This is a genomic window from Pontibaca salina, from assembly GCF_016307205.1.
Classification (GTDB): domain Bacteria; phylum Pseudomonadota; class Alphaproteobacteria; order Rhodobacterales; family Rhodobacteraceae; genus Pontibaca; species Pontibaca salina.
This window is the reverse complement of sequence record NZ_JAEIJD010000004.1, coordinates 168,359-221,932: the sequence shown is the minus strand read 5'-3', so window position 1 is coordinate 221,932 and position 53,574 is coordinate 168,359. Positions and strand designations below refer to the sequence as shown.

The 53,574-nt window shown below is 59.7% G+C and carries 38 protein-coding genes and 2 pseudogenes (1 of these 40 running past the window's edge); 22 read left to right on the top strand and 18 right to left on the bottom strand.

Annotation, left to right across the window (positions count from 1 at the left end):
* Positions 1–434: 434 nt before the first annotated feature.
* Entirely contained in the window at positions 435–5,579 is a 5,145-nt protein-coding gene (locus tag JAO82_RS07495; RefSeq protein ID WP_198685748.1) for a RecQ family ATP-dependent DNA helicase, read from the bottom strand.
* 348 nt (positions 5,580–5,927) lie between these two features.
* Positions 5,928–6,131: pseudogene (locus JAO82_RS07490) on the bottom strand (IS3 family transposase); the annotation flags it as partial.
* Between the two features lie 235 nt (positions 6,132–6,366).
* On the opposite strand from JAO82_RS07490, the gene JAO82_RS14425 reads away from it, so the two are divergent.
* The gene (locus JAO82_RS14425) at positions 6,367–6,804 is read left to right on the top strand and encodes an ISAs1 family transposase (protein WP_332872503.1); all 438 of its coding nucleotides are present in this window, start codon (positions 6,367–6,369) and stop codon (positions 6,802–6,804) included.
* Positions 6,743–6,898, top strand: a pseudogene (locus tag JAO82_RS14265) (integrase); the annotation flags it as partial. The gene JAO82_RS14425 and the pseudogene JAO82_RS14265, both read left to right, overlap by 62 nt.
* 9 nt (positions 6,899–6,907) lie before the next feature.
* Here JAO82_RS14265 and JAO82_RS07480 read toward each other — a convergent pair.
* On the bottom strand, positions 6,908–8,059 hold the full coding sequence (locus JAO82_RS07480) for an MFS transporter (protein ID WP_332872502.1): 1,152 nt from the start codon (positions 8,057–8,059) through the stop codon (positions 6,908–6,910).
* A 425-nt stretch (positions 8,060–8,484) separates the two neighbouring features.
* Here JAO82_RS07480 and JAO82_RS07475 point away from each other — a divergent pair, with 425 nt between their 5' ends.
* The gene (locus tag JAO82_RS07475) at positions 8,485–8,946 is read left to right on the top strand and encodes a hypothetical protein (RefSeq protein ID WP_198685747.1); all 462 of its coding nucleotides are present in this window, start codon (positions 8,485–8,487) and stop codon (positions 8,944–8,946) included.
* 267 nt (positions 8,947–9,213) lie between these two features.
* On the opposite strand, the gene JAO82_RS07470 is transcribed toward JAO82_RS07475, so the two are convergent.
* Entirely contained in the window at positions 9,214–9,987 is a 774-nt protein-coding gene (locus tag JAO82_RS07470) for an abortive infection family protein (protein WP_198685746.1), read from the bottom strand.
* 293 nt (positions 9,988–10,280) lie between these two features.
* Here JAO82_RS07470 and JAO82_RS07465 point away from each other — a divergent pair, with 293 nt between their 5' ends.
* The 3 genes from JAO82_RS07465 (at position 10,281) to JAO82_RS07455 (ending at position 12,951) form a co-directional block, all read left to right on the top strand.
* On the top strand, positions 10,281–10,571 hold the full coding sequence (locus JAO82_RS07465; RefSeq protein WP_198685745.1) for a hypothetical protein: 291 nt from the start codon (positions 10,281–10,283) through the stop codon (positions 10,569–10,571).
* A 412-nt stretch (positions 10,572–10,983) separates the two neighbouring features.
* Positions 10,984–12,069: a ParA family protein gene (locus tag JAO82_RS07460; protein WP_198685744.1), complete on the top strand. Its 1,086-nt coding sequence runs from the start codon at positions 10,984–10,986 to the stop codon at positions 12,067–12,069.
* A 9-nt stretch (positions 12,070–12,078) separates the two neighbouring features.
* Complete coding sequence (locus JAO82_RS07455; RefSeq protein WP_198685743.1) at positions 12,079–12,951, top strand: SIR2 family protein; 873 nt, start codon at positions 12,079–12,081, stop codon at positions 12,949–12,951.
* A 492-nt stretch (positions 12,952–13,443) separates the two neighbouring features.
* Here JAO82_RS07455 and JAO82_RS07450 read toward each other — a convergent pair whose 3' ends face one another.
* Positions 13,444–15,732, bottom strand: a complete 2,289-nt coding sequence (locus tag JAO82_RS07450; RefSeq protein ID WP_198685742.1) for an adenosylcobalamin-dependent ribonucleoside-diphosphate reductase — start codon at positions 15,730–15,732, stop codon at positions 13,444–13,446.
* A 91-nt stretch (positions 15,733–15,823) separates the two neighbouring features.
* Between JAO82_RS07450 and JAO82_RS07445 the strand changes: the two genes are divergently transcribed.
* Positions 15,824–16,255 carry a DUF1489 family protein gene (locus tag JAO82_RS07445; protein ID WP_198685741.1) on the top strand — a complete coding sequence of 144 codons (432 nt, stop codon included), beginning with the start codon at positions 15,824–15,826 and terminating at the stop codon, positions 16,253–16,255.
* Positions 16,256–16,344: 89 nt separating this feature from the next.
* Here JAO82_RS07445 and hisG read toward each other — a convergent pair whose 3' ends face one another.
* Genes hisG through hisS form a run of 3 tightly spaced genes read right to left on the bottom strand, consistent with a single transcriptional unit; the run spans position 16,345 to position 19,627 of the window.
* The gene (gene hisG / locus JAO82_RS07440; RefSeq protein ID WP_198685740.1) at positions 16,345–17,034 is read right to left on the bottom strand and encodes an ATP phosphoribosyltransferase; all 690 of its coding nucleotides are present in this window, start codon (positions 17,032–17,034) and stop codon (positions 16,345–16,347) included.
* Positions 17,031–18,119 (bottom strand): ATP phosphoribosyltransferase regulatory subunit, encoded by a 1,089-nt coding sequence (locus JAO82_RS07435; RefSeq protein WP_198685739.1) that lies wholly within the window; start codon positions 18,117–18,119, stop codon positions 17,031–17,033. The genes hisG and JAO82_RS07435 overlap by 4 nt, the downstream gene beginning before the upstream one ends.
* Positions 18,116–19,627, bottom strand: coding sequence for a histidine--tRNA ligase (gene hisS, locus JAO82_RS07430; RefSeq protein WP_198685738.1), 1,512 nt, complete (start codon positions 19,625–19,627; stop codon positions 18,116–18,118). Before hisS ends, JAO82_RS07435 begins: the two co-directional genes overlap by 4 nt.
* 178 nt (positions 19,628–19,805) lie before the next feature.
* Between hisS and JAO82_RS07425 the strand changes: the two genes are divergently transcribed.
* Positions 19,806–20,000 (top strand): SlyX family protein, encoded by a 195-nt coding sequence (locus tag JAO82_RS07425; protein WP_198685737.1) that lies wholly within the window; start codon positions 19,806–19,808, stop codon positions 19,998–20,000.
* An 8-nt stretch (positions 20,001–20,008) separates the two neighbouring features.
* On the opposite strand, the gene dnaE is transcribed toward JAO82_RS07425, so the two are convergent.
* Positions 20,009–23,509 carry a DNA polymerase III subunit alpha gene (gene dnaE / locus JAO82_RS07420; protein WP_198685736.1) on the bottom strand — a complete coding sequence of 1,167 codons (3,501 nt, stop codon included), beginning with the start codon at positions 23,507–23,509 and terminating at the stop codon, positions 20,009–20,011.
* A gap of 211 nt (positions 23,510–23,720) precedes the next feature.
* Between dnaE and xdhA the strand changes: the two genes are divergently transcribed.
* The 8 genes from xdhA to JAO82_RS07380 all read left to right on the top strand — a co-directional run bounded on the left by xdhA (position 23,721) and on the right by JAO82_RS07380 (position 33,990).
* Positions 23,721–25,124, top strand: a complete 1,404-nt coding sequence (gene xdhA / locus JAO82_RS07415) for a xanthine dehydrogenase small subunit (protein WP_198685735.1) — start codon at positions 23,721–23,723, stop codon at positions 25,122–25,124.
* Positions 25,121–27,535, top strand: coding sequence for a xanthine dehydrogenase molybdopterin binding subunit (gene xdhB, locus JAO82_RS07410; protein ID WP_198685734.1), 2,415 nt, complete (start codon positions 25,121–25,123; stop codon positions 27,533–27,535). The genes xdhA and xdhB overlap by 4 nt, the downstream gene beginning before the upstream one ends.
* Positions 27,525–28,463, top strand: a complete 939-nt coding sequence (xdhC, locus tag JAO82_RS07405) for a xanthine dehydrogenase accessory protein XdhC (protein ID WP_198685733.1) — start codon at positions 27,525–27,527, stop codon at positions 28,461–28,463. Before xdhB ends, xdhC begins: the two co-directional genes overlap by 11 nt.
* The gene (locus JAO82_RS07400; RefSeq protein ID WP_198685732.1) at positions 28,460–29,977 is read left to right on the top strand and encodes an ABC transporter ATP-binding protein; all 1,518 of its coding nucleotides are present in this window, start codon (positions 28,460–28,462) and stop codon (positions 29,975–29,977) included. The genes xdhC and JAO82_RS07400 overlap by 4 nt, the downstream gene beginning before the upstream one ends.
* A 75-nt stretch (positions 29,978–30,052) precedes the next feature.
* Positions 30,053–31,135, top strand: coding sequence for an ABC transporter permease (locus JAO82_RS07395; protein WP_198685731.1), 1,083 nt, complete (start codon positions 30,053–30,055; stop codon positions 31,133–31,135).
* A 1-nt stretch (position 31,136) separates the two neighbouring features.
* Entirely contained in the window at positions 31,137–32,057 is a 921-nt protein-coding gene (locus JAO82_RS07390; RefSeq protein WP_198685730.1) for an ABC transporter permease, read from the top strand.
* Between the two features lie 23 nt (positions 32,058–32,080).
* On the top strand, positions 32,081–33,157 hold the full coding sequence (locus JAO82_RS07385; protein WP_198685729.1) for a BMP family ABC transporter substrate-binding protein: 1,077 nt from the start codon (positions 32,081–32,083) through the stop codon (positions 33,155–33,157).
* A gap of 173 nt (positions 33,158–33,330) precedes the next feature.
* Positions 33,331–33,990 carry a DUF938 domain-containing protein gene (locus JAO82_RS07380; RefSeq protein ID WP_198685760.1) on the top strand — a complete coding sequence of 220 codons (660 nt, stop codon included), beginning with the start codon at positions 33,331–33,333 and terminating at the stop codon, positions 33,988–33,990.
* Positions 33,991–34,121: 131 nt separating this feature from the next.
* Here JAO82_RS07380 and JAO82_RS07375 read toward each other — a convergent pair whose 3' ends face one another.
* The 5 genes from JAO82_RS07375 to JAO82_RS07355 form a co-directional block, all read right to left on the bottom strand.
* Entirely contained in the window at positions 34,122–36,614 is a 2,493-nt protein-coding gene (locus JAO82_RS07375; protein WP_198685728.1) for a GcvT family protein, read from the bottom strand.
* 273 nt (positions 36,615–36,887) lie between these two features.
* Positions 36,888–38,291 (bottom strand): FAD-binding oxidoreductase, encoded by a 1,404-nt coding sequence (locus tag JAO82_RS07370; protein WP_198685727.1) that lies wholly within the window; start codon positions 38,289–38,291, stop codon positions 36,888–36,890.
* A 27-nt stretch (positions 38,292–38,318) separates the two neighbouring features.
* Positions 38,319–40,109: a gamma-glutamyltransferase gene (gene ggt / locus JAO82_RS07365; protein ID WP_198685726.1), complete on the bottom strand. Its 1,791-nt coding sequence runs from the start codon at positions 40,107–40,109 to the stop codon at positions 38,319–38,321.
* Positions 40,110–40,169: 60 nt separating this feature from the next.
* On the bottom strand, positions 40,170–40,730 hold the full coding sequence (gene thpR, locus JAO82_RS07360; RefSeq protein WP_198685725.1) for an RNA 2',3'-cyclic phosphodiesterase: 561 nt from the start codon (positions 40,728–40,730) through the stop codon (positions 40,170–40,172).
* A 9-nt stretch (positions 40,731–40,739) separates the two neighbouring features.
* The gene (locus tag JAO82_RS07355) at positions 40,740–41,726 is read right to left on the bottom strand and encodes a 2-hydroxyacid dehydrogenase (protein WP_198685724.1); all 987 of its coding nucleotides are present in this window, start codon (positions 41,724–41,726) and stop codon (positions 40,740–40,742) included.
* A gap of 128 nt (positions 41,727–41,854) precedes the next feature.
* Between JAO82_RS07355 and JAO82_RS07350 the strand changes: the two genes are divergently transcribed.
* Both JAO82_RS07350 and JAO82_RS07345 read left to right on the top strand, forming a co-directional pair.
* Positions 41,855–42,376 carry an SH3 domain-containing protein gene (locus tag JAO82_RS07350; protein WP_198685723.1) on the top strand — a complete coding sequence of 174 codons (522 nt, stop codon included), beginning with the start codon at positions 41,855–41,857 and terminating at the stop codon, positions 42,374–42,376.
* 74 nt (positions 42,377–42,450) lie between these two features.
* Positions 42,451–43,440: an NADPH:quinone reductase gene (locus tag JAO82_RS07345; protein ID WP_198685722.1), complete on the top strand. Its 990-nt coding sequence runs from the start codon at positions 42,451–42,453 to the stop codon at positions 43,438–43,440.
* 20 nt (positions 43,441–43,460) lie between these two features.
* Here the strand turns inward: JAO82_RS07345 and torT are convergent, their stop codons facing one another.
* The gene (gene torT, locus JAO82_RS07340) at positions 43,461–44,504 is read right to left on the bottom strand and encodes a TMAO reductase system periplasmic protein TorT (protein WP_198685721.1); all 1,044 of its coding nucleotides are present in this window, start codon (positions 44,502–44,504) and stop codon (positions 43,461–43,463) included.
* Positions 44,505–44,578: 74 nt separating this feature from the next.
* Here torT and JAO82_RS07335 point away from each other — a divergent pair, with 74 nt between their 5' ends.
* Positions 44,579–47,521: an ATP-binding protein gene (locus JAO82_RS07335; protein ID WP_198685720.1), complete on the top strand. Its 2,943-nt coding sequence runs from the start codon at positions 44,579–44,581 to the stop codon at positions 47,519–47,521.
* On the opposite strand, the gene JAO82_RS07330 is transcribed toward JAO82_RS07335, so the two are convergent.
* Positions 47,494–48,195: a response regulator gene (locus tag JAO82_RS07330; protein ID WP_198685719.1), complete on the bottom strand. Its 702-nt coding sequence runs from the start codon at positions 48,193–48,195 to the stop codon at positions 47,494–47,496. The two genes, JAO82_RS07335 and JAO82_RS07330, sit on opposite strands and share 28 nt — an antisense overlap.
* A gap of 172 nt (positions 48,196–48,367) precedes the next feature.
* Between JAO82_RS07330 and JAO82_RS07325 the strand changes: the two genes are divergently transcribed.
* The 3 genes from JAO82_RS07325 (at position 48,368) to JAO82_RS07315 (ending at position 52,473) form a co-directional block, all read left to right on the top strand.
* The gene (locus tag JAO82_RS07325) at positions 48,368–49,324 is read left to right on the top strand and encodes an ABC transporter substrate-binding protein (RefSeq protein ID WP_198685718.1); all 957 of its coding nucleotides are present in this window, start codon (positions 48,368–48,370) and stop codon (positions 49,322–49,324) included.
* A 159-nt stretch (positions 49,325–49,483) separates the two neighbouring features.
* Positions 49,484–50,515, top strand: a complete 1,032-nt coding sequence (locus tag JAO82_RS07320) for a quaternary amine ABC transporter ATP-binding protein (RefSeq protein ID WP_198685717.1) — start codon at positions 49,484–49,486, stop codon at positions 50,513–50,515.
* 26 nt (positions 50,516–50,541) lie between these two features.
* Positions 50,542–52,473: an ABC transporter permease gene (locus JAO82_RS07315; protein WP_198685759.1), complete on the top strand. Its 1,932-nt coding sequence runs from the start codon at positions 50,542–50,544 to the stop codon at positions 52,471–52,473.
* A gap of 59 nt (positions 52,474–52,532) precedes the next feature.
* Here the strand turns inward: JAO82_RS07315 and JAO82_RS07310 are convergent, their stop codons facing one another.
* Positions 52,533–53,234 (bottom strand): ABC transporter ATP-binding protein, encoded by a 702-nt coding sequence (locus tag JAO82_RS07310; protein ID WP_198685716.1) that lies wholly within the window; start codon positions 53,232–53,234, stop codon positions 52,533–52,535.
* Positions 53,234–53,574: the 3' portion of an ABC transporter ATP-binding protein gene (locus tag JAO82_RS07305; protein WP_198685715.1), read on the bottom strand. Its footprint extends 412 nt past the window's final position; the window shows 341 of its 753 coding nt (coding positions 413–753); its start codon lies off the right edge, out of view; the stop codon is at positions 53,234–53,236. Before JAO82_RS07305 ends, JAO82_RS07310 begins: the two co-directional genes overlap by 1 nt.

The following is a 53,574-nucleotide window of genomic DNA, read 5'->3' as shown; positions in this document are numbered from 1 at the left end:
ATCTGTTCTTCTGTGTATCTTGATCGCTTCATTGTCCGTCCCTTCGTTGGGCCAGACTCTAATTCCAGATGGAGGAAAAATCCCGTGGCAGGTCATACGGCCCCGCCGACGACAGTGTCATCGCATTCACTCCATTCGGCATCGAAAACCTGCGAGACCTCATCGAAATGGACCGTGAGCACGCGCGTTGAGCTCGCCGTGGCCTACGCCGGATGCTTACGTTTGAGTGAATTGTTCGAAGGTCGCCCGCTGGAACGCAAAGACCGTATCACGCACAATGCTGACATCCGTGCGGCTTGCAGCATCGTTTGATGCGGGCTCTGAGTGGACTTGCGGCGACGCGGTAGGCATCCTGATTTTCCCGACCGTCTGATCGTCGCGACCGGCCCTAAACGGTCCTTTATTGCAAGTGCAGCGGACGACCGCTTAACGTCCTACTTGCCGTTCTGATTTCTTCTAAAAAACCTTTCAGTCCCCTTGACCTCTTCGAAAACCAGTTCAGGCACAACGACTTCCCAATTATCGCGTTTCAGCAAGTGATAAAAACGCTCATCGGCATCCTCTTTGCGCCAATGTATGATGGCCCCGATCTCGCCGGTGACGAATTTCGTGCCTACCGGTGGCGCAAATGCTTTCGACATCCGCCCGAGGGCCCGCCCTCGAACATCCTCGATCTGCCAGCGATCCCCGACACGGGAGAGCCTGACTGGCGAGCCGACCTGTGCTTCGGCGATCGCGTTATGAACAACGTGCCGATCACCTTGGCGTCCTGCAAATGACAGGTCGACCATCTTCATTTCGGGCGATTGAAAGAACCGGCGTCGGCCGGGGACTTTCGCTAAGTCGGGCACCACGTGCCGCGTCACCACTGAAGGCGACCCGGTGGGAAGATATTCGTGATTGTCGTTGCTCATGACGATCAAATTGCGCCGCGCACGTGTCATGGCGACATAGAACAATCGCCTCGGCGCGTCCTGATCTTCGTTTCGCGAGGGCCGTTCCCAGCCGCCATCCAAGATCACGACATCGTCGAATTCGAGACCCTTGGCACGGTGCGCCGTCAACAATTTAAGACCGCGCTGCTCGCCCCATGAATCCTTCGACCATTCGGCGAACCATTCGGTCACGTCAGGGGTCGGGAGCGCTTTGCCGTCAACTTCGCGCGCAAGCTGGCCAAGTCCTTCGCCGATCCGGTCAGTCCAACGGCTTGCGGGTATCGCGTTCAGAGTTTCGGTCAGGTCGTCCAAGCTGACCATAGCCTCAGGCCTGTCGCGCAGACGGCCGATAAACCTCTGCATCTCGCGGGTGCGCCATAAACTTGGCAGGTTCTCGTTCGCCATTTCGACGGGAATTCCGTGCGCCTCGGCGAAGTCGCGCACCGGCAGAAGCTTGCGCCAATCACGAGAAATGATTGCCGCCCCCTTCCAACTCCAATCCGGAATCAGATTTGACAGGCGGATCATCTCGTTGACCGCCGCAAGGGCCTGAACGTCATTCCCAGCCGGGCAACCAAGGATTTGGACCCGCCCCTGTGCAACCGGGTCGAGGCTTTCCATGATACCTCCAGCCGGCTCCTTTTGCCGCGATTGGTCCACGGTAATCCCATGCCCTGTTTTCATACGTTCCCGAGATCCTTCGATAACGGCGTTCGCGGCGCTGATGATGTTCTTCGACGAGCGGTAATTGTCGGTCAAAAAAACCGGCTTGGCTGAATAATCTTGTTCGAATTGCCGAATGTGGCGCACCGATGCGCCGGCAAACGCATAGATATTCTGGTCATCATCGCCGACCGCGAACAGGCTGATCCGTTGATCGGGGTCGTCGATGCTGCGGCCAGCCACCGCAGCGATCAAGGCATATTCCTCGGGGCCCACGTCCTGATATTCATCCACAAGAATCCAGCGGAACCCCTGGATCAGGGTTTCTCGTAAGGCTTCGGCCTCGACCTTGTCCAGCCCGTCGCCGCGCAAAAGACATGCGGCATCGGTCAGAAGCGTGTCAAAATCGGGCTCATCGGTTCCTGCGCGTCCGGCGAAACTCGCGCCAACCAACCGCATGGCCAAGGCATGGATGGTCAAGACCGTCACGAAGCGAGCATCTTTGCCAATCAATAGACGCAAGCGCTCCCGGATCTCGGCGGCCGCGTGACGGTTGTAAGCGAGCACAAGAATACCGTTTGGATCTTCGCGCTTGATCCTGACCAGATAGGCGACACGATGGACCAGAACGCGTGTCTTGCCCGAGCCCGGTCCCGCGAGGACAAGCACATTGGTCTGTTCGCGGTCGTCACGCACGATCTGCTCTTGCGTCGAATTCCCCAGATTGTCGACGATCTCGGCATAGGACTGGGGCGTCGCCTGCCGCCTGAACTCCGACATTCTCCCCGGCATCCAGGCTTTCATGAAGTCGGACTGCTCCATCGCGAAATAGTCATGCGCGAGCCGCTGCGCCTGATCGATATCGTCGATGCCTTTGGTCGCATACGCCGCCATCACGTGGGTCTGGACGGTCTGTTCGCTGTAGTGGTCTTCGAGCGGCGCGAAATGCCGGGTGGTAAAGGCGCCGCTCTTTGGATTGATGTGCAGCGTCATGGCCGAGCGGAACACGGACAATCCCTTGCCCAGGGTCACCACCTGCTGCTCGTGCAGCCACAGAAGCGCCCGGTCCATCAGCTTTGACGGGTCATTGACAGACGCCCGCAACAGCGCGTCACTGCTGATCGCCGCAAGAAGGTCGCCAAGCGTGGTTTCGACGGGAATATCTTTCCCACGCAGGCCCGACTGGACCTTGTCGACCAACTGCGAAACCAACCGCTCTGCCGCCTGTCTGCGAAGCTGAGCGGTCTGTCCGATTACCGCCCATGATCTTTGCATCCGCACCACCAGACTGCCTTTGGACGCCTTGCGCAGGCCGATATTGCCTTTGCCGCCATCCATGTCGCGGCCATCCTGCGCAATCCCACGGAGCAATCCCTCGACGATATCGGGCCGCACCGAGGTGTGTCCCTGCTCGCGCAGGGCCTGCGCGACCGAGGCCAGATGGCAGGGCCAAGCCTCGTCGATATCCGCGTCTGGCGCTTGTTCTCTCAGGATCGCAATCAGGTCGGCTTCTAACCGGGACGCCGCCTCAAACCGTTTCGGCGACGCATTTTCAATACGCACATGGACGAAGATGGTGATGTTTGTATCATCCTTTGCGATCCCCAACGCTTCGAGGTCTGCCAGGGCCTTGCGCACGCCCGACACCGTCAGCCCACTGACCCCGCACAGCTCGTCCGTGGTGATGCCCTCTTCCTGCGGCGCGTTGATGATGTGCTGCACGATAGCGGTCAGATCCTGGCGACGCCGCTCGGTGATATCGGCGGATGCAAGGATTCCGCGGACCTCCTGCATGCTCCTTACGCGGAGCGAGGCGGGAAACACCTGCACCTGGTTTTCTTCGCGGTTCAGAAGATGCGCCTCTTCCAGCCAGGCGACCGCCGTCTTTACCCGGGTATCGTCGGTGTTGCTGTCGCGCTGGAAATCCCGGTCCTTCTCTTCGTGAACAATCTCACCGGGCGTCGCAACGATCTGACCGCCTCTTCCGGTTCGCGTATCAAGACGCCGAAGCGCCTTCAGGATTGCGCCGATTTCGTGCCGCGCGAGTCGCGATCGCGCGCTCAGGCTGAACTGACGATCGACGTCTTCGGTATTGAACAGAAGAACGCAGCTCGCCGGTTCGCGGTCCCGTCCGGCGCGCCCCGCCTCTTGCAAGTAGTTTTCCAGCGACCCCGGCACGTCCCCATGAACCACCAGACGGATGTCCGGCTTGTCGACCCCCATCCCAAAGGCGTTGGTCGCCGCGATCACGCGCAGATTGCCGACGCGGAAGTCCTCCTGGATCTCACGCTTGTCATCGGCGCTCAGGCCCGCATGATACCGTTCAGCGGCGATGCCCTGCTGTTTTAGGAACTCCGCCACGCGCTCGGTGGCGCTTCGGGTCGCACAATAAACGACAGCCCCCGAGACTCCCTCGCGCGGAAGCTGGGCTTCGATCGTGTCGAGGATATCCGTCATCTTGGTTGCCCGCTGCGTTGGCAGCACCTTGAAGCTCAGGTTCGACCGCGATGCGCCACCGTCGATTAACGCCAGTTCGGACCCCAACCGCTCCTTGAAATGACTGCGGATGTCCTGCACCACGTCCGGCTTTGCCGTTGCGGTCAAGCAAAGCACCGGAGCCGGTTCGTCGCCTGAGCTTTCCTTGATAAACCGCGAAACGTAGCGATAGTCGGGTCGGAAATCATGCCCCCATTTGGACACGCAATGCGCCTCGTCCAGCACCCACAGCCCCACCTCGCGCTGAGAGAGAACCGACCGAACTGTTGTGCTGCGCAGTTGTTCGGGCGAAATCAGCAAGATCGCAGCATCCCCAAGCCGCACCTTATCGAGCGCATCTTGGCGCTCGGGCAAAGACAATAGCCCGTTAATCGTAACCGCCGAGGAAATTCCGGCCCGCACCAAGCCCTGAACTTGGTCCGCCATCAGCGCCACAAGCGGCGAAATAACGACAGTCAAGGCCCCGGTCTTGTCAAACCGAGACAGCGCGGGGATCTGATAGCAGATGGATTTGCCGGTGCCCGTCGGCAGGATGCCCAAAAGGTGATCGCCTTCCATGGCCTTGGCCACAATCTTTTCCTGAAGCGGGCGTCCGTCCTCGTCGGCCGGTTCCGGGCGGAAACTTGGAAAGCCAAACCAGCGCTCAAGTGCGCGGGTGGGATCGTTGTGCTCTGCGCAATAGGCACAGTGCGGATCACGACAATTCGTGTCCCTCAGGTCTTTGACAAGCCGTGCTGCGTCACGGAACTGCGCCCGCACCCAGGGCGGCATGACAGAATCGCCACCAGCGACCGAAATCCAGGCAAGGGCATATGCCATTGGCCAGCCCAGCCCAGTGTCCGAGAGCTGCTCGAGCAAAGCGTCCACCTGCGCGCCGCAGGCCGCCTCCTTTAGCATCATCTGAATGGCCCAGTGCGCTTCCGCTTCAGCCGGTATGGACGCCCCGCGCACGTCACTGAACAACCGATCAAACCCGTCGCTACCGGGCCCTCGGCAGCACAGCCAGTGATAGGCTATCATCGTCTCTGGCGACGACGTGTTCAGCGATACGAAGGCGTCGATCTGGTTGCGAAGGACCTCGAGCACAAGTCGCGCGTCGAACTCGGGATCGTTGACGTGACCACTTTGGAGCCGCCCATCGTGGTAGTGTTTCACCAGATGGTGATACGGATTACGCGGAAAAGCCAAGGGGTTAAGCCACAGCGTGTCGATTGGACCGTGGGCGAGCTTTGCAAAGCGCGGAGAAACCGCCATGAGATGCGGCAAGTCGTGACGCAGAATATTGTGCCCAATGACGTGCGCGAAGCCCGCGCAGAACAGGTCGAGTTTTTCAAGCGCGGCCTTTGGGTCACCTTTCCGATGAATAATCCCCTCTCCTTCACCTTCCGGCACGGCGGCAAAGGCAAATATCCGGGCTTCTTTGGGATCGACCTCCAGATCAATCGACAGACAGCGCGACAAGATTTTGGATTGGTCCCGCGGCATTTGGAATACCGATCTTGACCGCGGATCAGCCTTCGATTTTTCAGGCTGCTGTGGCCGGGCACGGGCAAGGGCTTTTGATATGCCTCGGGAAATTATGTTTTTCATACTGGCAGGTTAAAGTTAATTTCCAAGGAACGGGACCATCGGCAGCCATTTGACCAAAGATGTTCTCTCGAAGCCATGCCAGATTTGCCGGGTGCGGCCAGTTTCTCTCATCTTCCGGCATACAGATCTTTCCATCTGGACGCAAAAGCCGGTCGACGACGTCACCCGGCACTTTGCTGCGCGACACGAGGATTGGTCTTGTCACGCTTGCGTTCTGATCTCTTAACTCATTTAGGCAGCCTTTCACTCGAAGGCCAAGGGGCTTTTGCCACCCAGCGATGAATGGCGCTGCCGTGGATTATAGAATCCGTTGATATACTGGAAGACCGCTCGTTCAGCTTTGCGTCGGGTTTCCCAGCGGTTACGCCAAATCAGCTCTGCCTTGAGGGATTTGAAGAGCGTCTCAACCATGAAATTGTCATATCAATTACCTTTGCCGTTCATCGAGTCAGCGGAATCGCTTTTGGACTTGAGGTCGTAAGGTGGCGGGGTTGCATCTGACTTCGTGTTGATTTCTGAGCTGTTTGTTCAGTTCATGGAGCCGTTGCCAACATGCAGATATTCTTGTCCGCTTTCGAAGATGTTCCCGACCCACGTGCGAGTAACGCACGACACGATCTTGGCGAGTTGCTTGTGATCGCCTTCGTGTCAGTGCTGTGCGGTTCGTGTTCTTGCGCGGAAGATGGCTGCATTTGGACGTGCAAAAAAACATCTTTTCAGGGACTTCCTTAAACTGAAGCACGCCATCCCATCGCACGACACGTTCTCCGATGTCTTCCGGATGATCGACCCCAAGGCGCTCGATGCCGCCTTTGGCAGGGTGCTTGCCGACGTTGCCGCGCTGCTGAAGGACGGCGACGTCATCGCGATCGACGGCAAGGCTCTGCGTGGAGCGCGCGACAAAACCGAGAACGCGCGGACGCGGATGATGGTCTCAGCCTATGCGGCGCGGCTCCGCTTTACGCTGGCTACTGTGCCGGCGGATCAGAGGATCGATCATGCAAACACCAAACTCACCTGCCATTCGCGCACTCCGCCCTGCTTGAAACAAGCGGCGCATCGTCGGGCAGAAGCGATCGCTGAAACCCAAACACGTCTGGGCGATCAGGGTTCGGCTTGAGCTGGCCGAAAACCATCGCGACCTGGCGCTCTTCAGCTTGGCCATCGACAGCAAGCTGCGCGGCTGCGATCTGCTCAGGATGAAAGTCAAGGAGACGGGACGCTCAGACAGAGCGCAGGGTTTGTTTGGACAACAGCGCGATGATGGTCGCGAGGGTGAAGCAGGCGAGCGACATGTAGACGATGCCGTTCACGTTGTAGGAGCCGAGAAACCCCTCTAGCAACATCCCACCTATCCAAGTGGCGATCATGATCGACAGGTTGAAGATGCTGGATTGCACCGAGGTGGCGACATCCTTGGCTTGGTCGATCTGGCGACTGACCGCAGTTTGATACATCGTGACCAGCGGCCCAAAGGCCAGCCCCAAGAGGAAGAATCCCGCGATCGCAACGGTCAGGCTGGCTGGGAATATGAGGAACAGCGCCATGGCGACACCCCCGGTGGTGAGCGCTGTGACGATCAACGGGCGCAGATAAGCGTCGATGAACCGTGCCGATAGGACCACTGACACCACCGACCCAACACCGAAGATCAGCAGGGCAAGGCCGATCCCGCCCACCAGATCGAGCATGTCAACGAGCAGGGTGATGTAGGTGTATATCCCATAATGCGCCATGACCGACAGGAAGGTCAAAAGCAGCACGATCAGGATCGCCGGCATCCTGATGATCGTGAAGGGCGAGTTGCTCTTGCTGATCCTTTCGCCCTTGACCGAGGGCAGGAAGAAATGGACCAGCACCCCAATTGCCACGACAATCAGCCCCATGACTACGAACGCGCTTTTCCATCCCAGGGTGATGCCGATGGTCGTCATCACCGGCAGCCCGATACTGATACCCAGCGTGTTGCCTGACATGATGACGGTGATCGCTCGCCCATGCATGTTTTCGGGAACAAGGCGCGTGCCATAGGCAGCGATCATCGGCCACATCACGCCCGCGCAAATGCCGCCAAGGATACGGCAGGCGACGATGATCTCATAGGACGAGGAGATTGCGACGACGAAGTTGGAGACTGCGAAGCCAGCCAGCAACAGCAGTAGCAAAAGCTTGCGGTTGATGACGAGCGTGGCACTGACCAGCGGAATTGCGAAAATAGCGGAGGCAAGCGCATAGACGCCGACAAGAAAACCGACGTCGCCTTCGTCAATGCCAAGGTCGGCAGCCATTTGCGGCAGAAGGCCCGATGGGACCAGTTCCGACAGAATGCCGACAAAGGTCACGCTGGACATCAGGCCGAGAACGAACCAAGACACCGTCTGCGTCGAACTGGGAACACTGTTGTTGGTCAATTCAGATCACTCCATGGTGCATAGGGAAAGCGCGCCTTCTTTATGCTTTTCGAGGCCGACCCAGATTCCCAAGACGGTTATTTCCGAAAGAGTTGATAGTCACTCAGAGCTGGAATGACAGCTTCCTTCTCCGGTGTCGGAAATTTCGCGTTTGCAGCTAACGTGAAGAATTCCGCCCTGACTGCCGATCGTTGCGACCGGCCCTCACCGGACCTTTGCGAGGATGGACTTCGCTGCAGCGAATCCCTGAACCAGTCATTCGTATCATTGTGCAGCATGGTTTCCAGAGCCGATGACATCGGAGCGGTGAGAAGCGGTCACTCCCCAACTTGTGCTTTGGAATTGCCCCCTTCTATGATGTAGTCTGTTGATCGAAAGGAATTCTGATCGTGAGTGATGACAGGCTAAGGGTTCCGCAAGACCCCGATTATTTTCATGCAATTGGATTAGCTGTTGTGGCCTTCGCGCGGCTTGAATGGAACGCGGTGTGGTGCTGCCATCGATTGCAAAACAACTACATTCAGACCATTGAGCGAGAAAGAAAGACAGCGGGCACTATTGCACGGGACCTTAGGTGCTTGTTCTTACGCATTTCTGATCAAGGTCTTCGCGCAAAAGCCGTCCCGTTCGCAGACGAGTTTAAGTTAATTGTTGATGACCGAAACGCCCTAATGCATGGAAAGCCGGGAACTACAAAGGATGGAGATCAGCGGCTGTTTAGGCACGGCGAAGAATGGACTATTATCGATCTAAGCAATTTTTCAGACCGCTGCGCAAGAGCGGGAGGCCGTTTGAATGCCCTTTTGTATAATGAGCTGGCCGAACCATGCATCGTGACACTCACCCCATAGGACATTCGACACGAGGGCTTGAAGCAGTCATACTGCGAGGCGGCGGATTCCGTGACCACCCTGGCAGACGACCATGGAACTCCCGGCCCAGACTGGACTTTGAACCAGCCTTTTAATGCCGCAGTGCGGCTTCCCCAGACCGGCCGTTCGTGCATCGCGCAGCATTTTCGGCGGCTGGTAGATCGCAGCGCGGACGAAGTGGGCTTTCGCTGCGGATGCGCGAATGGCTGCCTTAGGACGGAGCTGAGGCTAAAGTTCGCTGATCCGTCACTCCTCAATTCTCGCTTGCCAAGTTTCGATCAGAAATAAAGCCATGGACCCAGCCAGGTTAACCGTCAAAGCGGCATGACGCGGCTTGAATGAAACTCGTGAGCGCCCCCCAGCATGGGCATCGCCACCCTTGTTGCGCAGAGAACCAATACTCTGAACAACGCTCTGGCAGTTTCCCAGTATCGTTTTGAAAACTTCTTCCTGGTGCTGCGATGGCGCGAGCTTCAAGACCTTTGCAGCTTCACTGTAAAGTTTTGGAACATTCCACTTTGGCTCCCAACCCGCACCGCTGTCTTCGATGATGTGTTTGCAGACCTCTTCAAGCAGCGTACTTGCGGCGGTAACAGCACCGTCCGGGTCAGTGGCTCGTCTGTCGAGAGCCTTCGCCCAAAAAGTTTGGACAGCAGGAGCATCATAAATCTCAAGACCATCTGTGATTGTGGCGTCTGCCGCACCGCCGCCTGTTTCCAGGAAGGTCAATAGTGGTATGAAAGACTCGGTAACGTGGCCTCGGCGTATGACCCAAGAACCTGAGCCGCTTGCAACACTTGATAACGCTGACTGTACCGAAGCGGCATCGATTGAGAAACGCACAAAGTTCGGCAAGAGCCGTTTGCTGGCAGGGTCTTCCATCAGCTTTCTTCTGGCCGATTTGTATTCAGGCTCCGAGCCACCCTGGGTCGTCAAGCCAATAATATTGTTTCTTAGGGACAACGCGCATTCAAAAAGGTCGTCGGGAATCTCTGGTTCACCGAAATCGCCATAAGTCATCATTTTACCCCCGTAAAAAAGACTGGCGGAATGTGATATCTTTAGCGAACTACATGCAAGGTCTCAAACGTTTGACTTTTCAGGCACCGGGCCTTCGAGGAAAGTACGGCAACCAGTATGCTGGGCTCGGAGCCGACCTCGGATGCGATGCGGCTTCTTTGGCAACTGCGGATCAGCCAGCATGCGCTCAACGGCCCAGAGCTGACTTTGGCCGCTCTTAACAACGCTACGATGCGACTTCTCGACAGCGGACTTTGATTGCGTGAGCCCCATTGACGTATGCCGCCCCAACATTGATCCTTCATGCCGACAAGATATCCAATCAGGGCGAACCAACTATGAACAGCAATTTTGACGGTCAAATGATAAGACGAGGAACCATCATGCTTGGCTACCATAATGGGGCCGAAGGCGGTGATGTATTGTCTGAAGACGGTGAAGTGCTGGGGACATGGTACATGGATGAAGAAGAATGGAGCCACTTCACGATTGAAGGCCATACCGAGATATCAAGTAGCGCACCGTCACCTTGGATGCTGCAAGACGTCATCGCAGATTGGTACGAGAAGAAACCCTCGGTATAGCGAGCGTGACCGGCCCAAACCGGACCTTCATGACAATTGCAGCGAATGGCTATCCGACGGAAAGCCATGAATCCGCAGTCGCTAGTCAACGAGCTGGCGGGGCTCGTTGACAAGTTAACCCCGCTAGAGGACATAGAGAGATAAGTAACTGAAGAATATTGGAAATGATGCGCGTCAGAAAAACGTCGTTGAATATGATCCCTGGATATCAAGAATCTGACTCTGGTGGCGTTTTAAGCTGTGTGTAAATTTAACGGCTCGGAAAAAACTAGTGTATGGGGCTTGTGCATCCAAAACTACTTATCCACCTTATTAAAGCATTCCAATAACGTACAGTTAGCTTAGAAGACGTTCAAACAGAACATACTATAAAGCCATATTGAAGCGCCTCAGAACGCGACAGGAGTTTACTATGAAACCAATCACTAAACTGAATCGCTCCGATATGGATCTTCGTGGAGTCATAGAAAATTCCGCAGGAGGTATATCGATTTGCTTTTTTAACAACAAAGGTGGTGTGGGAAAGACAACTCTTTGCGCTAACTTTGCAGCGGAACTCGCGCTAAACTTTGACGCCAAGGTTCTTGTGATTGATGCGGACCCTCAATGCAATCTGACACAGTACGTTTTGCCAGAAGAAGACGTGAACGACATATATTCTCAGCAAGATCCAGAAACAATTTTTTCAATTATTAGGCCACTGAGGTCCGGTAAGGGTTATGAAATTGAGCTCCCGACACGAAAATCAGAAAAGTTTGGCGTTGACATAATTATAGGTGATCCGCGCCTCGCGCTTGAAGAGGACCTTTTAGCACAAGACTGGCGAGATGCCCGATCGGGCGGAATACGAGGAATTCGAACAACTTTCGTTTTTGCTGAATTAGTCAAAAATGCACGAGAGAAGAATTATGACTTTATTGTATTTGATATCGGCCCTTCTTTGGGAGCGATAAACAGATCAGTACTTCTTTCTGTAGATGCCTTCATTGTTCCGATGAATATTGACGTGTTTTCAGTTTGGTCATTGCGAAACATTGGACAAACAATCGCTACATGGAAAAAATCATTAGATATCGGTTTATCCATGGCTGAGGAACCAACTGAAGTTACGGAACTGGCACCACGCGGCAAGCTTCGATTTATAGGCTACGTTACACAACAACATAAAGAACGAACAGGTTACGATAAAATTGACGGTGAAGACGGGCCCACTAAAGTAAAAAGGAAAGTCAAAGCTTATGAAGCGGTTGGGGCAAAAATTCCGAAAGAGATCGAGCACTATTTTAAAGATCTTTACGCGTCACCAGACATCACGCCTCACTTGGGAGACGTAAAGCATCTCGGCGGCCTAATTCAAAGGTCCCAACTTGCTAGCGAGCCCTTATTGACCGTTAGCGGCCCAGGAACAGCATCACGTGGTCAAGCTCGGGAAATTTACAGAGGGCTTGTGAGGGCACTTATAAAGAATTTGCAAGCAGCTAAGCTATTTGGAGCCTAAGCACAGGCGATGGAGAAAAATGATTTTAACCCCGATTTGCTAAATGATCTTGTCGCCAAACAAGTCGTTATATTTATTGGTTCTGGTCTTTCTTCGGGAACGGCGGTTTCTTTGCCTGGCTGGGAAAAGTTTCTTCTCGACGCAAGCGAGAAGCTCCCTCCGATTGAAAAAGCCATATCAAAAAAACTTATTTGTGAAGGCGATTTTTTGTTGTCTTGCGATGTCATAAAAAATCACTTGAAAGACGAATGGCAGGATTTAATTTCTGCTGAGTTTGGCAAAGTTCCGCAGAGTTCAGAGTTACACGAAGAAATCAAAAAACTCAATCAACGGATCATTGTAACTACAAATTTTGATAAGATTATTGAGAAATTCTGGAATGACGGTACCTATAATGGCGGCTCGAACTTCCGACCTATGACCCAGATTGATGGAAAATCCTTTCGTTTTCTTCGAGGAGAAGATGGCGTTATAATTAAGCTCCATGGCTGCATAGACAAAGCAGATGATATTATTTTTTCGAAGACGGAGTACATCAGGAAAGCTTACTCTAGCGACTACTATCGAAAACTAGTTGAATCACTTCTCCTAAATTACACAATTCTCTTTGTTGGGTTTTCGATGACAGACCCGGCCATTTCCCAGCTTATGGAGCTATACACCAATCAATTTTCAAATGTTCGCCCACATTGGATCATACATCCAACAGAGGACCCGGTCGAGTTGGCTGAATTTAGGAATAAGCATAGAAAATTAAAGTCGATAACTTACGAAGGGTCACGAGATCATTACAATTTACTGCCCCTTCTTAAAAGCTTAACCCAACAGTATGAAATACGCAGGCGACTATACATAAGTGATTATATCGCCAAAAACACTTGAAGTGTTTTACACAGATTTAAGCCGTGAACCGCGAAGCAGACCTTGGCGCTGTGCGCAGCGAATGTCCGCATCCCGCCCTTCCTGCAGCGAATGTAGGCCGCAGTGTGGCCGGAAAAGATGGGAGGCCTGATCCATCCTGAACGCAGCCGCGCATCGCCGTATTTCTGGCTCTCGGCGATTTAGTCGCCAAGAGCCTTTCGTAGCCACAGGCTACCGCTGACGTCTAAATGCAAGCACTCGAGCATTCATGGCATCTCACACAAGCTGACGAGTGACGTGTTCTCTCTCTAAACCCGTAGCGTCAAACAAAAAGCTACGGGCTTCGCCATCCATCGAAAGCGCAAAATTACGCGAACCACCCAACCAATTGTAATATCACAATAATATGCGCCGAGATAAGCGCAATGGACAACAATCGGTTGTTGAATGGACAACAAAACCCGCAAAATGGTCATTATTTGGTGGGTCGCACAACAGGAACGTGTCCTGACCCTAGCTACACGACGAATGTCCGCAATCCCCACAGGTCATGCAGCCTTCGATCATACGCATGCTGTATTGGCCGCAGCTTGGGCAGGCGGCACCGCGACCGGTTTCAAGGCCGATAACTTTCGCCTGTGGATCTGCCTTCAACGCCATACCTTCTCCAGCAAGGAAACCGATCGAAATCAGATGTTGCTCGATCACGCCACCGATCGCCGCGAGGATTGAGGGAATGTATTTCCCTTTGACCCAAGCCCCGCCACGCGGGTCGAATACGGCCTTTAGCTCCTCAACAACGAAGGACACATCCCCGCCGCGCCGGAACACAGCCGAGATCATCCGGGTCAGCGCGACGGTCCAGGCGAAATGCTCCATGTTCTTCGAGTTGATGAACACCTCGAACGGCCGGCGGTGACCGTTGATCACCGTATCATTGATCGTCACATAAATCGCATGTTCGCTGTCGGGCCATTTCAACTTGTAGGTACTGCCTTCCAGCGCTTGCGGGCGATCCAGCGGCTCGGACATGTAAATCACGTCGCTATGGGGCGTTTGCGGGCTGCTTTCTTCGCTGGTCACGACCTCGGGGGCAGCCGACGCATCGTCGGACACGCTCAATACGCTCCCCGTCACATCATTGGGACGATAGGTCGTGCAGCCTTTGCAACCACTATCCCAGGCCTGCATATACACGTCCTTAAACGCGTCAAAGCCGATATCCTCGGGGCAGTTGATGGTTTTGGATATACTGGAATCCACCCATTTCTGTGCCGCCGCCTGCATCTTGACATGCTCGGCCGGTGTCAGCGTCTGGGCGTTGACAAAATAATCCGGTAAAGGCGCATCGCCTTTCAGATCACGCCACATTTGCACGGCGTAATCGACCACCTCCTCTTCGGTGTGGCTGCCGTCTTTTTGCAGCACCTTGCGCTTGTATGAATAGGCGAACACAGGCTCGATGCCGGAACTGACATTCCCGGCATACAGACTGATCGTGCCGGTCGGTGCAATACTGGTCAGCAGGGCATTTCGGATTCCGTGTTCGCGCACCGCTTCGCGAACATCCTCATCCATCTGCTGCATCGTGCCACTGGCCAGATAGCCGGTCGCATCAAACAGCGGAAACGCCCCCTTTTCCTGCGCCAATTGCACCGATGTCAGATATGCAGCCCGAGCAATCGCGCGCAGCCAGTCCTCGGTCTGACGTGCCGCTTGGTCCGAGCCATAGCGCAATCCGACCATAAGCAAAGCATCCGCCAACCCGGTCACACCCAGACCGATCCGGCGCTTGGCCTGGGCCTCGGCCCTTTGTTCGGGCAAGGGGAATTTACTGGTATCGACCACGTTGTCCATCATCCGCACCGCTGTGCCCACCAGCTCGGCCAGGGCGTCCCCATCCAGATGGGCATTCTCCGCAAACGGATCAGCGACCAGCCGCGCCAGGTTGATCGAGCCCAGCAAGCACGCTCCATAGGGCGGCAACGGTTGCTCGCCACACGGATTCGTGGCCGAGATCGTCTCGCAATAATTCAGGTTATTGGCGGCATTGATCCGATCAATAAAAATAACTCCGGGTTCGGCGTAATCATAGGTCGCGCGCATCATACGGTTCCACAGGTCGCGGGCCCTGATCGTATGATAGACTTTGCCATCGAATTGCAGGTCCCACGACCCGTCGTTTTTCACGGCAGCCATGAAATCATCGGTCACCAGAACCGACAGATTGAACATGCGCAATCGTGCCGCATCGGCTTTGGCGGCGATGAAATCCTCGATATCGGGATGATCGCAGCGCATCGTCGCCATCATCGCGCCACGCCGGCTGCCGGCAGACATGATGGTGCGACACATCGCATCCCAGACATCCATAAAGGACAGCGGGCCACTCGCATCTGCTGCCACACCTTTTACATCCGCCCCGCGCGGCCGGATTGTGCTGAAATCATAGCCAATGCCGCCGCCCTGCTGCATGGTCAGCGCCGCCTCTTTCAGCATCTCGAAAATGCCGCCCATGCTGTCGGGGATCGTGCCCATGACGAAACAGTTAAACAGGGTCACCTGCCGCGCCGTGCCCGCACCTGCCGTAATCCGCCCGGCAGGCAGGAATTTGAAATCCTCCAGCGCCGCATAGAACCGATCTTCCCATAGCTGCGGCTGGACTTCCACCGCGGCCAGATCACGCGCGATCCGGCGCCAGCTATCTTCGACCGACAGGTCGATTGGGGCACCATCGGCCTTCTTGAACCGGTATTTCATGTCCCATATCTGTTCAGCAATTGGGGCGGTAAAACGGCTCATATCACGAATCCCTTTCTCGGCAGGCGACTACAATAACTTGAAGTCGGCGCGAGTTCCATACTAGATATGGCCATTAATAAGGGCGTTTCCGATGACACACCGCATCAACCTCATCAAGCTCAGCGTCGGCACTGAATCCGTGGAGGATCTGCTCGCCTGGCAAAAATCCGCGCAGGTCTGCGGCGAGGATGGCAATCCGCGCCATGTCACGCGGATGTGGCCCAAACGCGCCGATGAATTGCTGAATGGCGGGTCAATCTACTGGGTCATAAAAGGCCAGATCCAGTGTCGTCAGCTCGTGCTGCGCCTTGACCAGGTGACCGGCAGCGATGGCATCAACCGCTGCGCCATGGTGCTCGACCCGGTACTGATCCGCACCCAGACCGCGCTGCGGCGTCCGTTTCAGGGCTGGCGCTATCTGCAACAATCCGACGCCCCGCCGGATTTGCGCGCCTCGCGCGCCGATGATGACGTGCTGCCCAGCGACCTGAACCGCGCCCTCGCCGAAATCGGCCTGATCTGATCACCACCACACAGGCAAGCGCCCTGCCTCTTTCTGGTCTTCAAATACCCACCGCGCCACCGCAGCCACAGTCGGGCGGTCAGGTCCTGTTATGTGACCAGATCTAGAAACCGCTCCAGCGCCTCGCGCTCGCTGGCCGAAAACGATGCAACGCGGCTGCGCCAGAGCGTGGCCTGGCTGCGCAAGATCACCCCATCGCTCAGCAGCTTCAAGTGGTTGGCACGCAATGTTTCGCCAGTCGACGTGATATCGGCCACCGCCTCGGCGGTTTCGTTCTTCACCGTGCCTTCCGTTGCGCCCTGACTATCCACCAGCATGTAATCTGCCACCCCACCTGCCCGCAGGAATTCACGCACTAGACGGTGGTATTTCGTCGCGATCCGCAAGCGGTGGCCATGATGGGCCCGAAACGCGGCCGCGGCCGCGTCCAGGTCGTCCAGTGTTTCGACATCGACCCAGGCGCGCGGTACCGCCAGGATCAAATCGGCCTGACCAAACCCCAAGGGCGCGATCTCGTCAATCTGCTGCTCCCACAGCGGCAGTCGTTCTTGCAACAGATCTGTGCCGGTCACCCCAAGATGGATGCGCCCGGCCGCTAATTCGCGGGGTACCTCACCCGCAGAAAGCAGCACCAACGACACGCCGTCAATGCCCTCGACCGCGCCGGCATATTCGCGGTCCGATCCGGTGCGCGACAGGTGGATTCCACGTTTCTCGAACCAGTCGAAGGTCTTGTCCATCAGCCGGCCTTTTGACGGCACGCCCAGTTTTAGGCTCATCGCACCGCTCCTTCCAGTTCCAGCATCAGACCGGGGCGCAACACGCCGCCAACGGCCGGTATTTCGGTGCCCTGCCCCAGCTGCCGGGTCAGCGCGTCATAACGGCCACCGCTGGCGATCGGCGGCAGACCGGGTCTGTCCTCGGCATAAAACCCGAACACGAACCCATCGTAATATTCCATGGACATGCGCCCATAGCTGGCTTCGAAATCCAGTTGCTCGACATCGACACCGCGGGCGGCCATTGCATCAAGCCGCGCGGTCAGGCGGTCAATCGCAGGGGTCAGGTTGGGCAAGTCGACGGCAATATCACGCAGGTGCTGCACCGCATAGGGCGCGGTTTCGCGCACGCCCAGCAAAGCCTCAAGCGCGCCCAACTCCTCGTCAGCAATCGGCGGGGCCTCTGCATCCGCGCGCAGCGCCTCGATACGCGCCTCGATCTCGGCCCGGCTGCGCTTTCCGATCAGCGTACCGGCCTCGGCAAGTGGATCATGCGCAGCCAGCAATTCCAGACGCGCCGCCGGTTCCGGCACACGCCGCGCGAACCGATCCAGCAACGCCCGAAACCGTCGCGGCCGCCAGATATGGCGCATCAGCGCCGCCTTGCGTGCATCCGTCGTGGTCAGCCCCTGCACGGCAGCCATCAGAATACCGATATCTCCGGTCGCTGCGCGCAAATTCAACCCGGCAACGGCTTTGGAAATCCGCGCGAATACTTCGGCATCGGCGCCCGCAGGGTCTTCGCGATCAAAGATCTCATAGCCCACTTGCATATATTCATTGGCGCGGTCTTCATCATGTTCCTGACGCCGGAACACCATGCCAGCATAGGTATAGCGCGCCGGTTCCGCACCTTGCGCCATATGCATCTGCACCACCGGTACCGTGAAATCAGGCCGCAACATCTGCTCGCCTCGCAGCGCATCCGAGGTAACATAGGCCCGCGCCCGGATATCCTCGCCGTAAAGGTCCAGCAGCGTTTCGGCGGGTTGCAGGATCGGCGTCTCGACCGCCAGGCCCCCTGCTTCCTCGAAACGCGCACGCAATTGGGCGGCGCGTGCAAGAATCGCCTTGCGCCCGATCATCCGTTCTGCCCCTTGCCTTGTCGCTCCAGCATGTCGCGCAAACTGTCAACCAGCTGATCGCGTGGCACCTCGATCTGGCTGGGCTGTTCCTTCCATTCTTCCAAGGTCGCGCTTTCGGCAATCTGCGCGCCGAGGATCAAATCCTTGATCTGCACCACGCCACGCGCCTTTTCATCGCCCCCTTCGATAATCGCGGCGGGACTGGCTCGGCGGTCGGCATATTTCAACTGATTGCCAAAATTTCTCGGATTGCCGAGATAGACCTCGGCACGAATACCGGCGTTGCGCAACTCGGCCACCATCGCCTGATAATCGGCCATCCGGTCGCGATCCATCACCGTCACGATGACCGGCCCTTGATCCTGCGCCGAAATCCGGCCCTTTTCTCGCAATGCTGCCAACAACCGGTCCACGCCAATAGAAATTCCCGTTGCAGGGACTTCTTGCCCGGTGAAGCGCTTGACCAGATCGTCATAGCGCCCGCCTCCGGCAACGCTGCCGAATTGCCGCTTTCGCCCTTTGTCGTCAAAAATCTCAAAGGTCAGCTCGGCCTCGTAAACCGGCCCGGTATAATAACCCAACCCCCGCACCACAGAAGGGTCGATCACGATGCGATCAGCCCCATAGCCTGCCGCGTCCAGCAATGCCGCGATCTCTTCCAGTTCATCGACACCCTGTCGCCCGATCTCGGAATTCTGTACCAGTTCGCGCAGCCGCGCCACGGTCGCCGCTCCGGTCTCGCGGCGTGCTTCGATAAAGCCCATCACGATCCCGGCCTGCGCCGCCGAAAGTCCTGCCCCTTCGGTAAAGTCGCCACTTTCGTCCCGACGACCCTCGCCCAGCAAGGCGGCAACGCCCTCCGTCCCGAGCCGGTCCAGCTTGTCGATCGCCCGCAGGACGATCCCGCGCTCCGCCTCGAACTTCTCGGGATGCGAATGATCCAGCACCCCGGCCACCTCCATCACGCCGTTCAACACCTTTCGGTTGTTGATCCGCACAATGTAATCGCCGCGCGCGATCCCCACCGCCTCCAGCGTATCGGACAGCATCGCGCAAATCTCGGCATCCGCCGCCATACTGGCCGCGCCGACCGTATCCGCATCGCACTGATAAAACTGCCGATAGCGCCCCGGCCCCGGCTTTTCATTGCGCCAGACCGGGCCCATCGCATAGCGGCGATAGGGCGTCGGAAGGTCGTTGCGGTGCTGGGCATAAACCCGCGCCAGCGGCGCCGTAAGATCATAGCGCAACGCCAGCCAGTCGCCCTCATCTTCTTCCTGCCAGGCAAAAACGCCGGCATTGGGGCGATCCACATCCGGCAGAAACTTGCCCAGCGCCTCAACCCGTTCAACCGCCGAAGATTCCAGCGCATCAAAGCCGTACCGATGATAAACCCCCGCAATCGCATGTAACATTTCGGCACGCTGCGTCACTTCGCCACCGAAATAGTCGCGAAAACCCTTGGGCGTCTCGGCCTTGGGGCGGGGCTGTTTCTTGATCTTGGCCATATCGGAAATCCTTGGGCAACCGGATTGCCGCGCGGTCTAGCCCAAGGGACCCAAAGGAGCAAGGTCACCAACTGCGACCCGGCCTCGCTTCTTTCTGGTAAAAATACCCCCGCCGGAGGCTGCGTTCTCGCAGGGAGCGCATTAATAGGTTAGCCTATACCGCGACAAGGAGCGTCCCATGACCCAAATCGAAGAGAAACTCGCCCATCTGATCCGCAGCGTCGATGACCTCAGCGATATCGTCGCTCGCCAACAAAGCGACATTGACACGCTCACCCGACGGGTCGCAATGCTGATGAAGCGCGAGGGTGCACGCGCCGCCGAAGATGGTGGCAGCGTGATTCTGGCGGATGAGCGGCCACCGCATTATTGACGCCGGCGCTATAATTCTTCGACATCCATCACGCCATTCAGGCTCTTTATGGCTCCCCTGACCTGCGGAGAGATAGCAAACTCCTGCCCCAGATCCATGTCCACCTCGCCCGGCAGCTCCGGGTTCAATAGGCAAAGATAGACCGGTCCCCGCGCCGCGCCACGCGCCGCCGCGGCGGCCTGTTCCAGAACACTGGCGACAGTGGTGATCGCCTCCGCCTCCTCAACGAAAACCCGCAGCCCCGTGGCCCCAGCCGACGCCACCGCCATGTCGATCGGCATCAGCGAGCGGCCCAAAAGCTTCAACTGCTCGCTTTCCAGCGTCGCCTCGACGGTGATCACCACTTTTGCCCCGGTTTCAAGATGTTCGCGCGACTTCTCCAAGGTCTCGGAAAACAGCGTCACCTCATATGCCCCGGTCGCATCCGAGAGCTGGACAAAGGCAAAGCGGTTGCCGCGTGCCGATTTGCGCTCTTGCCGCCCGGCAATGACTCCGGCCAGCTTGGCCACCAACGGGCCGCCTTCCGCCTTGGCTGTCAACTGGTCCAGTGTCAGCACCCCTTGCCGTTTCAGCGGCGCCATATAGTCATCCAGCGGGTGCCCGGACAGATAAAATCCGACCGCCTTGAACTCTTCGGCCAAGCGCTCGGCCGGCAACCAATCCGGTGCGCGCGCCATGCGGGGCTCGGGCAGGTCGTCGCCTGCCTCACCAAACAGTGACACCTGGTTTGAATTGCGCTGCTCGTGCACCGCCGCCGAATAGGCCACCAGCGCGTCCAGACTGTCGAACACACGGCGGCGATTGCCGTCCAGTTCGTCAAACGCCCCGGCCCGCGCCAGCATCTCCATCGACCGCTTACCAACGCGCTTGAGATCGACCCGGCGGGCCAGATCGAACAGCGTCGTAAAGGCTTTGCCGGCCCGGCCTTGGGTAATCAGCCGCATCGCATCGAGCCCGACATTCTTCAGCGCGCCCAACCCATAGACCAGTGCGCCATCGGCCACGGTAAAGGTCGCCTCCGAGCGGTTCACACAAGGCGGCACCCAGGGCAGACCCAGCCCCTTTTTGACTTCGGCGAAATAGATGCCCAGCTTGTCGGTCAGGTGGATATCGCAGTTCATCACCCCGGCCATGAACTCGACCGGGTGGTTGGCCTTCAACCACGCGGTCTGATAGCTGACCACCGCATAGGCAGCGGCGTGTGATTTGTTGAACCCGTAATTGGCGAATTTTTCCAACAGGTCAAAGACTTCGGACGCCTTTTTCTGGTCCACGCCCTTTTCCATCGCGCCCTTTTCGAATTTGGGACGCTCTTTCGCCATTTCCTCGGCGATTTTCTTACCCATGGCGCGGCGCAGCAGGTCGGCGCCGCCAAGGCTGTAACCGGCCATTTCCTGCGCGATCTGCATCACCTGTTCCTGATAGACGATGATGCCCTGGGTCTCTTCCAGGATATGATCGATCAGCGGGTGAACGCTGGCGCGCTTCTTCAGCCCGTTCTTGACCTCGCAATAGGTCGGGATGTTCTCCATCGGGCCGGGCCGGTAAAGTGCGACCAGCGCGACGATATCCTCGATGCAGGTGGGCCGCATTCGTTTCAGCGCATCCATCATGCCGCTGGATTCCACCTGAAACACCGCCACGGTTTTCGCGGCCGCGTAGAGCTTGTAACTGGCCTCATCATCCAAGGGGATGGTACCGATATCGTCTTCCAGCCCCTCAGGCGGCTCGAACAGCTGTCGCCCGTCCGCTGCGATATGCAGATGCCGCCCCGACGCCTTGATCAGATCCACCGCGTTCTGAATCACCGTCAGGGTTTTCAGCCCCAGAAAGTCGAACTTGACCAGACCGGCCTGCTCGACCCATTTCATGTTGAACTGGGTCGCCGGCATATCCGAACGCGGATCCTGATAGAGCGGCACCAGCGCATCCAGCGGCCGATCGCCGATCACCACACCGGCGGCATGGGTCGACGCGTTGCGCAACAGCCCCTCAACCTGCTGGCCATAGGTCAACAAGCGCTCGACCACCTCTTCGCTACGGGCCTCTTCGCGCAGGCGCGGCTCTTCGGTCAGCGCGCGCGAGATCGACATCGGCTTGACCCCCTCGACCGGGATCAACTTGGACAGGCGATCCACCTGCCCATAGGGCATTTGCAGCACGCGGCCGATATCGCGCACGGCGGCCTTGGACAGCAGCGCCCCAAAGGTGATGATCTGCCCGACCCGGTCACGGCCATATTTCTCCTGCACATATTGAATCACCTCCTCGCGGCGATCCATGCAGAAATCGATGTCAAAGTCGGGCATGCTGACCCGCTCGGGGTTCAAGAACCGCTCGAACAACAGGGAATAGCGCAGCGGGTCCAGATCGGTGATGGTCAGGGCATAGGCAACCAGAGACCCCGCGCCCGAGCCACGTCCCGGCCCCACCAGAATATCCTGTTCCTTGGCCCATTTGATAAAATCGGCAACGATCAGGAAATAACCGGGAAAGCCCATGCCCTCGATGATGCCCAGTTCGAAATCCAGCCGCTTTTCGTAGTCCTCGACTGGCGCTGCGTGCGGAATCACCGCCAGCCGCGCTGCCAGACCCGCGCGCGCCTGCCGGCGCAACTCGTTCACCTCGTCATCGGCGAAACGCGGCAGGATCGGATCGCGCCGATAGGCCATGAAGGCACAGCGGCGGGCAATTTCAACGGTGTTCTCCACCGCTTCGGGCAGATCGGCGAACAGCGTGGCCATTTCCTGTGGCGTCTTGAAATAGTGCTGCGGCGTCAGGCGGCGCCGCGGCTGCTGTTGATCCACATAGGAGCCGTCGGCAATGCAGATCAGCGCATCATGTGCCTCATACATTTCCGGATCGGGGAAATAGACATCATTGGTCGCCACCAGCGGCAGCGCCATCTCATAGGCCATTTCGACATGGCCTCGCTCGGTCAGACGTTCAACCTCGGGCGCACCGTCCTCGCCGGGATGGCGCTGCAACTCGACATAAAGCCGGTCTGGAAACGCCGCCGCCAGCCGCGCCAGCAAAGCTTGCGCCGCGTCGCGCTGGCCCGTCTGCAACAACATTCCCACCGGCCCATTCGGCCCGCCCGTCAGGCAGATCAAGCCGTCGGAATGCGCCTTCAGTTCCGCGAGTGATATTTGCGGCAACTGCCCTTCCTTGCCAATGTAAAGGCAGGTGTTCAGCTTCATCAGGTTCTCGTACCCTGCCTCCGACTGCGCCAGCAACACCAGCCGCGCGGGGTCTTTGGCCCGCTCGCCCGGCTGCACCGTCCAATAAGCCAGATCGACCTGACAGCCGATGATCGGCTGGATCCCGGCAGCGCTTGCGGTCACGGAAAACTCCAGCGCGCCGAACATGTTATTGGCATCGGTAATCGCGACGGCGGGCATGCCAGCCTTGCGGCACAGATCAGGCAGGGCTTTCAGGCGCACCGCCCCTTCCAAAAGCGAATATTCGGTATGCACCCGCAGGTGAATGAATCGGGGATCATTGCTCATACCTGATAGCTAGCCCACTCTGTCTGCGCTGGAAATAGCCCTACGCGCCGCACCTTCCGATATTGCGATGCCGCAGCGCAGAGCAGCTTTAGCTTGCCAGTACGCCCAAATTCTTTCTAACCTCAAGATTAGGCACAACCCGCCGTCCTTCTACGTCGCATCGAAGGTCCGGCATTACTGGGTTCAAGGGTAACGCGACGGGTTTGCGGAAATGGACATAACGTTTCTTCTGAACGGAGAGACTGTCACTCTGTCACAGGTCCCGCCCACGACGACTCTGCTCGATTGGCTGCGTGAGGAACGGCGCCTGACCGGCACCAAGGAAGGCTGCAACGAAGGCGATTGCGGTGCCTGCAGCGTCATGGTTATCGACTCACGCGGCGCGCGTGCTCTCAATGCCTGTATCCTGTTCCTGCCGCAACTCCACGGCAAGGCAGTGCGCACGATTGAGGGCATCGCCGCGCCCGATGGCAGCCTGCACCCGGTGCAGCAGGCCATGATTGACCATCACGGCAGCCAGTGCGGCTTCTGCACGCCCGGCTTCATCGTCGCGATGGCCACCGCGCATCTGAATGGCGCCCGCGACCATGATCTGCAACTGGCCGGAAATCTTTGCCGTTGCACCGGCTATGCCCCGATCATCCGCGCCGCCGAAGCAGCGGCCAAAAAGCCCGTTCCCGACTGGATGGAAAGCGACAAATCCTTCTTCTTGCCGGAAATATCCGCGGGGGGTGCGGGGGGCAGACAGCCCCCCGCGGGGCAACATTTCCGCCCACACAGCGCCGACGAGCTTGCCGCGCTATATCTTGAACAGCCAAGCGCCACATTGATCGCCGGAGCCACCGATGTCGGGCTCTGGGTCACCAAACAGTTGCGCGATCTGCACCCGCTGATCTTTCTGGATGGCTGCGAGGATCTGAAACACATCGAAATCGGCGAGCATACGGTGCGCATCGGCGCCATGGTGGATATGAACACCATGGCCAAGGCCATGCAGCCGCTGCACGCCTCCTATGGCGAACTGATCCGCCGCTATGGTTCGGTTCAGGTCCGGGGCGCGGCGACGGTCGGCGGCAATATCGCAAATGGCTCTCCCATCGGAGACAACCCGCCCGCCCTGATCGCGCTCGGCGCAACGCTGCATCTGCGCCAGGGCGAGAGCCGCCGCGAGATCCCGCTTCAGGACTTCTTTCTTGAATACGGCAAACAGGATCGCGCGCCGGGTGAATTCGTCGAAGCAGTGAGTTTCCCGCGGCGGCCCGACCGAGTGAAATGCTACAAGCTGTCAAAACGTTTCGACCAGGATATCTCGGCAGTCTGCGGCTGTTTCAATATCACGGTCGAGAACGGCGCGGTCGCAGATGCCCGCATCGCCTTTGGCGGCATGGCGGGGATCCCCAAACGCGCGACCCATGTCGAAACCGCCCTCATCGGTCAAAGCTGGTGCAAAAGCACCATCACCGCCGCGCAGCAAGCTTTCGACGCCGATTTCTCCCCTTTGTCAGACATGCGCGCTTCGGCCCTTTATCGTCTGGAAGGCGCGCGCGCCCTGCTGGCGCGCTATTTCGCCGAGGACATGGGGGAAACCGCCTCGGTGCGGGAGGTTTTACCATGAGCGTCGGCAAACCCCTGCCCCACGATTCCGCCCGCCTGCATGTGACCGGCGCTGCGCGCTATGTCGATGACATCCCCGCGCCCGCCGATTGCCTATATCTGTGCTTTGGCCTGTCCGATGTCGCCCGCGGCGCGCTGTCGGCACTGGATCTCTCAAAGGTGCGCAGTGCCCCCGGCGTGGTCGCGGTGCTGACGGCGCAGGATTTGCCGTTCGAAGCCGACACTTCCCCCTCCGCCCATGATGAGCCGCTTTTGGCGCAAGGGGCGGTGCATTACGCCGGCCAGCCCCTGTTTCTGGTGGTGGCCGAGAGCCATCTCCTCGCCCGCCGCGCCGCGCGGCTGGCGCGGGTCGAGATCGTGGCGCAAAAGCCAATCCTGACCATCGAAGACGCGCTGGCCGCGAATAGCCGCTTCGAGGAGGGGCCGCGCATCTGGCAAAAAGGCGATGCGCGCACCGCAATCAAAGCCGCCCCACATATCATCGAAGGCAGGATTGAGATGGGCGGGCAGGAGCATTTCTATCTGGAAGGCCAAGCCGCGCTGGCGCTGCCGCAAGACAATGGCGACATGGTCGTGCTGTCCAGCACCCAGCACCCGACCGAGGTTCAGCACAAGGTGGCCGATGCGATCGGCGTGCCAATGCATGGCGTCCGTGTCGAGACCCGGCGCATGGGCGGCGGCTTTGGCGGCAAGGAAAGCCAGGCCAACGCCCTGGCCGTGGCCTGTGCGGTGGCAGCCAAGGTGACCGGGCGCGCCTGCAAGATGCGCTATGACCGCGACGACGACATGGTGATCACTGGCAAGCGGCACGATTTCCGCATCACCTACCGCGCTGGTTTCGACGATGAGGGGCGCATCCATGGCGTCGAGTTCATGCACTATACCCGCTGCGGCTGGAGCCAGGATTTGTCGCTGCCGGTCGCCGACCGCGCGATGCTACATGCCGACAACGCCTATCTGTTGCCCGCCTGCCGCATCGAAAGCCACCGGCTGCGCACCAATATGCAAAGCGCCACCGCCTTTCGCGGCTTTGGCGGGCCGCAAGGGGTGCTGGGGATCGAGCGGGTGCTGGATCATATCGCGCATCATCTGGGGCAGGACCCGGTGGCGGTACGGGTGCGCAATTATTATGCCGAGGCGCATGCAGCGGCTGCGGGTGCCTCCGGCGGGGATATTTCCCTGCAAGAAGAAACAGCGGGCAGTGCACCCGATCTGGCCTCGCGCGGGGCACTGGCGGCAGAACCGCGCGGTGCGGGCCCGACAGTTCCGGCCTCAGCGCAGACCACGCCTTATGGCATGGAAGTGTCGGATTTTGAGTTGCACGGGATCACCCGCGATCTGTTGGAAAGCAGCGCTTATCTGTCACGGCGCAAGGCGGTGCGGGATTGGAATGCGCGCGGCGGCGTGATCCGGCGTGGTATCGGCCTTGCGCCGGTGAAGTTCGGGATCTCCTTCACGCTGACCCATCTCAACCAGGCGGGGGCGCTGGTCCACGTCTATCAGGACGGTTCGATTCATCTCAATCACGGCGGCACCGAGATGGGACAGGGCCTGCACCAGAAGGTCGCGCAGGTGGCCGCCAGCCGCTTCGGTGTTGGGCAGGAACATATCCGCATCACCGCGACCGATACCGGCAAGGTGCCCAATACTTCGGCCACCGCCGCATCGTCGGGCAGCGATCTGAACGGCATGGCAGTGCGCGCCGCCTGCGACACGATCCGCAACCGTATCGCCATATTCCTTGCGGCGCGGCATCAGGCCGACCCGCGCAGCGTGATCTTTGCCAACGAACAGGTGCAGGTGGGCGGCGAGATCTACGATTTCGCCCAGGCGGTCGGGCTGGCCTATATGGGTCGGGTCAGCCTGTCCGCCACCGGGTTCTACCGCACGCCGGGGCTGGAATGGGACCGGGTGCGCGGGCAAGGACGACCGTTTTTCTATTTCGCCCATGGAGCTGCGGTCAGCGAGGTGGCCGTCGATACGTTAACGGGCGAGCACCGGCTATTGCGCGTCGACATCCTGCACGATTGCGGCGAATCGCTGAACCCGGCCATCGATATCGGCCAGATCGAGGGCGGGTTCGTGCAAGGCGCGGGTTGGCTGACCAGCGAGGAACTGGTTTGGGACGAGCGCGGTGCCCTGCGCACCCATGCGCCGAGCACCTACAAGATCCCGGCCTGTTCCGACCGGCCCGATATTTTCAATGTGGCGCTGTGGGACGGGCAGAATCGCGAAGACACGATCTATCGCTCAAAGGCGGTGGGCGAGCCCCCCCTGATGTTGGGGATTTCGGCCTTTCTGGCGATCAGCGATGCCATCGCCTCCTGTGGCACCGCCTATCCCGCGCTTGACGCGCCGGCAACGCCCGAGCGGGTCTGGGCAACGATTCAGCAGGTGCGCGATGGGTTTTGACGTTGCCGCCCTGCGCGCCGCCGTGGCGCGGCATGGCCGCGTGGTTCGCGTGGTGATCGCAAGCCTGCGCGGCTCGTCCCCGCGCGAGGTGGGCACGGCAATGCTGGTCTGGGAGGGCGGACAAGCCGGCACGATCGGCGGTGGGGCGCTGGAATATGAGGCGATAGAGACGGCGCGCCACCTGATCGGCACGCGGCTCAGCAAACATGCACTTGGCCCGGATCTGGGGCAATGTTGCGGCGGCGCGGTGACCTTGTTGAGCGAAATCTATGATACTGCCGCCGTGGATGCGCTGGACAGCGAGGTGATCGCCCGCCCGGTGCGTGGCGCGAGTGCTGGCGCGATGCCACTGGCCGTGCGCCGCCTGCTAGCGCAGGCACGAGGACAAGGGATTGTTTTGCCGTCGCAACTGATCGAGGGCTGGATGATCGAGCCGGTGCACCATCCGCAGCGCGCATTGTGGATCTGGGGCGCGGGCCATGTGGGGCGGGCGCTGGTCGATGTTCTGGCGCCTTTGCCGGATTTTGCAATCATCTGGGTGGATACGGCACCCGAACGCTTTCCCGAACGGGTGCCTCCTGGCGTGATGGTGGTACCTGCCGCCGCGCCGGGGGAGTTGGTGGCCCATGCGCCGACCCACGCGGATCATCTGATCTTGACCTATTCGCATGCACTGGATCTGGAACTGTGCCACCGGCTGCTGGGGCATGGCTTTGGCTTTGCCGGTCTGATCGGGTCGAAATCCAAATGGGCGCGGTTCCGGTCGCGGCTGGTGTCGCTTGGACATGAGCGCGCGGCAATCGCACGCATCACTTGCCCGATCGGCGTCCCATCGCTAGGCAAGCATCCGCAGGCCATCGCCATCGGCGTTGCCAGCGAATTGCTGAACCCACACCGCGAAATCCGCCGAGAGGACAAGACCGCGTGAACGCCCCGCTTCTCAGCCTTCAAGGCATTACCAAGGCCTATCCCGGCGTGGTCGCGAATGACGATGTGTCGTTTGACATCCACAACGGCCAGATTCACGCCCTGCTGGGCGAGAACGGTGCCGGCAAATCCACGCTGGTCAAAATGGTCTATGGGCTGGTGCAACCCGACCAAGGGCAGATGTTGCTGAACGGCCAGCGCTATGCGCCGCCCGAGCCACGCGCCGCCCGGACCGATGGCATCGCCATGGTGTTTCAGCATTTCTCGCTCTTTGAAGCGCTGAGCGTGGCGGAGAACATCACGCTGGGCATGGAAAACCCGCCCCCTATGAGCGATCTCGCGCGGCGCATCCACGAGGTCAGCACGGCCTATGGCCTGCCGCTTGATCCATCGCGCATCGTCGGTGATCTGTCGGCAGGAGAGCGGCAACGGGTCGAAATCATCCGCTGCCTTTTGCAGGATCCGGCCCTATTGATCATGGACGAGCCGACCAGCGTGCTGACCCCGCAGGAGGTGGAGATCCTGTTTCGGACCCTGCGCAAACTGGCCGCCGAGGGCACCGCGATCCTGTATATCAGTCACAAGCTGGAAGAGATCCGAACCTTGTGCGATCACGCGACGGTGCTGCGGCTGGGCAAGGTGGTGGGCGAATGCACCCCGTCGGAAACAACCGCGCGCGAGATGGCTGAACTGATGGTGGGGCGGGAATTCGGATCGCCGCTGGGTGCCGGGCGCACGGTGGGGGATGTCGTGCTTGGCATCGACGGATTATCGGTGCGCTCGCCCTCGGCCTTCGGGACGTCGCTGAAAAACGTCTCGCTTGCGCTGTGCAAGGGCGAGATCGTCGGCATCGGCGGGGTCGCCGGTAATGGACAGGATGAATTGCTGGCCGCGCTTTCCGGCGAAATTTTAACTCCGCCGGATGCGATTGAGCTGCTAGGGCAGCCGATTGGGCACCTGCGGCCCGGTGAGCGGCGGCATCTGGGGCTGCTGAGCGCCCCCGAAGAGCGTCTCGGCCATGCCGCCGCGCCAGATATGACCCTGACCGAAAATGCGATGCTGACCGGCTCGGTGCGCGAGGGGCTGACAACAGCCGGCTTTCTGAAATGGCGCGCCGCCGAAGGGTTTGCACGCCGCATCATCGAAGCCTTCGATGTGCGCACGCCGGGGCCAGATACGGTGGCGCGGGCGCTGTCAGGGGGTAATCTGCAGAAATTCGTGATCGGGCGCGAGATTTTGCAGCGCCCCGTGGTGCTGGTGGTGAACCAGCCGACCTGGGGGGTCGATGCGGCTGCCGCGGCGGCGATCCGACAGGCACTGCTAGATCTGGCGGCCCAAGGGGCGGCGGTGATCTGCATCAGCCAGGATCTGGACGAATTGATCGAGATCTCGGACCGGTTCGCCGCCTTGAACGAAGGGCGGCTGAGCGAACCGCGCGACACCGCCGGCTTGGAAATCGAGGAAATCGGGCTGATGATGGGCGGGGCGCACGGGATGGAGGTTGCGCATGTCTGACCGGATGCGCCAAAGAGTTGTCATGCCTCAAGTGAGGTTATCTGACAATAATGGCAAGCAAGAGGGACATGCCGCATGATTGTGCTGGAGAAGCGGCCACAGCCGTCGCGGGCATGGGCGATAGCCACCCCGATCCTTGCGGTACTGGCCACGATGCTGTTCGGCGGGCTGTTATTCGCGGTTCTGGGAAAAAACCCGGTCGAGGCGATACTGACCATCTTTTACGACCCGTTGCTTGGTCCGCATGCGGGATATTATCGGCCGCAACTGCTGGTCAAAGGCGCGCCGCTGGTCTTGATCGCCATTGGTCTTTCACTGGGGTTCAAGGCCGGAATATGGAACATCGGCGCCGAGGGCCAGTATATCGTGGGCGCGATCTGCGGTGCCGGAGTGGCGCTTGCGTTCTATCCGCTTGAGGCGTGGTACATCTTTCCGTTGATGGTACTCGGGGGTGCATTCGGCGGCTGGGTCTGGGCGATGATCCCTGCGCTGCTGAAGGTGCGATTTGGCACCAATGAAATTCTGGTGTCGCTGATGCTGGTCTATGTGGCGGAACAATTGCTGGCGTCGATGTCGCTGGGGCTGCTGCGAAACCCGCAAGGACTGGGTTTTCCGGGCAGCCGCAACCTGCAACAATATGAAAGTGCGCATAACGCCGAGCTATTTGCCAATACGGGCATGCATTGGGGCGTAGTGGCGGCGCTGCTTTCGGTAATCTTTGCCTATATTCTTTTGAACCAACATATGCGCGGGTTTCATATCCGCCTGACCGGAGACGCGCCGCGCGCTGCGCGTTTTGCCGGGGTGCGTCCGGCACGGCTGATCCTGTTCTGCCTTGGCTCCGGCGGGGCGCTGGCCGGTCTGGCCGGGATGTTCGAGGTCGCCGGGCCGTCCGGGGTGGTCAGCATTGATTTCAATGTGGGTTACGGTTTCACGGCAATCATTGTCGCCTTTCTGGGCCGGTTACATCCGGTGGGGGTACTGCTTGCCGGGGCACTTTTGGCGCTGACCTATATCGGCGGCGAAATCGCGCAATCTAATCTTGGCCTTCCGGCGGCGGCAATTCAGGTGTTCCAGGGCATGTTGCTGTTCTTCCTGCTGGCGCTGGACCTGTTGACCAATTACCGCATCCGCGCCCGCCAGACCGGGGTGGCGTGACATGGATCTTTCTGCCATCAACCCCGCCCTGCTGCTGGCTTCGCTAATGGTCGCAGCGACGCCGATCCTGCTGGCGGCAATCGGTGAACTTGTGGCCGAGCGCTCTGGCGTGCTGAATCTCGGCGTCGAGGGCATGATGATCACCGGCGCGATTTGCGGCTTTGCCATTGCGGTCGAGACTGGTTCGCCCTGGCTGGGCTTCGCCGGCGCGGCGGCCGGCGGGGCCGTGTTGGCGCTTTTGTTCGCGCTATTGACCCAAGTTGCGCTGGCCAATCAGGTGGCCAGTGGTCTGGCGCTGACCCTGTTCGGGCTGGGGTTAAGCGCCTTGATCGGACAGGGCTATGTCGGGATCAAACCGCCGAAATTCGCACGGCTGGACATTCCTGTCTTGGGCGACCTGCCGGTGGTGGGACGGGTCCTGTTTGGCCATGATCCGATGCTCTACATCGCCATCGCGCTGGTTGCAGGGGTCTGGATCTTGCTGCGCTTTAGCCGCGCCGGGCTGATCCTGAGGGCGGTCGGCGAAAACCATGATGCGGCCCATGCGCTGGGCTATAAGGTGGTGCGCATCCGCATCCTTGCGATCCTGTTTGGCGGCGCCTGTGCCGGGTTGGGGGGCGCGTATATCAGCCTTGTGCGCGTGCCCCAATGGACCGAAGGCATGACCGCTGGGGTCGGCTGGATTGCGCTGGCGCTGGTGGTATTCGGAAGCTGGAAGCCGTGGCGGGTGTTGCTGGGCGCGTGGCTCTTCGGCGGTATCACGGTGTTGCAGCTCAATCTTCAGGCCGCGGGCGTTGCCATACCGGTCGAATATCTGGCAATGTCGCCTTATCTGGTGACGATCCTTGTGCTTGTGATCCTGTCGGCAGACAAAAGCCGGGCACCGGCGTCGCTCGGGAAAATCTTTCATGCCTCGCAATGAGGCGTACCAACCGGGGGAACCTAATGAAATTCACATCACTACTGGTCGGCGGCGCACTGGCGCTGGGTATGGCCACGGGTGCCATGGCACAGGACGACAAGGCCAAGGTCGGCTTTATCTATGTCGGCCCCATCGGCGATGGCGGGTACACGTTTGAACATGACCAAGCCCGCAAGGCGGTGGTCGAAAAATTCGGCGACAAGGTCGAAACCACCTATGTCGAAAGTGTCCCTGAAGGGCCCGACGCCGAACGTGTGATGACACAGATGGCCCTGAACGGGGCCGATCTGATCTTTGCGACCTCGTTCGGGTTCATGGATGCAACCGTCAATACCGCCAAGAAATTTCCTGACGTCAAGTTCGAACATGCCACCGGCTACAAGACCGCGCCGAACCTCGCCATCTATAACGCACGGTTCTATGAAGGGCGCGCCATCCAAGGGCTGATTGCCGGAGAGATGACAGAATCCAACATCGTCGGCTATATCGGCTCCTATCCGATCCCCGAGGTGATCCGCGGCATGAACAGCGCCTTCATCCATGCCCGCAAGGTCAACCCCGATGTCCAGTTCAAGATCGTCTGGGCCTATACCTGGTTCGATCCCGCGAAAGAAGCGGACGCTGCCAAGGTGCTGATTGAACAGGGTGCCGACGTGATCCTGCAACATACCGATTCCACCGCGCCGCTGGCTGCAGCCGAGGCGGCAGGCAATGTGATCGGATTTGGACAGGCTTCGGATATGGGCGAATATGCCGATGGTCCGCGGGTCACATCGATCATCGACAACTGGGCACCGTATTATATCGAGCGGGTCAACGCGGTGATCGACGGTACGTGGGAAACCTCTGACACATGGGCCGGTATCGGCGACGGCATGGTCGAAATCGGCGAGATCACCGACCGCGTGCCAGCCGAAGTGAAGGCCGAAGCGCTGGAACTGAAGGACAAGATCGCCAGCGGCGAATACCATCCCTATACTGGTCCGCTGAACAAGCAGGACGGCACCCCGTGGTTGGCCGAAGGCGAGATCGCCGACGATCAGACCTTGCTGGGCATGGATTTCTTCGTCGAAGGCATCACAGCCGAAATGCCCAAGTGATCTCTCACTGGCTTGTTTCAGGCCGCGCCATAGGGTGCGGCCTTTTAAACGCTCTCAGCCCCGTGTCGCGGCCTTGAAGATTGTCGCAACATCAGCCTTGGCGCGGCCCTCCCTTTGCGCCACAATCATCGCATGTCAGACATGTCCACGTGAACCAGAACAGGATCGTTGTCATGCCGTTTCGCCGCATCCCCCTCTGCGCCAGTTTCGCCGAATCCGGGCAAGGCGCTCTACTTTATGCGCCTTCGGCCAGCCGCAATGTCGGGCCGCTTTGCGACCTTCTGAAAGACGTGGCCCCTCAAGAGGGTACAGCGCTGGAATTGGCCAGCGGCACCGGGCAACATGTGGTTGCCTTTGCCCGCGCTTTGCCGCTCTTGCACTGGCAGCCCAGTGATATCGACCCCGACCGCCGCGCCAGTATCGACGCCCATGCGGCCAAGGCCGGCCTGAGCAATGTCTCCCCGGCGCTGGACCTTGACGCCACAATCCAAGGCTGGAGCGCGAAACATCAGGGGCAGTCCCTGATCGTTGTGATTAATTTGCTGCACCTGATCAGTGCGCAAGAGGCAGCCACACTGATCGACGAGGCTTCAAACGCCCTCGCTACCGGTGGCCGACTGGTGATTTATGGGCCGTTCATGCGCGCGGGCGAGTTGACCAGTCCCGGTGACCGTGAGTTTCATACAGCCCTAACCGCGCAAGACCCCGAAATCGGCTATAAGGACGATTTTGATACGCTGGACATGGTGCAAGCCACCGGTCTGGAAACGACGGATGTAATCGAAATGCCCGCCAATAATCTTGCACTTATCTTTCAAAAACCCACGCCCTGACCCATCGCCTTTGGCGCCCCGACGGTATGCCGAAGTGGCGTGGCGCAGAACTGGCTGCGCGCCACCGCCCAACACCCACGCCACGTCTAGCCGGGTCAGAACTGGAGTTTCTGAATCAGCGACCCGGCGCGTCACCCATCGCGCCGGATCGCCTCGTTCTGCGGATCATAGGGGCTATCATGCACGACTTCGGCCTCCCAGAGCCGGTTCAGCATCTTCACCTGCAACCGCGTTCCCGGCGCGGCCAGATCCGGACGAACATAGCCCATGCCGATGCTTTGGCCAAAATGCACCGAATAGCCGCCCGAGGTCAGCCGCCCGATACGCGCATCGCCCTGATACAACGCCTCGCGTCCCCAAGGGTCGGCATCTTCCGGCCCGTCGATCAGCAATGTCACACATGTGGCGCGAATGCCGGTTTCCGCCATCGCCGCCTTGCCGCGAAAATCCTTGTCCATGTCTACAAAGCGTGGCAGCGCCGCCTCAAGCGGCGTCCCATCCCGGCCCAGTTCATTGCCAAAGGCACGATAGCTCTTTTCCTGCCGCAGCCAGTTCTGCGCCCGAGCGCCGACGGGTTTCAGCCCATGCGCTTGCCCCGCCTGCATCAATTGGTCCCACAGGTAATTCTGCATCTCGATCGGGTGATGCAACTCCCACCCCAACTCGCCGGTATAGGCGACCCGAATGGCCCGCACCGGGCACATCCCCAACTCGATGTCTTGGCAGGACAGCCACGGGAACCGCCGGTTGCCAAGAGCGTTGGCCGGATCGGCATCGCGCACCAGCGGCGTTAAGACAACGCGCGTTCGTGGCCCCGCAATGGCGAAAACCCCCCATTGCGTTGTCACATCCTGTATCTCAATATAGCCGAACTCATCCGCCTTGTCCTCGGCGGCTTTGCGCAGGAAATCACCGTCATAAGCGGCCCATGCGCCGGCCGAGACGAGATAATATTCATCCCGCCCCAGCCGTACCATGGTATATTCCGTACGCGTCGTGCCGTGATCGGTCAGCGCATAGGTCAGATTGATCCGCCCCACCGAAGGCAGGGTATTGCAGGTAAACCAGTCAAGAAACGCTGTCGCTCCCGGCCCTTTCACCACATGTTTGGCAAAGGCTGTCGCATCGATCAAGCCGACCCCGGTTCGGATCGCCTTCGCCTCCTCCAGCGCATACTGCCACCAACCGCCGCGCCGGAAACTGCGCGCCGCGTGATCATCGAACCCCGCAGGCGCGTAATAATTGGGGCGCTCCCAGCCGTTTACCTGCCCGAATTGCGCGCCCAGCGCCTTTTGCCGCTCGTAAGCGGGCGCCGTGCGCAGCGGCCGGCAGGCGGGGCGTTCCTCGTCGGGATGGTGCAAGACATAGACGTGGTCATAGGCCTCTTCGTTCTTGCGCGCGGCATATTCCGTCGTCATCCAGTCGCCATAACGTTTGGGATCAAGTGAGGCCATATCGATCTCGGCCTCGCCCTGCACCATCATCTGGGCCAGATAATACCCGGTGCCGCCAGCGGCGGTGATGCCAAAGCTGAACCCTTCGGCCAGCCACATATTGCGCAGTCCTGGCGCCGGCCCAACCAGCGGGTTGCCATCGGGCGTATAACAGATCGGGCCATTGAAATCATCTTTCAGACCGCTGTCTTCACTTGATGGAACCCGGTGAACCATCGCTCCATATTGCTCTTCGATCCGCTCCAGATCGAGCTGGAACAGATCGGCGCGAAAACTGTCGGGCACGCCATATTCGAACCGCGCTGGCGCGCCTTTTTCGTACACCCCGAGGATCCAGCCGCCCCGTTCTTCGCGCACATAGCTTTGTGCATCGGCGTCGCGAACCACCGGATGTTCGCCATTTCCCTCCTTGCGCCAAGCGAGCAGCGCCGGGTCCTGGTCCAGCACGATGAACTGATGTTCCACCGGAATCGCCGGCATTTTGATCCCCAACAGCCGCGCCGTGCGCTGCGCATGGTTGCCACTGGCGGTCACCACATGTTCGGCGGTGATCACCACTTGCTCGTCGGAGGGCACAAGATTGCCGCCCTTCTCGACCATCTTGGTCGCCGTCACCTCCCAGGCGCTGCCAGTCCAGCGAAATGCATCGGCCTGCCATTTGCGCTCGATCACGACGCCACGCTGGCGCGCGCCCTTGGCCATCGCCATGGTCACATCGGCGGGGTTTATGTAACCATCGGTGTGGTGATACAAAGCCCCTTTCAGATCTTCGGTGCGGATCAGCGGCCAACGCTGCTTGATCTCGTCGGGCGACAGAAAGACATAGGGCACCCCGCAGGTTTCAGCCGTTGCGGCATAGAGCATATATTCATCCATCCGCGCCTCGGTCTGGGCCATGCGCAGATTGCCGACTACGGCAAATCCGGCATTCAAGCCGGTTTCCGCCTCCAGCGTCTTGTAAAATTCGACCGAATACTGGTGAATATGGGTGGTGGCATAGGACATGTTGAACAAGGGCAATAATCCGGCGGCGTGCCAGGTGCTGCCACTGGTCAGTTCGTCCCGCTCCAGCAAAACCACATCCTGCCAGCCCGCACGCGCCAGATGATAGGCGATCGAGGTGCCAACGGCACCGCCCCCCACGACCAGGGCCTTGACTTGGGTTTTCATCCGGTTCGCTCCGCAATCGGTTCCGCTTATCCTTGTTATGCCAAGGCGGAAGGCCGAACGCCTCGTTGTTCCGACGCAAAAAAGGATAAAACCGACAGAGCGCGCCGGAACCGCCTTATTTCACCCCAACATGGGTAGCACGCGCCGGATTTGGGTATTTTCAAACCAGAAAGAAGCGCGATGTGTCCCTGTTTCTTTCTGGTTCGAAATACCCCTGCCGGAGGCAGATAAACAATGGTTTCGCGCCGCAGGCGCAGCTAGTTGGAAACCGCTTCAATCGGGTAGAACCTTGCCGGGGTTGAGAATATTGTCGGGATCCAGAGCCGCCTTGATCGCCTTCATATAACGCGTGGCAGAGCCAAGCTCGCGCTCCAGATAAGGTCGCTTGCCCTGGCCTATCCCGTGTTCGCCAGTGCAGGTGCCCCCCATCGAGATTGCGAGGTCGTTCAGCCAGCCGATGAAAGCATCGGCGCGCGCGACTTCTTCGGGGTTATCCGCATCAATCAGCAACAGCGTATGAAAATTTCCATCACCGACATGACCGACAATCGGCGCGACAAAACCGTCCTTTTGCAGCCGCTCCTGCGTAGCGGCGACACAGGCTGCCAATTGCGAGACCGGCACGCAGACATCCGTGGACAGACCGCGCGCGCCGGGGCGCAATTGCAGCGCCGCCCAATAGGCATCATGGCGCGCCCGCCAGAGCGCGGCGCGCTCTTCGGGGCTGGCGGTGGCCTGAAAACCGCTGCCGCCAAACTCTTCTGCGATCTCGGCAAAGGTTTCTGATTGTTCTGCCACGCCAGCGTCTGAACCGTGAAATTCCAGCAACAGCAGCGGCGCTTCCGGCAGGTCGAGTTTGGAATAGGCGTTGCAGGCACGCACCTGCAGCGCGTCCAGCAATTCGATCCGCGCCACGGGGATGCCATACTGGATCGTGGTCATCACGGCCTGGCAGGCGGCATCAACCGTCGGAAAAGAACAGCGCGCCGACATGATCGCCCCGGGGATGCCGTGCAGGCGCAGGGTGATTTCGGTGATGATGCCAAGCGTCCCTTCCGAGCCGATCAGCAGCCGCGTCAGATCGTATCCAGCCGCGGATTTGCGCGCCCGCTGCGCGGTGCGGATCACCGCGCCATCCGCCATCACCGCCTCGAGCGCGATAACATTGTCCTTCATCGTGCCATAACGGACCGCATTGGTGCCGCTGGCCCGCGTCGCCGCCATGCCGCCCAACGTCGCATTCGCGCCGGGATCGATCGGGAAGAACAACCCTTGGTCGCGCAAATGGGTGTTCAGATCCTCGCGCGTGACACCGGGCTGTACGACACAATCCAGATCTTCCGCGTGTACCGCCAAAACCCGGTTCATCTCGCTCATGTTCAGGCATATGCCCCCGGCGGCGGCATTCACATGACCCTCAAGCGAGGTGCCCACGCCAAAGGGGATTACCGGTGCCTTGTGGTTGGCGCAGATACGGAGGATCTGGGCAACCTCGTCGGTGGTCTGGGGAAACAGCACCGCATCGGGGGGCTGGTTTCTGATCCAGGTCGTCGTATGGCCGTGCTGTTCGCGAATTGCCCGGCCGCTCTGCACCCGCGCGCCGAATTGTTGGCGCAATTCGCCAAGCGCCGCGCTGATGCCGGCTTCGTTACGGGGCAGATCGACCGGCTGGACCATGCGGCTTCCTTGTTTGTCAGGGCCAGGTCACTCGCCCAGCGCGATACCTTCGCGGCGCGGATCGGCACCGCCTTTCAACCCGTCCGCCGAAATCTCAATAGCGTGCAGGCCCGAGGTCAGGTCACGAATTTCCACCTCATAGCCCAGTTCTTCAAGCCCTGATTGCAGCTTTTCCGCCTCGGTCCCGGCCTCAAGGTCAAAGGTGCCGAAGCGGTTCACCGCATGTGGCAGGGCCAGTGCCTGTTGCACATCCAGATCCCAGTCGGCCCACGCGATGATCGCGCCCGCGACATAGCCGATGATCCGGCTACCACCGGGGCTGCCAATGGCCAGGACCGGCGCGTCATCCTGCATCACGATCGTCGGTGCCATGGAGGACCGCGGCCGCTTGCCCGGCTCGACCCGGTTGGCGATGGGCACGCCGTTTTCATGGGTTGCGAATGAAAAATCCGTCAATTCGTTGTTCAGCAAAAAGCCCCGCACCATCAGCCTTGAGCCAAAGCCGTTTTCGATGGTCGTCGTCATCGACGCCACATTGCCATATTGATCCACGATCGAAACATGGGAAGTTGACGGAAATTCGAGCGAGCGGTCGTCGGCCCAGTTCGACGCGTGGTCGAATTCGGGATTGCCGGGGCTGACCTCGGGCAAGGCGTCGTCGCCCGCCAGCAGCTTGGCACGCTCGGACAGATAGGCGGGATCAACCAAACCGGCGGTGGGCATCGGCACGAAATCACTGTCGGCCATATAGCGGCCCCGATCGGCAAAGGCGAGCCGCGAGGCATCGCCGATCAACCGCCAGCTTTCGGTGCTGTCCTTGCCGGATTCGGACAGGTCATAATGATCGAGCATGCCCAAGATCTGCCCCACGGTCAGCGCGCCCGAAGACGGCGGTCCCATGCCGCAGACCTGATAGATCCGGTACGGCGCACAGACCGGCGCGCGCTCCCGCACCTGATAAATCGCCAGATCCAGCGCTGACAAAACCCCCGGATTGCCCTCGGCACCGGTTACGGTACGCACAATGTCGGCGGCGATGGGACCGGTATAGAAGGCCTGAGCCCCTTGTTCGGCCATCCGCCGCAGCGTGTCGGCATAGGCCGGGTTCTTCAATATCGCGCCTGCTTGCAAAGGTGCGCCATCGGGCAGGAAATAGGCCGCTGTGCTGTCGAACCGGCCCAATTTCTCGGCATCGTTTGCGATCATCCCGGCAAGACGGGGCGAGACCGTGAAGCCGTCTTCGGCCAGCCGGATCGCCGGATCCAGCAGCGTGGGCCAAGCGGTGCGGCCCCAGCGGCGGTGCAGTTCCTCCAACAGCGCGGGTGTGCCCGGCGTGCCGACCGAAAGGCCACCAACCACCGCATGGAAAAACTTCAGCGGCGCGCCTTTGTCGTCCAGAAACAACCTCGGTGTCGCGGCCAGTGGCGCGGTTTCGCGGGCATCAAGCGTGGTCAGCTCTCCGCTTTCGCCATCATACCAGACCAGAAATGCACCGCCGCCAAGTCCCGAGGATTGCGGCTCGACCAAACCCAGCACCGTCTGCACCGCGATCAGCGCATCTGCGGCGCTGCCACCCTTGCGCAGAATATCCCCCCCTGCCTGCACCGCCAGCGGGTTGGCAGCGGCGACCATCCAGTCCTGCGCCTCAACCGGGTGTCCGGCCGCTTTCGCTTTCAGCGCCGCGGCGATCTCGGGGGAAGCGGCCTCAACCGTCCCGATTGCGGCGGTTTCCGGATCGACCGCATCGGCGGCCTGTTGCGCAAGAGCGGGCACGGAGAGCACCATACAGGCCAAGCTGGCAAGGATGTAATGTTTCATGACGCGCTTCTTTGCAGATGATTCCATGTCTCAGTGTAACCGCAAGCGGCTCTGCAACAATCAAATTGTGAGCGGAATCTCGCGCAAATCATAGCTGGCCAGTTCCTCGTGACGGGCCCCTCCGCGGTGCAGCGTCGAGTGAAACAGCGTAAAATCCTGCACCGTAAAGCCCGGCAATTGCGTCGTGGCATGGGTATCAAGGAAGCCCCGCAACTGTCGTTGGGACAGCGATGAAAGCCGCCCCGGAAACCGGATCAGGGTGATATGCGGGCGAAACCGCTCGCGCGGGAGGGAAATTCCCACGCGCCGTGCTGCCGCGACAACAGCCCGATGCAACCGGTCAAGCGCGTCGCTGGGCCCGACCTGTGCGAACAGGATACGCGGCGCGGCGCCACCGAATGCGCCAAGCCCCGCCAGTTCGAGATCGAATGCCCCCGCAGGGACTTCGGCCAGTTCTTCGTGCAGGTCGCGCAAGAGTTGCTCGGGTTGGTCGTCGAGGAACGCCAATGTCAGGTGCAGGTTTTCCCCGGGCACCGGGCGACCGATTGGAAGGGTTTCCTGTACCCGCAGCAAGGCCTCCCGCACCATGTCCGGCGGGGTAATAGCCACAAAGGAACGCATGTCACAGCCTCACAGCATGGACGGCAGCACCTGGTCCGGCGGACGGTGGCCATCCTCAAACGTCTTGATGTTGATGATCACCTTTTCACCCATCTCGATCCGCCCCTCCAGCGTGGCCGATCCCATATGGGGCAGCAGCACCACATTGTTTTGCGCGCGCAAGCGCGGATTAATGTTGGTACCGTGTTCGTACACGTCCAGCCCTGCCCCCGCAATTTCGCCAGCACGTAACATGCGAGTCAGGGCGTTCTCGTCGATCACCTCGCCGCGCGACGTGTTGACGATCACCGCGCTGGGTTTCATCAGCTTCAGCCGGCGCGCATTCATAAGGTGAAAGGTGCTGGGCGTCGATGGGCAGTTGATCGAGATCACGTCCATCCGCGCGACCATCTGGTCCAGACTTTCCCAATAGGTCGCTTCCAGCGCCTCTTCGGTGTCGGGATGGACGCGTTTGCGGTTGTGATAATGGACCTGCATGCCAAAGGCGGCGGCGCGTCGGGCGACTGCCTGACCGATCCGGCCCATGCCAAGGATACCCAGCCGCCGCCCGCTGATCCGCCCGCCCAAGAAGGCAGTCGGCGCCCAGCCGGCCCAGTCGCCTTTTTGCATCACAGCCAGACCTTCGGGGATGCGACGGGTAACGGCCAGGATCAGCGCCATCGTCATGTCGGCGGTATCATCGGTCAATACGCCGGGGGTATTGCACACCAGAACCCCCCGCTGGCGCGCGGTGGAGACGTCGATGTGATCGACCCCCGCGCCATAGTTTGCGATCAGCTTCAGCCGCTCGCCCGCGCGGGCGATTAGCCCGGCATCGATTTGGTCGGTGATCGTGGGCACCAGCACATCGGCGGTCTTGACTGCCTCGACCAGTTCCTCGCGGGTCATCTGGGCGTCGTCCTCGCGCAGACGGACATCGAACAGTTCGCTCAGGCGGGTTTCCACCGCTTCCGGCAACCGTCGCGTAACGACAACACTCAGGCGATCTCTTGACAATTCCGCTCTCCCGTCGCTTTTCAAATCATGTCGCACGATGGCATGGTGACGCAGGACAGGGCGAGGCACAAGAACCCTGCGCATAAAATCGCGCGACCCACAGGAACAGGCAACAGGTCAGGACAGGAATGAGACTTAGCTTATTCGCATGGCGTCCGGTGGCGGCTGCTCTTTTGATTGCGGCTTCGGGCCTCGGGCAGAGCGTCGCGCAGGCAGCAGAACAGCGGGGCAGCAGCACGAACCTTCCTCTTCCCCGTTATGTGTCGCTCAAGACCGCCGAGGGCAATGTGCGCCGGGGCCCATCGCTCAGCCACCGTATCGACTGGGTGTTCAAGCGGCGCGACCTCCCCTTGCAGGTCACCGCCGAACACGGTCATTGGCGCCGGGTACAAGACCGCGATGGTGCTGGCGGCTGGGTGCATTATGCGCTGCTCTCGGGGGTGCGCACGGTGCTGGTTGAACATGATATGCTACAGGTACACAGCCGCCCTGACGAAAGATCGCCTGTCATCGCCGCCTTTGAGCTGGGTGTTATCGCACGGCTGGGCGATTGCGACGCAGTGTGGTGCAATATCTCGTCAGGCGGCTATCGCGGCTGGGCCCCCAAAAAATACCTGTGGGGCGTTGCCCCGGACGAGTTGCGCGACTGAGCGCACAGGCGATTGCTGGCAAACATCTGCGTATCGGTTAGGGTAAGCGGCGACCGCTACAACAGGAGCCAGCCATGAAAGCTGTCACTTACCGCGCCTTTGGCACCGCTGCCGATGTCTTGCAGATCGAAGACATTGCTTGCCCTGATCCGGCTCCGGGCGAAGTCACGGTTGATCTGCAATTCTCGGGTGTGAATCCGTCCGACGTCAAGGCACGCGCCGGCGCACGGGCCGGTGCGACCGAACTGCCCTATCCGGCCATCATCCCGCATAGCGACGGTGCCGGCGTGATCTCGGCCATTGGTGCAGGCGTGTCCCGCGACCGTCTGGGCCAGCGGGTGTGGATCTGGAACGGCCAATGGCAACGCGCCTTCGGCACCGCGGCACAGCAAATCACGCTGCCCGCCGAACAGGCGGTGGCCCTGCCCGACGGGGTCGACATGGAAACCGGCGCGACCCTCGGCATTCCCGGCCTCACTGCCTGTCATACGGTGTTCGGCGGCGGCGAGGTGGCGGGCAAGACGGTGCTGGTGCAGGGCGGCGCGGGCACGGTCGGCCATCTAGCGGTGCAACTGGCCCGTTGGGGCGGTGCGCGGGTGATCGCCACCGCACGCGGTGCCGGGCTGAAACGGGTGCAGGATGCCGGGGCCCACGCCGCGCTGGATTTCACGGCCCCTGACCTTACCGCACGCATTCTGGCGGCCAACGATGGCCAGCCCGTTGATCGCATCGTCGAGGTCGAATTCGGCCTGAATGCTGCCACAGATACCGCCGTGATCGCCGAGAATGGCCAGATCTGCGCCTATGGCTCGGCGCTGGCGATGGAGCCGGAGCTGCCGTTCTATCCGCTGATGTTCAAGGCGGTGACGCTGGAAATGACGCTGGTCTACCTGCTGCCGACAGCGCAGCGCGCGGCTGTCATCGCGCGCCTTCACGCCGCTTTGCAACAGGGCGGGCTGACCTGCCCGGTCGCGGGAACTTTCGATTTTGACCAATGTGCTGCGGCTCATCGCGCGGTCGAGCACGGAGGCCGTGAAGGAGCGGTCTTGCTGCGCATCGCCTGATAGGGTGGCGTCGCCTGCTCCTACTCTAACAGGAATGTCGGCACGAAACTCGGCGGGGCGAGCGATTCTCCGGGTCCGATATCGCGGACATTTTGCGATGTCATCAATTCGATACGCGGACCGGCATGGCGCACCGTCAGTTTCCCCTCGACAGCGCGCGCGGCCATTTCGATCGCAAGACGACCTTGCAATACCGGGAAATCTGTTGGGGCCGCGATGATCTTGTCGCGCCGTAACGCACGGTAGACCGCGTGGGTCATATAGTCTGAAACCACTCCGATACGCTCTGACAACCCTTTTGAGCGCAGTATCGACACTGCTGCCTCGGCCATCGGCGCACTGCCAACCAGATAATCGACCTGCGGATAGTTTTCGAGAACCTCCTCAACCAACAACACCTGTATCTCTCGCCCGGTATCGCCGTATTGGGTGGCAACAACACGGGCAGAACTGTCAGCAATCGCGTCGCGGAATCCAGCATCGACGAAGCGCACCCAACCGGAATATTTCGGGCCGGGAAACCATGCCAAATCGACCGGCGCCGTTCCTTTGGGGTGCCGCTCGGCGATAACCCGTCCGGCAGCGTTGCCCATATCGTACCATGACACCGCTGCCTTGGCGGCTATGCCTTCATCCGCAATATCATTGACCGCGCCAATTACCGGGATCTGCTCGGCAATGCGCTTGATCGCCGGCGTCAGCCCCGCAAACGAGACAGTCGCCACGATCAACCCATCGGCCCCCTCTGCGACACAATCCTCAATCTGTTTAATCTGGCGCTCCAGATTGGGATAGCCGCCCGCATCGAGCAGCCGGAAACCGACGCCCAGACGTCGCGCTTCCTCCACCATGCCGAAATTGAAGCTGAGGTAATAGGCATCCTTCATATGCGGCAGCGAAACACAAAAGGTCCAGTGCTGCGCAGCCTTGGCCAAAGGGTCATATTCGCGGACGACTGCGGGGCTGGAATAATCGAACGGGATTGTTCTGACCTCAAGCTGCCAAGGCTCTGCCGCAAGCGGTAAAGGCAACAGTAAATACCCCAAAATCCAGCGCAAGTTCATCTTTTTCCTTCCCGTCCCCTGAAAGCTGTATACCCTGTTATATTATACGGCAATCGCACATCGCGGGGAGCGGGATGATCAAAGATTCCGGATTGGGCGCACGTCTTCTGCTGGCCTTTGTGGTTATTGCAGGCCTTCCGGTGATCGCGAACGTCTTTGGCTGGTTCGAACTGCGCGACGTCGCCCGGGTGCAGACCGGCATGATCGGTGAAACCATCCCTGCCATTGCCGAAGTGCGTGGCATCGCTGAGGAAAGCTCGCGTATTGTCTCGCTGGCCCCGGAACTGGCGCAGGTCAGCACGCATCCAGAGCGGAAGAAACGTTCAGATTTTCTGCTGGCCCAAATCGCTGCGCTGGAACAACGGTTGCAGCGCAGCGGAACCCAAGCAAGGCCAGATTACGGCGTGCTTCTGACGACCCTGCAAATGGTTGGGGTACAAATGAATGCGCTGGATCGATTGGTGCGCCAGCGGATTGCCCTGACCGAAGAGCGCGATGCAAAACTGACGCTGGTCCGCGGGGCGACCAATGCGCTGCTTGAGATGGCTGACACGCTGGTTGCAAATGCGCAAATGGGAACATCTGCGGTGATCTCGAATATCTACGATCTCAGTCCTGGCGACGGGCGGCAGGAGAAACGGCTTGATGCGCTGGACAAGCTGATCGAGGTTGATCTGTTCCAGTTGGGGCTGATGTTCGAATTGCGTTCGCGGACCTCGGAAATCGGGCTTCTGGCCAACCGGATCCCCGGCATTTTCGACGTGGCAACGCTGGAGCGCACCGAAGGTGAACTGGCTGAGCGCATCGACATTGTGAAACGGCGGATTGCATCAGTACGCGATCCCGGCCGCGCCGCGCAGGCCGCTGATCAGCTCGCCAGCATCAGCCTGCTGGTGGATTCGCCACCGCAGGAAACCAACGTATTCACCGCTTCGGCCGATATCTTGCGGCTGAACGATCAGATCGCCGCCGGCCAAGATACTTTGCGCCATACCTCGACCGTTCTGGGCCGCGAAGCTGACGCATTGGCGCTTTCGGCGCAGGCACGGGCCACCGCACTGGGCGCGAAATCCACAGCGGCAATCCGGGACGTGCAGGCGCGCAGTCTGCTTTCCGGCGGCATTGCGCTGCTGATATCGTTTCTGGTGCTATGGTTCTATATCCGCGGCAACGTCACGCGGCGGCTGGACCGATTGTCGGACCGGATGACTTCGCTGGCCGCTGGGCGCTTGCATGGTGCGGTCCGGCCCGAAGGCAAGGACGAAATCGCCCGTATGGAGAAGTCGGTCGAATTTTTCCGCCAGCAGGCCTTAGCGAACCGCGCCTTGCAGGAAGAGCGGGACCGTAATGCGATGGAATTACTCCGGCACCGCAACGAACTCCAGCGGCTGGTAAACGAACAGACCGAAGAACTGCGCGGCGAAGTGACCGCCCATGCCGCCGCGCGCGAGCGCGCCGAGGCAGCGACGCGGGCCAAATCCGAATTTCTCGCGATGATGAGCCACGAGATCCGTACGCCGATGAATGGCGTTCTAGGGATGCTGCGCAACCTGTCGCATGATCTAAAAGGCGCGAAACAGACCGAAGACGTACAGACCGCGCTGTCATCGGGCGAAAGCTTGCTGGCCTTGCTGAACGATATTCTGGACTATTCGCGCGCCGAAGGCGGGGAATTCCCGAATGCGATCCAGGTGTTTTCGATTGCTGATCTGGTAAACGATATCGACCTACTGATGCGCCCCAACGCACGCGACAAAGAGGTGCAACTGCTGATCGATATACCCTGTGACATCCCGCGGGCTGTCTCGGGCGACATGGTCAAGCTCCGCCAGGTCCTGTTCAATCTGGTATCGAACGCGCTCAAGTTCACGACCAAAGGCGAGATCGTGCTGCGAGTGCGGCGGCAGGTGCCCGAGGCTAATGATGGCGCAGATCGGTATTTCTTTGAGATCAGCGACACCGGCAAGGGTATTTCGCCCGAGGCAATCGAACGCGTCTTTGAGCCGTTCGAACAGGGCGACATTTCGCGGACCTATGGTGGCACCGGTCTGGGGCTGGCAATCTGCCGCAAGTTCGCCGATGCGATGGGCGCAACGCTGGGGGTTGAAAGTACGCCCGATGTCGGATCGGTGTTTACCCTTTGTGTTGCTCTGGAAGAGGCGGATGTAACCTTGCTGCCGGGCCCGACGCACCCGTCGGCGATGCGCGCGGTCGAGCCGCTGGACGTGCTGGTGGTCGAAGACCACGAAATCAATCGTAAAGTCGCCCGCAGCTATCTCGAACGGATGGGCCATTGTGTGATCTGCGCGGCCACCGGCGAAGCGGCCCTCGAGCAACTCGCCCAGCGCCGGTTCAATCTTGTATTGCTGGACGTGAATCTGCCGGGTATGAACGGGCTGGAAGTTGCCCAGAAGATCCGCGCCCACCCTGATCCCAATATCGCCGCATTGCCGTTGATCGCCATTTCCGCCCACGCCTCGCCCGATCAGATCGACGGTCATCTTGCTGCGGGCATGGATTGTTTCGTGGCCAAACCGGTTTCTCCGGAACGGCTAGCCTCGGCGATTGCGGATGTTCTGGCCGGACACCGGCGCCGGATTTTCCCATCATCGCGCAGCAAATCGCCCAAACGACAAGATCGGTGCTCAAATCTTCTCTTAGCCTCGATCAAGGATCTTGGCGCTTCGCGTGCCCTCGAAATTGCGCAGCTTTTTCTCGGGCGACTGGACGCGGATATCAGCCAAATCCGCAAGGCAGCAGCGGATCGCAACTTGGCAGAGCTTGCCAATCACGCCCATCGCGCCCTTGGAGCCGCCTCTAACTTTGATCTGCACGAATTGATTGCCTGTCTGGGCAATCTCGAACGGGCAGCGAAACGGGACGCAGCGGATGCGGTCGAGGAGCTGGTCCGCGAGGCCGAAAAGCTGGCCCGAGACGCCACGGCTGCGATAACCCAGGACATCGCCCAAATCGCAGATGTGCATGTTGCTCAGCCAATCGCGGCGGTAAATACATAACCCTCGCCATGGGATGTCGTGATGAATCGTGTCGCCTTGATGTCGTCGCCAAGTTTTTGGCGCAGGCGCTTTATCAGCACATCGACGGTACGTTCCGAGGCGCTGTCGTGACGGCGTGCGAAACCCAGCAGGATTTCGTCCCGGCTAAGCACCTCGCCCGGATGGCGGACCAGAACGCGAAGGACCTCGTATTCGCCGCGTGTAAGTGGGATCGTCTGGCCATCCGGCCCGCGCAATTGGCGCGCGACGATATCAAATACAAACCCATCAAACCGGATGGTGCGATGATTGATGTGACGCAATTGCGTGGTGCGCCGCAGAAGATTTTTGATCCGCGCCAGAAGTTCGCGCCGGTTGAACGGTTTGCAAACATAGTCATCAGCGCCGATTTCCAACCCGACGATGCGGTCGACATCATCGGTCAGGGCACTGATCAGGATTATGCCAACCTCGGACTGGGCCCGCTGTTCGCGGGTGATCTGCAAGCCGTCTTTGCCCGACAGATTGATGTCGATCAGCAATAGATCCGCTGGGTCCAGCGATAAGATCGCTTCGGCCCTGTCAGCGTTGTCGGCTTGGCTGATCCGATAGCCGCTCTGGTCCAGATAAGCGGCAAGGGTCGCACGCGTAACCGGCTCATCCTCGATAATCAGGATATGGGGGGTGTCGGTCATTGCATCCTCAAAACATGCCTCCCATTAACAAAAACTCACAACTCTGGCCACTCTGTTCATCGCCAAGGTCTGACGTGTTCACAATTCGCCCCTAAGATCGTGCCACGGGAACGACGTTTCCCGATCAAGAAAATAGCGGGATTTCACCCGCTACAATCAACAGGGAATTAACATGAGAACGACGAAAACTTTGCTTTCAACTGTTGCCGTTCTTGCATTCACGGGGCAGATCGCTGCCGCTGAGGATTCAAGCGATCCGATCATAATACCGGTGCATAACTGGTCAAGCCAGATCGTCATGAGCAATATTTTTGGCGAGATGCTGGAATCGATTGGCAACAACGTCGAATATGTTTCGACCGACAGCCAAGCGGTTTACGAAGCAGTCCGCCTTGGCGATGTCACGCTGGAACTGGAAGTGTGGGAAGGCGCCTTCGCCGCATCATTTGACGCGGCGCGCGAAAAGGGCGGCATCCACGACGCCGGCGATCATGATGCCATCACTCGCGAAGAATGGTGGTATCCGGAATGGACCAAAGAAGCTTGCCCCGGATTGCCGGATTGGGAGGCTTTGAACGAATGTTCTGCTGTTTTTTCCACGCCGGAAACCGGCGACAAGGGCCGCTTTTTAGGCGGTCCCGTTGACTGGCTGAAACACGATCAGGAACGTGTTGACGGGCTGGGTCTGGATTTCGTGGTGGTGAACGCCGGCTCCGCGTCGGCACTTTGGGCCGAGGTTGCGGCTGCAGAGCGCAATAAGACTCCAATCGTGCTGTTCAACTGGACGCCGAATTTCGCCGAAGCAGTGTGGCCCGGCGAATTTGTCGAATTTCCGGCCTGGGAAGAAGGTTGCGACACCGATCCCTCAGTCGGTGTGAACCCGGATGTGACTTATGATTGTGGTAATCCGGCTGACGGCTATCTGAAAAAGGCCGCCTGGGACGGGATGGAGGACAAGTGGCCCCGCGCTTATTGCGTCCTGCAGAACGTTTCCTTCACCAACCCGCAGATCGCGGAAATGGCCAAGCTTGTCGATATCGACGAGATGGAGCCGGAGGACGCTGCCATCGCCTGGATGGAAGAGAACGAGAAGGCCTGGAAGCCTGCCATCGAGGCATGCCCCGCCTAAAAGCATCTGACCGGAGCATCTTCCGAATTCGGCCTGATGCTCTGGTCGCTTCGTTCCGGGCTGCGATCCGGATGATTAACCCTCTTTGGATCGTGCCTGCAACCGCCGCTCGTCCCACGAACGCTGGATGGGTGGCCTGATCCAAAGGATATTCTTCTCATGATGGCCCCTGAACCCGTGATCTCCTGCAAAAGCGTCTGGAAGCTTTTCGGCCCCAATGCAGATCACTATTTTTCCACCCTGAGAGGCGCTCCCAGTTTTCAGTCAATCCGTGAAGCGGGCTATATTGCCGCTGTTCGCGATGTTACCCTAGATATTCCGCGTGGCGAGATGCTGGTCATCATGGGCCTGTCAGGGTCTGGCAAGTCGACTCTCGTGCGCTGCCTGTCACGGCTGATCGACATCACCGGCGGTGAAGTCCATGTCGACGGGCAGGATATCGGCGCCCTGAAAGAGAAAGAACTGATCGAGCTGCGGCGCAGCAAAATGGGCATGGTGTTCCAAAGCTTTGGCCTGCTGCCCCATCGCACTGTTCTGGAGAACGTCGCCTTTCCCCTTGAGATGCGCGGACAAGATCGCCACACCCGCCGCGCCCGCGCGCTCGAGGTGATCGAACTGGTCGGTCTGGCCGGTCGCGAGGATTATTTTCCGCGCGAGCTCAGCGGTGGCCAGCAACAGCGCGTCGGAATTGCGCGCAGCCTCGCCATCGAACCCGACATCTGGTTCCTCGACGAGCCGTTTTCGGCGCTGGACCCTTTGATCCGGCGCGAGATGCAGGACGAATTCCTGCGTCTTCAGGGACTGCTGGGCAAGACCATCGTCTTCATCACCCATGATTTTGACGAGGCGCTGCGCCTTGCCGACCGCATCGCCATCATGAAGGATGGCGCGGTGGAACAATGCGACCGGCCCGACCGCATCGTGATGAACCCGGCGACCGAATATGTCGCTAAGTTCACCCATGAAATCGACAAGGCGCGGGTGGTGCGGGCTTCGGCGCTGATGCAGCCGGTGAATGGCACGGCTTTGACCGGTGAAGCCATCGGCAGCCACCAGACGATCCATGACCTGGCTCGGCTGGTCATCAATGACCCGCGCGAGGCCTTTCCGGTCGCGGGCAAGGACGGCGCACTGCTGGGCGTCCTGCGGCGGCAAGAGGCCATCGACGTTCTGTTAGGAGATCACGCGTGAGCACCGCTGCAATCAATTTACCGCCCATGGGCGGCGGGCTGACCCGCACCCGCGTGGCGCGGATCCTGCTCATCATCGGGCTGGTTCTGATCATTTCCAAAACCATGCTGCCGGGCGGTCTGATCCGCCCGCCGGAATGGTTGGTCTGGCCGTTCGCCGACTGGATCAACGCTGCATTCAGATTCATGCGCGACGATCTTGGTCTGATCCATGTCACCCGCGCCTTTGCCGACGGAGTCGAATGGTTGCTCGATGTCACCGCGAACTTGCTTTACGGCAAAAGCCGCTGGCCGAACATCGGCCCGATCCCATGGACCGTGATCGCTGCCAGTGCAGCCGTCATCGGCTATGCGTTGAACGGCTGGCGGCTGGCGCTGCTGTCGGGCGGCACGTTTTGCTGGATCGCGATCATGGGCCAGTGGACATGGTCAATGGAAACCCTGTCGGTGATCGTGGTCGCCGCCCCGTTTTCGATCCTGATGGGACTGCTGACGGGGATTGCCGCTTGGCGCTCGGCGCTGTTCGAAAAGCTACTGAACCCAATTTTGAACGTCGCCCAATCCATGCCGCATTTCGCCTATATGATTCCGGTTGTTGTGTTCATCGGCGTTGGCCCAAAGGCTGGCGCCGTGGTCACGATTATATTCTCAGTGCCGCCGATGATCCGCATGACGTTACTGGGTCTGAAAAAAGTCTCGGACGAGGTGATCGAAAGCGGCAAGATGTGCGGGGCGACGCGGCTGCAACTGCTGTGGTCGGTGCGCATTCCCACCGCACGCACCGATATTCTGGTGGGGGTGAATCAGGTCATCATGCAATGTCTTGCAATGGTGGTTCTGGCCAGTTTCATCGGCATGCCCGGTCTGGGACAAAAACTGCTGCAACTGCTGCAAGCGCTAAAAATCGGGCGCTCGGTCGAGATCGGCATCACCATCGTGCTGCTGGCCGTGATGCTGGACCGCTGCTCGAAAGCCTGGGCGATGCGGCAACCGCAGCATTTTGCCAAGGGAACGCCATGGTTCGTGCGCCATCGTCTTGCCCTGATCTGGGCCGCGCTGACGCTGGCATTGCTGGGGCTGGCACAGGTCTTTCCATTGCTCGACCAAATCAGTCGCCGCCAAGCACTGAGCGCCGCCGCACCGCTGGATGCGATGGTGGACTGGTTCATCGTCATCGTCGATCCGGTCACGACCTGGCTGCGCTGGTTCCTGATCGTATGGGTGCTGATCCCGCTGCGCGACGCGTTTTTGTTCGCGCCTTTCTCGGCTGTTCTCGTGCTGATCGCCGCGGCGGCTTGGGCTATCGGAGGGCTGCGCTCGGCAGCGATCTGCGTGGCGTTCTTCGCTTTCATCGCCATGTCGGGCTGGTGGGACCGGGCCATGATCACCGTTTATACCGTCACCGTTTCGGTTGCCATCGCCACTGCAATCGGCTTTCCGCTGGGCATCTGGGGGTCGCGCAAGGAATCCCGCGCGCAACGGGTGCTGCTGGCCTGTGATACGTTGCAGACCTTCCCCAGCTTCATCTATCTGATCCCGGTGGTCATGCTGTTCGGTGTGAATGATGTCGCGGTCGTTGGCGCCGTCGTGCTGTTCGCCGCCGTGCCACTGATCCGTTACACGATCGAAGGTCTGCGCGGTGTGCCCCATGAAATGGTCGAAGCCGCCGAAATGTCCGGCGCGACCTATGGGCAGACGATGCGGAAGGTCCGCCTGCCGCTGGCACTGCCGACGATCATGGTGGGCGTCAACCAATCGGTGATGTTTTCCCTCTTCATGGTCATCATCGCCGCCTTTATCGGCACCCAGGATCTGGGGCAGGAAATGCAGCGCGCACTCAGTTCATCCGATGTTGGCAAGGGGTTGGTGCTGGGGACGGCGGTGGCCTTCATGGGGCTGCTGGTCGACCATCTGGTCCAGACATGGGGCGCAAAACGGCGCGCGCTGCTGGGCCTCTGAGCCGTTGCCGAGGCTGGCCGCTATTTGACGGCAACGGGCAGCGCCCGGAGACGCCAACATCAGACAGAAAGATATCTGTCCTTGATGTCTGGCGTCTCCAGCAATTCCGACGAGGTGCCGGTCCAGACGATCCGCCCTTTTTCGATCACCAGATGCCGATCCGCCAGACGGGTCAACGCATCGACATTCTTGTCAATCAGCAGGATCGCCTCGCCCTCATCCTTGAGCAGGTGCAGACAGGTCCAGATATCCTCGCGCACCAAAGGTGCCAGGCCCTCGGTCGCTTCGTCCAATACGATCAGGCGCGGATTGGTCATCAGCGCGCGGCCGATGGCCAGCATCTGCTGCTCTCCGCCGGAAAGCTGATCGCCCATGTTGCGGCGTCGTTCGCGCAAAGAAGGGAACAGCTCAAAGATCCGCTCCAGCGTCCACTTGCCGCCATTGGCACCGGGCATGCGGGCGGTCGCCACCAGATTTTCCTGCACGCTGAGCGTCGGAAAGATCTGCCGCCCCTCGGGCACCAGCCCCAGCCCTGCCGCCGCGATCAGATGCGGTGCCGCGCGGGTCATGTCCTTGCCGTCGATGCGGATATGACCGGCGCGCGGGCGCACCAGCCCGAAGATCGAATTGACCGTCGTGGTCTTGCCCATGCCGTTGCGGCCTAGCAGCGTCACGACCTCGCCGGGGGCAACCGATAGGTCGACGCCAAACAGCACACGGCTTTCGCCGTAAGCGGTTTCCAGCCCTTCGACCTCCAGCATCAGGCAACCTCCTCACCCAGATAGGCCGCGCGTACGGCGGGGTCGCGGCGAATTTCGTCAGGCGAACCGCTGGCGATAATCCGGCCATAGACCAGCACCGAAATCCGGTCGGCCAGCGCAAAGACAGCCTGCATGTCATGTTCGATCAGCACCAAGGTGAGACGCGATTTCAGCCTGCGAAACAGCGCCACCAGATGTTCCGCCTCTTCTCCACCGGTACCGGCCAGCGGTTCGTCCAGCAGCAAAAGCCGTGGTTTCGTGGCCAGCGCGATGGCGATCTCAAGCTGGCGATGCTCGCCATGCGACATCGGACCAGCGATACGATGCGCCCGGTCCTCCA

What these genes read in the sequence shown, in the direction of transcription:
- JAO82_RS07495 (WP_198685748.1), bottom strand. Translation starts at nt 5,579, where the DNA reads ATGCCGCGGGACCAATCCAAAATCTTGTCGCGCTGTCTGTCGATTGAT.
- JAO82_RS14425 (WP_332872503.1), top strand. Translation starts at nt 6,367, where the DNA reads ATGGCTGCATTTGGACGTGCAAAAAAACATCTTTTCAGGGACTTCCTT.
- JAO82_RS07470 (WP_198685746.1), bottom strand. Translation starts at nt 9,987, where the DNA reads ATGACTTATGGCGATTTCGGTGAACCAGAGATTCCCGACGACCTTTTT.
- JAO82_RS07460 (WP_198685744.1), top strand. Translation starts at nt 10,984, where the DNA reads ATGAAACCAATCACTAAACTGAATCGCTCCGATATGGATCTTCGTGGA.
- JAO82_RS07455 (WP_198685743.1), top strand. Translation starts at nt 12,079, where the DNA reads ATGGAGAAAAATGATTTTAACCCCGATTTGCTAAATGATCTTGTCGCC.
- JAO82_RS07450 (WP_198685742.1), bottom strand. Translation starts at nt 15,732, where the DNA reads ATGAGCCGTTTTACCGCCCCAATTGCTGAACAGATATGGGACATGAAA.
- JAO82_RS07445 (WP_198685741.1), top strand. Translation starts at nt 15,824, where the DNA reads ATGACACACCGCATCAACCTCATCAAGCTCAGCGTCGGCACTGAATCC.
- hisG (WP_198685740.1), bottom strand. Translation starts at nt 17,034, where the DNA reads ATGAGCCTAAAACTGGGCGTGCCGTCAAAAGGCCGGCTGATGGACAAG.
- JAO82_RS07435 (WP_198685739.1), bottom strand. Translation starts at nt 18,119, where the DNA reads ATGATCGGGCGCAAGGCGATTCTTGCACGCGCCGCCCAATTGCGTGCG.
- hisS (WP_198685738.1), bottom strand. Translation starts at nt 19,627, where the DNA reads ATGGCCAAGATCAAGAAACAGCCCCGCCCCAAGGCCGAGACGCCCAAG.
- JAO82_RS07425 (WP_198685737.1), top strand. Translation starts at nt 19,806, where the DNA reads ATGACCCAAATCGAAGAGAAACTCGCCCATCTGATCCGCAGCGTCGAT.
- dnaE (WP_198685736.1), bottom strand. Translation starts at nt 23,509, where the DNA reads ATGAGCAATGATCCCCGATTCATTCACCTGCGGGTGCATACCGAATAT.
- xdhA (WP_198685735.1), top strand. Translation starts at nt 23,721, where the DNA reads ATGGACATAACGTTTCTTCTGAACGGAGAGACTGTCACTCTGTCACAG.
- xdhB (WP_198685734.1), top strand. Translation starts at nt 25,121, where the DNA reads ATGAGCGTCGGCAAACCCCTGCCCCACGATTCCGCCCGCCTGCATGTG.
- xdhC (WP_198685733.1), top strand. Translation starts at nt 27,525, where the DNA reads ATGGGTTTTGACGTTGCCGCCCTGCGCGCCGCCGTGGCGCGGCATGGC.
- JAO82_RS07395 (WP_198685731.1), top strand. Translation starts at nt 30,053, where the DNA reads ATGATTGTGCTGGAGAAGCGGCCACAGCCGTCGCGGGCATGGGCGATA.
- JAO82_RS07390 (WP_198685730.1), top strand. Translation starts at nt 31,137, where the DNA reads ATGGATCTTTCTGCCATCAACCCCGCCCTGCTGCTGGCTTCGCTAATG.
- JAO82_RS07385 (WP_198685729.1), top strand. Translation starts at nt 32,081, where the DNA reads ATGAAATTCACATCACTACTGGTCGGCGGCGCACTGGCGCTGGGTATG.
- JAO82_RS07380 (WP_198685760.1), top strand. Translation starts at nt 33,331, where the DNA reads ATGCCGTTTCGCCGCATCCCCCTCTGCGCCAGTTTCGCCGAATCCGGG.
- JAO82_RS07375 (WP_198685728.1), bottom strand. Translation starts at nt 36,614, where the DNA reads ATGAAAACCCAAGTCAAGGCCCTGGTCGTGGGGGGCGGTGCCGTTGGC.
- JAO82_RS07370 (WP_198685727.1), bottom strand. Translation starts at nt 38,291, where the DNA reads ATGGTCCAGCCGGTCGATCTGCCCCGTAACGAAGCCGGCATCAGCGCG.
- ggt (WP_198685726.1), bottom strand. Translation starts at nt 40,109, where the DNA reads ATGAAACATTACATCCTTGCCAGCTTGGCCTGTATGGTGCTCTCCGTG.
- thpR (WP_198685725.1), bottom strand. Translation starts at nt 40,730, where the DNA reads ATGCGTTCCTTTGTGGCTATTACCCCGCCGGACATGGTGCGGGAGGCC.
- JAO82_RS07350 (WP_198685723.1), top strand. Translation starts at nt 41,855, where the DNA reads ATGAGACTTAGCTTATTCGCATGGCGTCCGGTGGCGGCTGCTCTTTTG.
- JAO82_RS07345 (WP_198685722.1), top strand. Translation starts at nt 42,451, where the DNA reads ATGAAAGCTGTCACTTACCGCGCCTTTGGCACCGCTGCCGATGTCTTG.
- torT (WP_198685721.1), bottom strand. Translation starts at nt 44,504, where the DNA reads ATGAACTTGCGCTGGATTTTGGGGTATTTACTGTTGCCTTTACCGCTT.
- JAO82_RS07335 (WP_198685720.1), top strand. Translation starts at nt 44,579, where the DNA reads ATGATCAAAGATTCCGGATTGGGCGCACGTCTTCTGCTGGCCTTTGTG.
- JAO82_RS07330 (WP_198685719.1), bottom strand. Translation starts at nt 48,195, where the DNA reads ATGACCGACACCCCCCATATCCTGATTATCGAGGATGAGCCGGTTACG.
- JAO82_RS07325 (WP_198685718.1), top strand. Translation starts at nt 48,368, where the DNA reads ATGAGAACGACGAAAACTTTGCTTTCAACTGTTGCCGTTCTTGCATTC.
- JAO82_RS07320 (WP_198685717.1), top strand. Translation starts at nt 49,484, where the DNA reads ATGATGGCCCCTGAACCCGTGATCTCCTGCAAAAGCGTCTGGAAGCTT.
- JAO82_RS07315 (WP_198685759.1), top strand. Translation starts at nt 50,542, where the DNA reads ATGGGCGGCGGGCTGACCCGCACCCGCGTGGCGCGGATCCTGCTCATC.
- JAO82_RS07310 (WP_198685716.1), bottom strand. Translation starts at nt 53,234, where the DNA reads ATGCTGGAGGTCGAAGGGCTGGAAACCGCTTACGGCGAAAGCCGTGTG.